Origin of the sequence: Streptomyces sp. NPDC093510, assembly GCF_040683555.1 — a bacterium.
GTDB lineage: Bacteria > Actinomycetota > Actinomycetes > Streptomycetales > Streptomycetaceae > Streptomyces.
Genome location: NZ_JBFBEE010000045.1, coordinates 1 through 48,929 on the forward strand (window position 1 = coordinate 1; position 48,929 = coordinate 48,929).

Genomic DNA, 48,929 nt, shown 5'->3' on the forward strand with positions numbered 1-48,929 from the left:
GAATCGGCGGAGCCGACGCGACGCAGGAGCGCCCTTTACTGCCGGCCCGGAGGCGCCACAATCCGCTTAAAACCGGGCGGCCCCGGTCACCGTCAGAGGCGCGGGCCCACCAACGTCCCCGCCCCCACCAGGCAGACTACTCACCTCTAGATCAACTTCGGTGTCCAGCAAAGGAAGCCCCTCCCGCATGAAGACCACCCTCTGGCTCGTCCTCCTCCTCGCACTCGCCGCAAACATCGCCAGCATCTTCATCCCCGACAGCCTCCAGCAGGCCCTCATCAGCGTGCCGACGGGGCTGACAGCCCTGGCAGCCGGCATCGCACTGGCCCTCAAGGCCCGCAAGCGCCGCGCAGGCACCGTCTAGGCGCGGTTCGGGCGGAGGCGCCCGGGCGTGCCTCACGCACCGCGCGGCCGGTGCCGCTCACAGCGCCCGCAACCCCGCCGCCGTAGCCCCCGCCAGCCTCCCCACGTACCCCTTCGGCAGCTTCGTCCGTACCACCACGGAGCGCCAGTAGAGGGGCCCGGAGACAAGGTCGAGTGCCAGGTCCTCGTCGACGCCGGACCGCATCTCGCCCCGCTCCACAGCCGCCCGCACGATGCCGCTCGCCACCCCGTGCTGCCCCTCCCGCAGCGCCTCCTGCAGCGCCTCCGCGATCTCGGGGTTGCGTGCCGCCTCGGCCTGGAGGTCGGGGATGACCTGGGAGGCGACGGGGTGGCGCAGGGCGCGCGACGTCACCTCGTAGAGGAGTCGCAGGTCGCCCTCCAGGGAGCCGGTGTCCGGCGCCGGTAGACCGTGTACCGCTATCGCCGACACCAGGTCGAGCACGAGGTGCAGCTTGGACCGCCAGCGGCGGTAGACGGCCGTCTTACCGACGCCCGCGCGGCGCGCGATGCCCTCGATCGACATGCGCGCGTACCCGACGGCGGCGAGCTCCTCGAAGACGGCGGCCCGGATCGCCTCGGTCACGTCCTCGCGGAGCACGGCCGCCCCGGCGGGCGCCCTGCGGCGCGGCTGTTCACCCTGTGGCCTGCTCGTCGTCATGCGACCAGCATAAAGCGTCACGACGATACGGTTGCGTTCCGACGTCGCGTCGTCCTACGCTCGGCGTTGCGACGATACGGGCCCGTCCCGACGTACGCCCCAGCCTCCCCGCCTCCCCGAGCGAAAGCAACGGACGTGAGCCAGGTACTCGACGCAGCCCCGCCGTCCCCGCCCCCCGTCACGACGACCCCCCTCTCCCCCGCCGAGCTCGCCGACCGGTACGGCCTGAGCGTCAGCGGCGCCCGACCCTCCCTGCCCGCCTATGTACGGCAGCTGTGGCAGCGCCGGCACTTCATCACCGCCTTCGCGACCGCCAAGCTGACGGCCCAGTACAGCCAGGCCAAGCTCGGCCAGCTCTGGCAGGTGATGACCCCGCTCCTGAACGCGGCGGTCTACTACTTCATCTTCGGCGTGCTGATGAACACCAAGCGCGACGTCGAGGACTACGTCCCGTTCCTCGTCACCGGGGTTTTCGTGTTCACCTTCACGCAGCAGTCCGTGATGGCGGGGACGCGCGCGATCTCCGGCAGCCTCGGCCTGGTCCGCGCCCTGCACTTCCCGCGGGCCTCGCTGCCCATCTCGTACTGTCTGCAACAGCTCCAGCAGCTGCTCTTCTCCATGGGCGCGCTGCTCGTGATCCTGCTCTGCTTCGGCGTCCCGCCCACGGCGTCCTGGCTGCTGGTGGTGCCGGTCCTCGCACTGCAGTTCACGTTCAACACCGGTCTGGCGCTCGTCATGGCGCGGCTCGGCAGCAAGACGCCGGACATCGCCCAGCTGATGCCGTTCGTGCTGCGCACCTGGATGTACGGGTCCGGGGTGATGTGGAGCATCGACGCCGTCCTGAGGGACCAGCACCTGCCGCGCGTCGTACAGACCGTCCTGGAGGCCAATCCGGCCGCCGTCTACATCGACCTGATGCGGTTCGCGCTCATCGACACCTTCCGCGCGGAGCAGCTCCCGCACCACGTGTGGGCCTGGGCCCTGGGCTGGGCGCTGCTCGCCGGAGTCGGCGGGTTCATCTACTTCTGGAAGGCAGAGGAGACGTACGGCCGTGGCTGAGACAGGAACCATGGACGACAGCGCCCCCACCGTGATCGTGGACGCCGTCGACATCGTCTACCGCGTGCACGGCGCCGGCGCCACGGCGGGTCGCGGCGCCGCGACCGCCGCGCTCGGCCGGATCCTGAAACGGAGCGACTCCGGCGGCGTACGCAAGGTGCACGCCGTCAAGAACGTGTCCTTCACCGCGCACAAGGGCGAGGCCATCGGCCTCATCGGCACCAACGGCTCGGGCAAGTCCACGCTGCTCAAGGCCGTCGCCGGGCTGCTTCCCGTCGAGCGCGGGCGCATCTTCACCGACGGCCAGCCCTCCCTGCTCGGCGTCAACGCGGCCCTGATGAACGACCTGACCGGCGAGCGCAACGTGCACCTCGGCGGCCTCGCGATGGGCATGTCCCGCGACCAGATCAAGGAGCGCTACCAGGAGATCGTCGACTTCTCCGGGATCAACGAGAAGGGCGACTTCATCACCCTGCCCATGCGGACGTATTCGTCGGGCATGGCGGCACGCCTGCGGTTCTCCATCGGTTCCGCCAAGGACCACGACGTGCTCCTCATCGACGAGGCCCTTGCCACCGGCGACCGCTCCTTCCAGAAGCGTTCCGAAGCCCGCATCCGGGAGCTGCGCAAGCGCGCGGGCACGGTCTTCCTGGTCAGCCACAACAACAAGTCGATCCGCGACACCTGCGACCGCGTGCTGTGGCTGGAGCGCGGCGAGCTGCGGATGGACGGTCCCACGGAGGACGTGATGAGGGAGTACGAGCGGTTCACGGGAGGCGGCAAGGGCTGACCTCGAAGCCCGAGTCCGTATCCCTTTTGTCGCATCAATACGCCCATCCTTACACTTAGGGAGCGTTTAGCAACAGAAGGAGTGCGCGTGCAGCCACGGCTGAGTGTTGTCGTCCCCGTCTACAACGTCGAGCTCTACCTCGACGAGTGCCTGGAGTCCCTGGCGGCACAGACGTTCACGGACTTCGAAGTGATCATGGTCGATGACGGGTCGACGGACGGCAGCGCGGTCATCGCGAAGGCCTACGCGGCGGCCGATCCGCGGTTCCGGCTGATATCCCAGGAGAACAAGGGCCTGGGCGCGGCGCGCAACACGGGCGTACGGGAGATGTCCCCGCACAGCGAGTACCTCGCGTTCGTGGACAGCGACGACACCCTGCCCGCCACGGCGTACGCGCTGATGACCGAGACGCTCGACGAGACGGGCTCGGACTTCGTGGCGGGCAACGTCACCCGCTTCCGCTCCGCCGGACACGTCCAGTCGCCCGTGCACCGCGTGCCCTTCGCGGCGACCCGGCTGCGCACGCACGTGTCGAAGTTCCGCCCGCTGCTCACCGACCGCACCGCGTGGAACAAGGTGTACCGCCGCACTTTCTGGGAGCGGCACGGCCTCGCGTACCCGGAGGCCATGCTCTATGAGGACGCGCCCGTCAGCGTTCCCGCGCACTACCTCGCCGACTCCGTGGACGTGCTCAGCGAGCCCATCTACAACTGGCGCGAGCGCGAGATCGGCGAGCGCTCCATCACGCAGAACCGCACCAACCCGCAGGGCCTCATCGACCGCGTGAAGTCGATCCGCATGGTCCGCGAGTTCATGCTCGCCCGCGTCGACGACGACCCGATGTACGCCGAGCACCTGAAGGTCTACGACAACAACGCCCTCGCCGAGGAGATCCCCCTCTTCTGGAAGGTGCTCCCCGGCTCGGACGCCGCGTACCAGGAGGCGTTCCTGGAGCACGTGGGCCGCCTGGTCCGCGAGATCGGCCAGGACGCGGTGCGCGCCCTGCACGTGCCGCACAAGCTGAAGCTGTACCTGACCGTGCACCGGCGCATGGACGAGCTGATCGGCCAGCTGGAGTTCGAGAAGGAGCACCCCGGGTCCATCCCCGTCACCGGCACGCTGCACCCCAAGGCCGACTACCCCTTCCTCGACCCGACCGACCCCGTCCCGGACGCCGTCCTGCGCCTCGACCCCGAGCTGCGGCTGCGCAGCCGCCTCGACGAGGCCGCCTGGCACGACGGCAAGCTGTGGCTGTCCGGCTGGGCGTTCCCGCGGCAGATCGGCGCCGAGTCGCGGAGCAAGGCGCTCAAGTCGCTGATCCTGAAGGAGAAGGGCAGCCGCCGCACGGTCCTCGTGCCCGCGCGCAGCCACCTCGACCCGGAGGCGACGGTGGCGTCCGGCGCCGAGTTCCGGCACGCCGACTGGGCGGGCTTCGGCGCGCTGGTGAACCCCGCGCGGCTGCGGCACCGCGGCAAGTGGGTCGACGGGCTCTGGTACGTGCGGATCGCCGTGGCCGGTACGGGCTCGACGCCGCGGCGCGGCCCGCTGTACGGCGCGGGCACGGGCTCCGGCCAGACGCCGCCCGCGCACTGGGTCACCGAGGACGTCCGTGTCGCCCCGCAGATCCGGGACGGCGAGCTCGCGATCCGCGTGGAGACGGCGCACGCACGCGCCCTCGAAGTCCGCGCCGACGGCCCTGACCTGCTCGTACGCGGCATCCTGCGCGCCGCACCCGACGGCGCTCCCCGGCTGCGCATGCGGCACCGCGAGTCCGGCACGATCGTGACGGCGCCGCTGGACCTCGACGTCCCGAAGGACGGCCGCGTCCCGTTCACGGCACGCGTGAGCACGGCGGCCCTGACGGAGGTCCGCGAGGATCACGAACGCCTGCGCCCGACCCAGGCGGAACGCTCGATCGCCCGCTGGGACATGTCGGTCGAGATCGTCACCGGTACAGGTACAGGCTCCGAATCCGGGTCCGAGCCCCCGTCCACCCGTCTCGCCCTCATCCTGGACGACCGCGAGGGTTTCTCGGGGGCCCAGTTCGCGCAGGGGGACAGCTCCCGCACCGTCTACGCCCGGCGCAGCCCGGGAGGCTACCTCCAGCTCTGCGACCAGCCCGTCCAGCCCCTGGTGGACCACGTCTCCGTGGGCCCGAACGGCACCGTCACCCTCACCGGCAGCTACCCCGCGCCCGGCGCCCACGACCTGGAGCTGGTGCTCCGCCAGACCTGGTCGGGCCACGAGTACACGTTCCCGGCGAAGGCCGCCGACGGCCGGTTCGAGGCGAGCTTCGTGCCCGCCCCCACCCACCGCTACGCCGGAGCGACCCCGCTCCGCGCCGGCTTCTGGTGGCCGTCCGTGCAGAAGCCGGACGGCTCCCGCACCGCCGTCCAGCTCGCCCCGCCCGTCCACGGCGACCTCCCCGTGGAGGTGGAGGCGCACGGCAAGCGCGTCGAGCTGCAGGCCCGCCAGTACGACCAGCTGGCGCTGATGGCCCACTCCGAGCTGCGCCCCGACGAGCGCAGCCGCCACCGCCAGACCCGGCTGCGCACCGAGGCCTACCCGGCCGCCCGCCACGAGCCGCTGCGCGAGGCCGTCCTGTACGACGTGTTCGGTGGCCGCATGTACGGCGACTCACCGCGCGCCATCCACGAGGAGATGGTCCGCCGCGGGCTGCCCGTCGAGCACCTGTGGGTCGTCAAGGACGGCCAGTGCGAGGTCCCGGCCACCGCGCGGGCGGTCCGCGTGCACAGCCCCGAGTACTACGAGGCGATGGCCCGCTCCCGCTACATCGTCGGCAACACGCACTTCCCGCGCTGGCTGGAGCGGCGCGAGGGCCAGCAGATCGTCCAGACCTGGCACGGCACCCCGCTCAAGCGGATCGGCTTCGACTTCGACAACGACCACTTCGCGAGCACCCAGTACCTCCAGGACCTGGACCGCGAGCGCAAGCAGTGGACGATGCTGCTCTCCCCCAACCGGTTCAGCACGCCGATCATGCGCAGCGCCTTCCGGTTCGGCGGCGACGGCGACAACGGCGGCGATGGCGGCAACGGCACGGACGGTGAGCTCCTGGAGGCGGGCTACCCGCGCAACGACGTGCTGCTCGCCCCCGACCGCGCCAAGCGCGCCGAGGAGGTGCGCCGCGTCCTCGGCCTGCCCGAGGGCAAGAAGGTCGTCCTGTACGCGCCGACGTGGCGCGAGGACAAGCAGCGCCACCGCGGCGGCTTCCTGCTCGACCTGCGCATCGACCTGGCGAAGGCGCGCGCGGAGCTCGGCGACGACCACGTCCTCCTCGTCCGGCCGCACGCGCACATCGTGGAGCCGGTGCCGGGCGCGGGCGACGGCTTCGTGTGGGACGTCGCGGGCTACCCGGACATCATGGACCTGCTCCTGATCGCCGACGTCCTCGTCACCGACTACTCCTCGGTGATGTTCGACTTCGCGGTGACGGGCCGTCCGATGCTGTTCTTCACGTACGACCTGGAGCACTACCGCGACCGGCTGCGCGGCTTCTACTTCGACTTCGAGAAGCGCGCGCCGGGCCCGCTGGTGCCCACCTCCGACGAGCTGATCGCCGCGCTGAAGGACCTCGACGCGACGAGTGAGCCCTACGCGCAGGCGTACGACGCGTTCCGCGCCGAGTTCTGCGACCTGGACGACGGCGGGGCCGCGGGACGGGTCGTCGACCGGATGCTCGCCCACCGAGGGACGGCCACCGCATGAGCACACACGAGGGGGACACCGAGATGCCGAACGAGCCGCAGCTGAGCGTCATCGTCCACGGCCGCAACGTGCAGGGCCACCTCGGCGCCTGCCTGGACGCCCTCGCCGCGCAGGCGTCACCCGGCGTCGAGGTGGTCGTCGCCGCGGTCGGCGCCTCCGCGCAGGCCGCCGCCGCGGACCGGCCCGGCGTCACCGTCGTCCCGCTGCCCGAGGGCACGGGCGACGGCGCGGCCCGCGCCGCGGGCGCCGAGCGGGCGGCCGGCCGGTGGCTGCACTTCGTGCACAGCAAGGACAGCGTGCCGACGGGCGCGCCCCGCGCCGTCACGGACCGTGCGGCCGACCTGCCGGACGGCGTGGACGTCCTCGCCGTGGACCACGTGCGCTCGACGTGGCGGCACCAGGGCATGCCGAGCCCCGACGGGAAACACCTCGCCAAGCAGGGCCGCCGCGACCTGCCGCTCGCGGACTGCCCGAACCTCCTGAAGGTCACGCCGCTGCTCGGCAACCGCGTGCTGCGCGCCGACTTCTGGCGCGCGCACCGCGACGAACTGGCCGTCGACGACGAGACGTTCGCCGCGTACGCCGCGCTGCTCCTCGCCGACCGCGTCGCCACGCTCGACCAAGTGGCTCTGAACATCAGGGAGTTGCGTGCCGAGAGCCTGCCGAAGGGCGCGCCCGAGGAGCGGTACGGCGTCATCGACCGCTACGAGTCGCTGCTGCGCCTCGCCGCCGACCGCGGCCTGCCCACGGCTCCGCGCGCCGCGCTCTACGACGTGATGGTCGGCGACTGCCTGCGCGTCGTCGCCCGCGAGAACCTGCCGGACCCGGTGCGCAGGGAGTTCTTCCACCGCGCGTCGAAGGCGGCCGTCACCTGGCGACCCGAGGGGCACGGGCATCCCGGCGGCCTGGAAGGCGTGCGGCGCCGCATCCTCGAAGAGGACGCGTACACGAAGTACCGCACGTTCCAGACGGCGAACCAGCAGCGGCGCAAGCTGCGGTCGGCGGTCGTCGCGCGCAAGCACAAGGTGGGCGTGAAGGTCCGCGACCTGCGCTATCGCAGGGCGCTGGAGCGTCCCGTCGACCCGAACCTCGCCGTGTTCACGGCGTACTGGGACCGGGGCGTGGCCTGCAACCCGGCGGCGATCGCCGCGAAGCTCGCCGAACTCGCCCCGCACATCCACCCGGTGTGGGTCGTCTCGGCGGTGAACGTGCCGCTGCTGCCGCCCGGCACCGACCACGTCGTGCCCGGCACGCGCCGCTACTGGGACGTGCTGGCGCGCGCCAAGTACCTGGTCAACAACGCCAACTTCCCCAACGCGATCGTCAAGCGCCCGGACTCGGTCCACCTCCAGACGCACCACGGCACGCCGCTGAAGCGCATGGGCCTGGACCAGCTCGACTACCCGGCCGCCGCGAAGGGCCTGAACTTCCACGACCTGCTGGCCCGCGTCGACCGGTGGGACTACAGCGTCTCCGCGAACGGCCACTCCACGGAGATGTGGGAGCGCGCCTACCCCTCGCACTACACGTCCCTCGACTACGGCTACCCGCGCAACGACGTCTACTACAGCGCGACCGCCGCCGACATCCGCGCGATCCGCGAGAAGCTCGGCATCGCGCCGGGCAAACGGGCGATCCTCTACGCGCCCACCCACCGCGACTACGAGGCGGCCTGGACCCCGCGCCTGGACCTCGCGACCCTCGCCGACCGGCTCGGCGAGGACACCGTCCTCCTGGTCCGCGGCCACTACTTCTACGGCGGCGCGGCCTCCCCGCTGGCCGGCCTGCGCAAGAGCGGCCGCGTCATCGACGTCTCGTCGTACGACCCCGTGGAGGAGCTGGCGCTCGCGGCGGACGCACTGATCACGGACTACTCGTCGATCATGTTCGACTACGCCAACCTCGACCGCCCGATCGTCATCTACGCCGACGACTGGGAGACGTACGCGACGACACGCGGCGTCTACTTCGACCTGATGGCGGAGGCGCCCGGCAAGGTGGCGCGCACGCAGGAGGAGCTGACGGAGCTCCTCACCTCCGACGCCTGGCGCGACGAGACGGCCGCCAAGGCGCGGCGCGCCTTCCGCCACCGCTTCTGCGAGTACGACGACGGGCGCGCGGCCGAACGGGTCGTACGCCGCGTCTTCCTCGGCGAGAGCGAGGACTCCCTGCCGCCCGTCACCCCGGTCGACGAGCGCACCCCGGCACCGACGCCCGAGGAGGCGGCTCAGCGATGACTCAGACTCCTGACGTGACGGTCACGGTGATCGTCTACAACGACGCGGAACGCCTCCCGCGTGCCGTCGCCTCGCTGCGCCGCCAGACGCACGAGAACATCGAGATCGTCATCAGCGACGACCACTCGACGGACAACACCCCCGAGGTGGCGCGGCGGTTGGCGGCCGAGGACGACCGCGTCACGTACCTCCGCCTCCCCGAGAACAGCGGCGGCTGCAGCGCGCCGCGCAACCGCGCCCTCGAGATCGCGCGCGCCCCGTTCCTGATGTTCCTGGACAGCGACGACGAACTCCCGGAGCGTTCGGTCGAGTTGCTCCTGGCCGCCCACCGCGAACGGGACGTGGACTTCGTGATGGGCGCGGTGGAGCGGGTCCGCGTCGACACGGGCCGCACCTCCACGTGGATGGCGCACCTGGTGGCGGAGCGGCGCACGGTGGAGGGCATCGAGGCGGAACCGGGCCTGTTCTTCGAGCACTTGTCGACGAGCAAGATGTACCGCCGCACGTTCCTGGACCGGAACAACCTCCGCTTCCCGGAGGGCATCCACTACGAGGACCAGCTGTTCTCGGCGCAGGCGTACTGCCTGGCGAAGTCCTTCACGGTGATCCCCGACCCCGTCTACCGCTGGTACATCGCCCCCTACGAGGCGGCGGAGTCGGCGTCGATCTCCAACCAGCGCCACAAGCTGACGAACGTACGCGACCGCATCCACGTCCAGCGCCTCATAGACGACTTCATGGAGACGAGCGGACACACGGCCGCGCTCCGGGAGGCCAAGGACTACAAGTTCCTCAAGCACGACTTCCGGATGTACGCGGGTGACCTGCCGTTCCGCGACGAGGAGTGGCTGACGGGCTTCGCGGACATCGTGAACCCGTACCTGGCGGAGCTCGCCCCCGGCGCGTACGCACGCCTGCCCCGCGCCGAACGCGTGGTACTCCGGCTCGTCCGGGACGGCCGCCTCGCGGAGGCGCAGCTGGCGGCGCGCGGTCTCGGCCACGGGGTGGCGCCGCGCGAGACGACGATGGACTCCTCGGGCCACGTCTACTGGGGCCCGTACGTCCCCGAGTCCCCCGCCTCCCGCACGGAGCTCGACCTTACGGACCTGGGCCTGGGCTCCCGTCCCTTCGCGAGCGCCCAGTTCCGCCACGAGATCACGCGCGTGGAGCGGGGCCCCGGCGCCTCGGTGGACCTCACGGTCCGCACGTACGACCCGGGCCTGCGGCTGCCGGTCGGCCCCCAGGTGGCCACGCTCCTGCTCGCCCCCGGCCGTCGCCGCATGCAGACCCCGTTCCGCCTGGACCCGGTCCGCCCCGGCGTCTTCGAGGGCACGGTACGTCTGGACCTGACGGCGGCCCCGCTCCCCCTCAACGGCTTCGCGGGCGCCCGCCACCCCGTCCTCCAGCTGACCGCGGGCCGGCTCCGCAACACGTCCCTCCTCCTGGCTCCGCTCACGTTCCCCACGCTCAGGGCCCGCGTCGACTACCGGGGCGGCGCGCTGCCCCACGAGGTGACGGTGGAACCGGAGGGCCGCGCCTCGGGCCGCCTCCAGCTCCGCTGGACCCCGGTGGGCGTCACATCGAAGGTCATACGCCCCCTGGCCCGCAAGGCGGGCGCGAAGGCGGGCTCCCGGGTCCGCAGGGCGGCCCGCCTGGCGGCGAGCCTGGCACGCTGAGTCCCCCGGGGGGCGGGCCCACCCGCTCCCCCACCCCAGCCCCACCTCGACGCCACCCCGCAGGCACCGCCCCCTCCCCACCCACCCACCCCCACCCGCACCGGAACGCCGTGCAACACAGCGTGCATGTCGAGTTCGGAAACACAGACCCGTACGTCGTCCAGTCGGTCGGTCAGCGACGTCCCACTCCGTGAGGATCTCTACGGCGAAGGTCCGCGCGGCACACACAGATCCACGGGCGAGCGACAAGGTACGGCCATGACGGCCACGGCGTGTGCTCCGCATAACGTGTGAAGCGGCAAGGCCACCCCTCACCGGCCACGCAGGAGGACACCGTGAGCGACTCCGACAGCACGTGGGTCAGCACCTCGATGCCGTATCTGAAGCCCCGCGGGGAGGGACAGCCCGACGCCTGGGGTGCTGAAGCCGCCGCCCGTGGAGGCAAAGGCAGCCAACGCATCGCACACGCAGGCGAGGTACCGGCGCCGGACGACGTCGCCGACCTGCTCCGCATCGCCGCCGGAGACCCGGTCGTCGTCCGCCGCCGCATCATCGAACTCGACGGCGAGCCCTGCGAACTGACGGACACCTACTTCCCCGTCACCATCGCCCGTGGCACACCTCTCGCCGGGACGGGCAAGATCCGCGGCGGAGCTGTGACGCTCCTCGCCGGCCTCGGTCACGTCGGCGTACGCGTCCGCGAGGACGTGACCGCCCGCATGCCCGACGCCGGCGAACGCGACACCCTGCGTCTGGGCCCGAACCAACCGGTCCTTCGGCTGAACAGAGTCACACTGGACGCCGAAGACAGGCCGATCCAGGCCGACACGATGCTCATGCCCGCACACCGGCAGCGACTGCGCTACGAGATCAGGATCGGATGACAGTGCCCTACGCCGACGGCAGCGCCGCCGACCGACGCTCCCTGCACGAGCGGACCGCCGCGGACCTCCGTGCCGAAATCATGAGCGGCGACCTGGCCCCAAGCCCCAGTAGGGCGGTACTGCGTACCGCCCTACTGCACGCCGCCCGGCTCCCTGCCGCTCGGTGACAGCTGCCGTGTGATCCGGTCGAAGAGGTCCGTCAGCGGCTCGCCGAGGCCCTGGCCGAACTCGGTGAGCCCATAGGTGACCTGCGGTGGCGTGGTCGGCTCGACCTGGCGCCAGACCAGGCCGTCCGCGACCAGTGCGCGCAGGGTCTGGGCGAGCATCTTCTCGCTGATGCCCTGGATGCTCTCGCGCAGCTCGAAGAAGCGAAGGTCGTTGCTCCGCAGCGAGATCAGTACCCAGATGCCCCACCTGCTGGTCACATGGTCGACCACTTTCCGCGCGGGGCAGTCGGTGTGAAACACCTCATACGGCACCTGCCTGTCGGCCGGTGTGAACTGCGCGCCTTCCGTCATGTGCGGAGCTTACCCAGAGGTATGTCCTTACCAAGAGTGAGTCCCCGCTCCTAGCGTCACGCCCACACGGACCAACACACGAACCAACGCACGGACCAACGCACAAGGAGCTGTTCATGATTGTGGTGACCGGAGCTACCGGAAACATCGGCCAACCGTTGACGCGGGCGCTGGCCGAGGCAGGTCAGCAGGTGACCGCGGTGTCGCGCCATGCCGCGGAGGTGCCGGACGGCGTGCGCCACCTGGTGGCCGACCTGGCCGAACCTGCCGGTCTGGAGCCCGCGTTGGCCGGGGCGAAGGCACTGTTCCTGCTGCTCTCCGGCGACCTGCACGCGGCCGGCGCCGGACCGGCCGACGTCATCGGGCTCGCCGCGGCCGCCGGGGTCCGCCGGGTCGTGCTGCTCTCCACACTGGGGGTGACGACCAGGCCCTACGGCCCCACACGGATCGCGATGCGTGAACTGGAGGACACACTGCGGGAGTCCGGCCTGGACTGGGCCGTCCTGCGACCGGGCGGCTTCGCCTCCAACGCCCTGTGGTGGGCCGATTCCGTCCGTGCGGACCGGGTCGTCGCCGCGCCCTTCGGTGACACCGGGGTGCCGGTCATCGACCCCGCGGACATCGCCGAGGTCGCGGCCGCCTGCCTGGTGGACGACCGGCGCGCGGGCGGCGTATACGAACTGACAGGACCTCAGGTGATCACGCCACGTCAGCAGGCGGAGGCCATCGCCGCCGCGCTGGGCTCACCCGTACGGTTCCAGGAGCTCACCCGCGAGGACGCCAAGGCCGCCATGGCCCGCAGCATGCCTGCGGAACTCGCCGACGACACCCTGGACATCCTCGCCGCCCCGAACGCGGCCGAGCTGCGTATCAGCCCGGACGTACAGCGGGTCCTCGGCCGCGCCCCGCGTTCCTTCGCGGACTGGGCGGCCCGAAACGTGACCGCGTTCCGCTGACAGCGGCCTCCCCGACCCCGCCGCGGGGCCCATTTCCCGCGGGGGGCGCTCAACGGCCGGCGCGGGAACTTCGGCTGAACCACAGTCGTGGGGGGGGCGAGCGGGGCGCGTGAGGCGTGCAGGGCCCGTGAGGCGTGCAGGGCCCGTGAGGCGTGCGGGACGTACGGGGCGTACGGGCGTACGACGTCAGCCCCGCACCTCGTACAGCACCTGCCCCTTGGACCCGGCCCCCGCCCTCCGCAGCGCCGGATCGTCCGCCCGCAGGCCCCCGTCCCCCGGGTACTCCACGACCCACCGCACGCCGTACCGCCGCAGTACGTCCAGGCGTTCCGCCCGCGACGTGTGCGGCGCGAAGTAGGCGCGGACCGCGTCCACCCGCTCCTCCTGGTCCGGCAGGAAGAAGTCCGGGTAGCCGGGGGCGACGGTGTAGGGGCCGTACGCGGGGATCTGGCGGGACGGGAAGGTCTTGGCCAGGACCACGTCGCCGTACTTCACCTGCGGCGCCAGCCAGTCGTAACCCGCCCACGGCGCCTTGTACTTGGCGGCCACGGGGCCGGGCAGGGCGCCCCTCGGCACCACATAGCCCAGCGTGCCGGCCTGCGTCCACGCGCCGAGCAGCAGCGCCACGCCCAGCACTCCCGCGAAGCCGCGCCGCACCGCCGGAGACCCCGCCGGAGACCCCTCCGGACGCACCGCCGGACGCACCGCCGAACGCCCCACCGGACGCCCCGCCGAACGCCCCGCTTCGAAGACCTCGAGCGCCGCCGCCAGCTGGGCGGGGATCAGGGCCGCGGGCAGCACCCTGCCCCACGAGTAGTGGCCGGTCAGGCCGCCCGCCGCGAACATCGCCGCGCCGAGGAGGAAGAACAGGACGAGCGGGTCCCTGCGGTCCCGGCGCCAACGCAGCGCAAGGGCGGCCACCCCGACGAGCGCAAGGCCGAAGTGCGGCAGCAGGTGGCGGTAGAGCGAGCGGTGTATCTCCTCCAGGCCGCCCACTTCGAGGAGGCCGAAGAAGGAGTAGTAGGGCCAGGCCACGAGGACCACCAGGCCAAGACCCAGGCCCGCGGCCAGGCTCAGCGACAGCGCCCGCGTGGGCCACGGCCGAGCGCCGAGCACCATCGCCAGCGCCCCGAACGACGCGACCACGCCGGTGAACTGATGGCTGAGGAGGATGACCGACCAGAGCAGACCCAGCCCCAGCCAGACCCCCCACCCCGCTCCCTGTCCTCGCCCTCGCCCCTGTCCTCTCCCTCGCCCTCGCCCTCTCCCTCGCCCCCGCAGGGCCTTCCGCAGCAGCGCCCAGAAGTGGAAGGAGAGGCCCAGCGCGAACGTGCTCGGGTAGGAGATCGTCAGGGCAAGGGAGTTGAGGCCGGGGAAACCGCTCCAGTTGAACAGCGCCGGGCCCCAGAGCAGGAGCAGGCAGAGCAGGGCGAGGGGCGACGCGGCCCGCCGGGTGCTGAAGGTGCGTACGAGGTGCACGACACCCGTCGCCAGCAGGGCGAGGCCCACCAGCGCGGCCACCCGCAGCACCCCGAACGTGCCGAGTCCGGTCGCCTTGGCCAGGCAGCCGAGCAGCAGCATCCAGGGCGAGTAGTAGGGGCTGGGGGTGTCGGCGTCGACCAGGGGGTTGCCGGGGTCGAGGAGGTCGTGGCGCAGCCGCTCGATCGTCGCCGCGTGGATGCCGAGGTCACCGGCCCAGGGCAGGCGGACGATCACGAGGAGCAGCAGGACGAGGACGAGGACCGCCGCGGTCCGGGCGGCCCGTCGTATGACCGGTTCAGTGGTGACGCGCATCGTGCTGGAAGACCCACGTCCGGTAGACCAGGAAACGGAACGCGGAGGCGAGGACGATCGACAGCGCCTTGGCGATGTTCGAGCCGAGCGGCCCATCCATGCCCGCCCCGTGGTACGCCGCGTAGAACAGGACGCTCTCCATCGCCACGCCGACCCCGCTGAACGCGAAGAAGAGGGCGATCTGCCGCTTGGTGCGCGAGGCGCGGTCGCGGTAGGCGAAGAAGCGGAAGCCCAGGTAGTTCGTGCCCATGGCGACGCAGCTGGCCAGCACGGTCGCCGTCATCGGGCCCGAGGCGAGGCCGTGCAGCAGGAGGTTGAAGACGACGAGGTTCACGGCCACGCCGCTGCCGCCGACGACGCCGAACTTCACGAGCTCCATGAACAGCCTGCGCAGGCGGGCGAGGGTGAGCCGGGGCGCGGGAGCGGAGTCGGCGGCCGCAGTCGCGGGAGCGGAGTCGGGGGCCCTCGGGGCCGGCGGCGCGGCCTGCGGCGCCTCGTGCAGGGTCGACGGGCTCATCCGCGCACCCCCGCGCCGCGGCCGCCGCGGCCGCCGTGCCCGCCGTGCCCGCCGCCCGCTCTCCCGTCCAGCCGCAGTTTCCACGGCATGACGACCGACTCCAGCTGCACCATCAGGTTCATCTTCGACTCGCCGACCGTGCGGTCCTCGAAGTGGATCGGCACCTCCATGACGTCGAAGCCGCGGCGCAGCGCCCGGTACTTCATCTCGACCTGGAAGCTGTAGCCCGCGCTGTCCACGGAGGCGAGGTCGATGGCGCGCAGGGCGTCGGCGCGCCACAGGTTGAAGCCGCCGGTGATGTCGCGGACGCGGGTGCCGAGGATGGTGCCGGCGTACGCGTTGGCCCAGCGGGAGAGCAGTTTGCGGTGGGCGCCCCACGCGTCGGAGAGGGTGCCGCCCTGGACGTACCGGCTGCCGATGACGACGCCCGCGTCCGTGGCGAGGGCGACGCCGAGCAACTCGGCGGCCTTCGCGACGGGGTGGCTGCCGTCGGCGTCCATCTGCAGGACGTAGTGGGCGCCCTCGGCGACGGCCTGCGCCATGCCCGCCGCGTAGGCGCGGCCGAGGCCGTCCTTCTCGGTGCGGTGCAGGACGCTCATGCGGGCGCTGCCGTACCGCTCGGCGAAGCGTTCGGCGATGTCGCCGGTGCCGTCCGGGCTTGAGTCGTCGACGACGAGGAGGCGCAGGCCCGGCATCGGGAGCGCCATCAGGGCCTCGGCCATGCCGGGCAGGCTGCCCGCTTCGTTGTACGTCGGCATGACGACGGTCAGCGGTGTCGCGGCCCATGCCTCGGGGAGCCGGGCGGCGAGGCTTTCGGAGAGGTTCTCCGACATGTCCTGGGGGAGGTTCACAGTCACTTCTCAAGCCCTTCGATGGTCGGAGATGCGTGGGGGACGTCGGGCGAGAAGCGGAGTGCCGCGTCGGGCAGCACCGCCTCGCACCAGACCCGCGCCCCGGTCCGCAGTTCGTTGTCGGCCCCCACGCGCGCGTCGTCCCCGACGACCGCGCCTTCGAGGACGGTGCGGCGCCCGATGCGGGCCCGCGCGCCGATCAGGCTCCGGCGGATGTCGGCGCCGGCCCCCACCTCCGCCCCGTCGAGCACGACCGAGCCGTGCACGACCGCGCCCGCCCCGATGCGGGCCCCTGCGCCGACGACGGTGCCGGCGGTGAGGCCGGCGTCCGGCGCGACCTCGGCGCCCGGCAGGACGAGTGCCTCGCCCCGCTCCCCCGGCAGCGCGGGCGAGTCGATGACGCCGCGTACGAGGTCGGCGGAGGCCTGGACGAGCGCTTCGGGGCGGCCGAGGTCCAGCCAGTAGGTGTTCTCGACCTGCCCGTGCAGATGGGCGCCCCGGGCGAGGAGCGCGGGGAAGGTCTCCCGCTCCACCGAGACGGCACGCCCCGTCGGGATCTCGTCGATCACGGACCTGCGGAAGACGTACGCCCCCGCGTTGATCTGGTCCGTGACGATCTCCTCGGGTGTCGTCGGCTTCTCGGTGAACGCGAGGACGCGGCCGTCGTCGTCGGTCGGTACGAGTCCGAAGGCGCGGGGGTCGTCGACGCGGGCGAGGTGGAGCGTGACATCGGCGTCATGGCGCGCGTGGGTGGCGACCAGGCCGCGGATGCCGAGCCCGCTGAGGATGTCCCCGTTGAACACGAGAACGGGTGCGTCGCCGCCGCCCCGCAGCCGTGCCGCGGCGTTGCGGATGGCGCCGCCCGGCCCGAGCGGCTCGTCCTCGACGACGTACTCCAGTTCCAGGCCGTACGCCGATCCGTCGCCGAAGTACGGTTCGAAGACCTCGGCGAGATAGCAGGTGGCCATCACGACGTGGTCGACGCCGGCGGCCGCGAGGCGGGCGAGCTGGTGCGCGAGGAACGGGACCCCGGCCGCCGGGACCATCGGCTTCGGCGTGTGGACCGTGACCGGCCGCAGCCGGGTGCCCTGCCCGCCGACCAGCAGAATGGCTTCCGTCATCGCCTTGCCGCGACCTTTCCTGTGCTCATCGATGCCCGCGCTGCCCGCGCCGTGCGAACCGTCCTCGCTGCCCGCACCGCCATCAGACAATCTCACCCACCTTAGACCAAATGTCTGAATTGAATGGGTATGGCGAATCTCATCACCCATTCCGCGCCACGCAGGCAACCAATTCCCCCGCCTCGCACTCCGCGGTACGCAAAGGGGGCGCCCCGAGCCGAAAGGCCCGGGGCGCCCCCCTTCGTCACCTACCAGAGGTCACGAATGCGTGCGCAGCAACGTCCGCATCGTGCGCATGGCGACCGAGAGGTTCGCCAGGTCGAACGCGTCCGAGCTCTGGATCTCCTCCAGCGTCGTCCGCGCCCGGCTCAGGATCGGGGCATTCTTCTCCTCCCACGCCTTGAAGCGCTGCTCCGGCGTGGACGTGCCGTTGCCGACGGCGAGGACGTCCGACGTCAGCGCGGCGTGCGCCGCGTACAGGTCCTCGCGGATGGAGGCGCGCGCCATGGACTGCCAGCGGTCGGCCCGCGGCAGCTCGATGATGCGGTCCATGAGCTGCGTGATGCGGAGCCGGTCCGCGAGGTCGTAGTAGACCTCGGCGACGGCCATCGGCTCCTTGCCCGTCCGCTCGGCGACCGCGACGATGTCGAGCGCCGGGAAGGCGGACGAGAACCCGGCGACGCGCCGCGCCAGCTCCTCGGGCACGCCCGCCCCGGTCAGCTCGTCGCGGATGCCCTCGTACCACTCCAGGTCGGAGCCGCGAAGCAGCTGCGGCAATTCGGCCCAGACCTCGGCGACGCCCTTGCTGAAGAAGCCGATGGTCTCGGCGAGCTGGAGCGGCTGCGGCCGGTTGTTGAGCAGCCAGCGCGAGCCGCGCTCGACGAGGCGCCGCGAGTGCAGCCGCACCCGGGTCTGGACGTCGGCGGCGACGACATTGTCGAGCGCCTCGACCGCGTCCCACACCTCGCTCAGGCCGAAGATCTCACGGGCGGCGAGCTGCGCCCGCACGATCTCCTCCAGGGACGCCCCCGTCTCCTCGCGCAGCCGGTGCAGGAAGGTCGAGCCACCGGTGTTCACCGTGTCGTTGACCAGCACCGTCGTGATGATCTCGCGGCGCAGCGCGTGCCCGTCGACCTGCTCGGGGAACTTCTCGTGCAGCGCCTTCGGGAAGTACGCGTGCAGCAGCCGCCGCAGGTAGTCGTCGTCGGGCAGCGTCGTCTGGATCAGCTCGTCCGCCGCCGTGATCTTCGTGTACGCGAGGAGCACGGCGAGCTCGGGCTGCGACAGACCGCGGCCGGAGTTGAGCAGCTCACGGATCTGCCGGTCGTTCGGCAGGAACTCCAGGCCCCGGTCGAGGTGGCCCTGCTTGCCGAGCCTGCGCATGAAGCGCTGGTGGGCGTGGAGCAGGGACGACGACTGGGCGACGGCGTTGGCGAGCGCGGTGTTCTGCGCGTAGTTGTTGCGGAGCACCAAGTGGCCGACCTCGTCGGTCATCTCGGCAAGCAGCTTGTTGCGCTGCTTGACGGTCATGTCGCCGTCGGTGACAACCGCGTTGAGCAGGATCTTGATGTTCACCTCGTGGTCGGAGGTGTCCACGCCCGCGCTGTTGTCGATGGCGTCGGTGTTGATGCGGCCGCCGGCGCGGGCGAACTCGATGCGGCCCAGCTGGGTGAGCCCGAGGTTGCCGCCCTCGCCGACGACCTTGACGCGCAGGTCCTGGCCGTCCACGCGGATCGCGTCGTTGGCCTTGTCGCCGACGTCGGCGTTGGACTCGGCCGACGACTTGACGTACGTACCGATGCCGCCGTTCCACAGCAGGTCGACGGGCGCCTGGAGGATGGCCTTCATCAGGTCGGCCGGGGTCATCTTGGCGATCTTGCCCTCGATGCCGAGCGCCTCGCGGATCTGGGCGTTGAGCTGGATCGCCTTGGCGCTGCGCGGGAAGATGCCGCCGCCCGCGGAGAGCAGGTCCTTGCTGTAGTCCGCCCAGGAGGAGCGCGGCAGCTCGAAGAGGCGGCGGCGCTCGGCGTACGAGGTCGCGGCGTCCGGCGTCGGGTCGATGAAGATGTGCCGGTGGTCGAAGGCGGCGACGAGCCTGATGTGCTCGGAGAGCAGCATGCCGTTGCCGAACACGTCACCGGACATGTCACCGACGCCGACGACCGTGAAGTCCTCGGACTGGGTGTCGCAGCCGAGCTCCCGGAAGTGCCGCTTGACGGACTCCCAGGCGCCGCGGGCGGTGATGCCCATGCCCTTGTGGTCGTAGCCCGCCGAACCGCCGGAGGCGAAGGCGTCGCCCAGCCAGAAGTTGTAGTCCTCGGCAACCTTGTTGGCGATGTCCGAGAACGTCGCGGTGCCCTTGTCGGCGGCGACCACCAGGTAGGTGTCGTCCTCGTCGTGCCGGACGACGTCCGCCGGAGGCACGACCTCGCCGGCCACCAGGTTGTCGGTGATGTCGAGCAGCGCCGAGATGAACGTCTTGTAGCAGGCGACGCCCTCCGCCAGCCACGCGTCGCGGTCCACCGACGGATCGGGCAGCTGCTTGGCGACGAAGCCGCCCTTGGCGCCGACGGGCACGATGACGGTGTTCTTCACCATCTGCGCCTTGACGAGACCCAGGATCTCGGTCCGGAAGTCTTCCTTCCGGTCGGACCAGCGCAGACCGCCGCGCGCCACCTTGCCGAACCGCAGGTGGACGCCCTCGACGCGGGGCGAGTACACCCAGATCTCGTACGCGGGACGGGGCGCGGGCAGGTCGGGGATGGCCTGCGGGTCGAACTTCATGGAGACGTAGTTGTGCGGCTTGCCGCTCTCCGCCGTCTGGAAGAAGTTCGTCCGCAGCGTCGCCTTGATGACGGTGAGGAAGGACCGCAGGATGCGGTCCTCGTCCAGCGAGGCGACCTGGTCGAGCGCGCCGTCCAGCTCCTCAAGGAGCCCGTCGGTCAGCTCGGTCCCGGCGCGCTGGCGGTCCGGCGACATCCGCGCCTCGAAGAGCGAGACGAGCAGCCGGGTCGTGTGGACGTTGTTGCGGAGGGTGTCCTCCATGTAGTCCTGGCTGAACGTCGAACCGGCCTGGCGCAGGTACTTCGCGTAGGCGCGCAGCACCATCGCCTGGCGCCAGTTGAGCCCGGCCCGCAGCACCAGCGAGTTGAACCCGTCGACCTCCGCCGCACCGGTCCAGGCGGCGGCGAAGGCCTCCTGGAAGCGCTCGCGGCCGTCGTCGCCGAGGTAGTCGCCGTTGCCGTTCTGGGTCTTGGGCATGCGGAGCCCGAAGTCGTAGATCCACGCATGCGTACGGTCCGCGCAGCGCAGCTCGTACGGACGCTCGTCGGTGACCTCGACGCCGAGGCGCTGCAGCACGGGCAGCACGGCGGAGAGGGAGACCTGCTCACCGGCACGGTAGATCTTGAAACGGCGCTCACCGGGAGCGGCGCCCACCGGCTCGTACAGGGAGAGCGCGAAGTCCTTGTCGTCGTGGCCGAGCTGCTCCAGGTGCTGGAGGTCGGCGACGGCGGCGCGCGGCGTGTGGTCGGCCTTGTACCCCTCGGGGAAGGCGCCCCCGTACCGCCTCAGCAGCTCGGCGGCACGCTCCTCGCCGCACTCGGCGGTCAGCGCCTCGGCGAAGCCGTCGGCCCAGGAGCGGGCGGCCTCGACGAGCCGCCCCTCGATGCGCTCGACATCGGCGTCGGAGAGGGCGGGAACCTCGCCGCCCTTGGGCACGCGCACCACGAAGTGGATACGGGAGAGGATCGACTCGGTGTTCCAGGCGGTGAAGTCGACGCTGGCGCCGTTCAGCTCCTCCTTGAGGATGTCGATGATCCGCAGCCGGACGCCGGTGGTGTAGCGGTCGCGCGGCAGGTAGACGAGGGCGGAGTAGTAGCGCCCGTACTCGTCCTTGCGCAGATACAACCGCAGCCGCCGCCGCTCCTGCAGATAGAGCACGCTCGTCACGATGGACCGGAGCTCGTCGGCGGGCGTCTGGAAGAGCTCGTCGCGCGGATAGGTCTCCAGGATCTGGAGCAGGTCGCGCCCGTCGTGGCTGTTGGCCGAGAACCCGGCGCCCTTCAGCACCTCGGCGACCTTGCGGCGGATGACCGGCACGCGCCGCACGGACTCGGTGTAGGCGGCGGACGAGAAGAGCCCGAGGAACCGCCGCTCCCCCACGACGTTGCCCTCGGCGTCGAACTTCTTCACGCCGACGTAGTCGAGATAGCTGGGCCGGTGAACAGTCGCCCGGCTGTTGGCCTTCGTCAGCACCAGGAGCCGGTGCTCACGGGCCTTGGCGCGGGCGTCGGCGGGCAGCCGGTTGAAGGACGGGCTCACCGGGTGGTGGTCGTCGCTGTCGTGCTTCGGGTCGGCGCGCAGGATGCCGAGGCCGGTGCCGGGGACGGCGGCGAGGGAGTCGTCGTCCGTGAGGTCGTACTCACGGAAGCCCAGGAACGTGAAGTGGTTGTCGGCGAGCCAGCGCAGCAGCTCGCGGGCCTCCTCGACCTCCTGGTCGGGCAGGTCCCCGGCGGTCGGCTCGGCGGGCAGCTCGTCGGCGATGCGCAGCGCGGCGTCGCGCATCTTCTCCCAGTCCTCGACGGTCTCCCGTACGTCACTGAGAATCCGCAGCAGATCGGCGGTGATCTGCTTCAGGTCGGCACGGTCCGTCTCGCGGTCCATCTCCACGTGGATCCACGACTCGACGAGCGCGTCGTGCGGCCGCTCGCCACCGGCCCCCTCGGTCAGCACCTCAAGCAGCTTTCCGGTCACGTCACGCCGCACGACGACCTGCGGGTGGATCACGACATGGATGCCGCGACCCTGCCGGGACAGCTCGTTGGTGACGGAGTCGACGAGGAAGGGCATGTCGTCGGTGACCACCTCGACGACGGAGTGGCTGCAGGTCCAGCCGTTCTCCTCGACCGTCGGAGTGTGGACCCGCACGTTGGCCGTCCCCTGGGGGCGGTTCTCGGCGAGCCGGAAGTGGGAGAAGGCGGCTCCGAAGACGTCGACCGGGTCGCGGTCGGCCAGGTCCTCGGGGGCGGTGTGCAGGTAGTAGCGCTGGAGGAACGCGAGAGCCATGTCCTGGTCCGGCGTGGCCTCGCTCGTCGTCCCAGTCGGTGCACCGCTCGGTAGGCGCCCTCCGACCGGGCTGTTCTCAGCAACCCGGGCCGCCCGTGCGAGCAGCTCGGCCTTGGCTTCGTCCAGCTTGGTCTGCATTGTCCTCTGACTCCTGTCGCGCGCCGTTGCGTGACGTAGAAGGAAGTGATGTGCCGTAACGCCGCGGCACGGGGTCTCCGGCCGGATTCGACGTTATGCCGCGGTGCGGGAAGAGCGGTCGGCTTTCCGCCATTTTCAGCGGTTCCGCTGACGGATGGCATACCCGGCCCTGTCGGCCGCACCGCGAAGAAGCGTCAGCGAGGTCCCGGGCACGGTTGTCCACCGTGTTCCCCGGGCGCAGAGCGGGGGCGTCCATGCCCCCGCGGGATATCGCGCTGATCACGGGTCAAGGCTATCGCTCCGCACCCGGAACCCGTCATGAGCCGTATGTGTACAAAAGCGGGGGTCGAACTTTGACACTCTGCACAGTGCCCCCGCCCGCCATCCCCTCTTGGCAAACAGCCACCGCGCGGGCACGTTGGCGGGAGGGGCGGCCGACAACGGCAGCACCCGTCCGAGGGGAGCGCGGCAAGATGGCAGCGAAGATCCTGATAGTGACCGGCGACGCGGCGGAGTCACTCGAAGTCCTCTACCCCTACCAGCGACTGCGTGAGGAGGGCTACGACGTCCACATCGCCGCCCCCGCCCGCAAAAAACTACGCTTCGTGATCCACGACTTCGAGCCGGGCTTCGACACGTACACGGAGAAGCCGGGCTACACCTGGCCCGCGGACCTCGCCTTCTCCGAGGTCGAGCCCGGCCAGTACGTCGCCCTGGTGATCCCGGGCGGCCGGGCCCCGGAGTACCTGCGCAACGACCCGGAGCTCCGCAAGATCCTCAAGTCCTTCTTCGACGCGGACAAACCCGTGGCCCAGATCTGTCACGGCCCGCTCCTCACCGCCGCGATCGGCAGCCTGAGCGGCCGCAGGGTCACGGCGTACCCGGCGCTCGAGCTGGACATGCAGGCGGCGGGGGCGACCTACCAGGACGCGGAGGTGGTGGTGGACGGCACCCTGGTCTCGGCCCGCGCGTGGACGGACCACTCGGGCTGGATGCGAGAGTTCCTCACGGTCCTCCGCGCGAAGGCCCCGGTCACCTGACCGCTACGACACCACCCACCGCTAGGTATACGGACCCGCACTCCACCCGGCGCACATCGGTATCCCGATCTCCCGCCATACCGATGCCGCAGCAGCAACGCACCCACCAGACTCGGTCCTGCGCCGCTCACGGGGCTGCGCGGGCCCGGGGTGTCGGCAGCACCTGGTCAACTCCCCCACGTCTGTCGTGGCAAGGCACCCACCCCACCACCCCCCGTGCCCGGCCAAGGACGCCTGCCCTTGTCGGCGAGGGCAGGCGTCCCACCCAGAAACCACCCCAGCGCAATGCTGCCCACTCCCAGGCCCCCACCGGACCACCACAGCCGCGAACCGGCCAAGAACCGCGGCCACCGGGCGCGGGCCCCCCGAGGGACGCGGAGGACTGGGCGCCATGGCCCCCACCGGACCGCAGCCGCAAACCCGCCCCGAGGGCGCGGGGGCTCGGGCGCAGGAGCCCCCACCGACCGTTATCCGCACACGCCCCCGAGGGAACGTGAGGAGCTGGGCGCAGGAGCCCCCACCGGACCGCAGCCGCAAAACCGTCCCGAGGACGCGAGGGCTGGGCACCGGGCCGCAGCCGCAGCCGCAGCCGCAGCCGCAAAACCGTCCCAAGGGCGCCGGAGGGCTTGGGCGCAGGAGCCCCCACCGACCATTAGCCGCACACGCACCCGAGGGGACGTGGAGGCCGGGCGCCGACAGCCCCCACCGGGCCGCAGTCGCGCAACCGGCCGGAGGGGACGTGGGGGTATGTGCGCACGGAGCACCGAGCACACTCTGGCGCCTTTGGACTTGAGGCGCGACGCAGGGATAGCGAGTACGTACATACCCCCACGGCCCCGCCCCACAACGCAACAGCAGGCGAGCCCAGCGACCACGCACACACACCCCACGGCCCCGCCCAACCCCCGAGCCCAAGGCGCCCCGCCAAAGGCGCCCCCCGGCCCCCCAGACGAACCCCAGCCACCCCACCCGAGACGCAGACCCCACCCCCACCTACCCCACCTCAACCTCCGCCGCCCCCGCAATCTCCGTCCGCGACCCCACCCCCAACTTCGCCAAAATATGCTCCACATGCGCATCCGCAGTCCGCTTGGAGATGACCAGCCGCTCAGCGATCTCCCGATTGGACAGCCCCTGGGCGACAAGCACAGCGACCTCCCGCTCACGCCGCGTCAACACATCACCCCCCACCCCCCGCCCAACCTCCCGCCCAGGCACATCCGCATCCCCCCGCACCGCCTCCAACACCTGCCCCCCAGACAACCGCGCCCCCACCGCATGCCACCGGTCGAACTGCTTGCCGCCCAACGCCTCCCGCACAGAAGCCCGCACAACCTCCTGCCGCTCCAGCAGCGACGGCAGCATGCCGATCGGATCACCCCCGAGCCGCCGCGCGTTCTCCGCGTACCCGAAAAGCCACGCCGCCCGCACCCACCGCCCTTCGCGCGCCGCCGCCCACGCCAGCCCATGGCAGCACATCGCGGCGACGAGGATCTCGTCGACCTCCCCCGCCGCCTCCATCCCCCGGCACATCGAGGAGACGCCCGCCTCCCACTCCCCCGCGAGCCACCGCACCAGCCCCTGCACCAGCAGCGTGGACCCGTAGACCTGCCGCTCCCCGCTCCCCTCAAGCAGGTCGAGCCCCTGCGCGCACAGCTCCAGGGCGCCCTCCGTGTCGCCGAGGACGGCCCGCAGCAGCCCGGCCTCGTAGCTCATCACGACGAGCCCCAGCCGGTTGTCACTCTCGGCCATGCGCCGCCGCACGTCCGCGAGCTTCACCAGCCCCGACTCGTCCCCGCACAGCGCCGCGAGCCCGTGGGCGTACGCCTCGGCGAACTGCGCGACCTCCTCGTCCCCCGCCCGCTCCGCGCACTCCCGGGCGAGCGCCATCCGCTCGACGGCCGTGGCGAGATCCGCGGTCCAGACGCCGAAGGCACCGGTCGCGAGCAGCCCCCACGCCCGCTCCGAGCAGTCCTCGGGGACCAGCTCCAGCCCCTTCTCGATCCAGTACGCCCCCTCGGAGAGCGTCCCGGAGGCCCGCCAGTGCGGCCACAGCCGCGCCGCGAGGCGCAGCCCCTCCCGCTCCCGCCCCTCGGTCCCGTACGCGTACTCGAGCGCGGCCCGCAGCCCAGCCATCTCCGCACGGACGGCCCGGTGCAGCTCGGGCTGGCCGGCGCCCAGGAATCCCTCCTCGAAGCGCCGCCCGAGGTCCCGGTGGTGCGCGAAGTGCCGCGCCCGCAGCGCCGCGCCCCCGTCACCCTCCACCGCGGCGAGCCGTTCGGCCCCGTACTCCCGGAGGGTGTCGAGCAGCCGATAACGATTCCCGTCCTCGCCGAGCCGCTGCACCACGGACTTGTCGACGAGCCCGATCAGCGGGGCGAGCACGTCCCCCACGGGCAGCGCCTCGTCCCCGCAGACCTGCTCGGCGGCCGTCAGCTCGAAGGACCCGGCGAAGACCGACAGCCGCGCCCACAACAACTGCTCATCCGATGTGCACAGTTCATGCGACCAATCAATGGCGGTACGCAACGTCTGATGCCGCAACAGAGCAGTGCGCCGCCCTCCGGTGAGCACGTGAAACCGGTCGTCGAGCCGCGCCACGAGCTCCTCGATCGAAACGGCCCGCAACCGCACCGCGGCGAGTTCGAGTGCGAGCGGAATGCAGTCGAGCCGACGCACCAGAGCCACCAGCCGCTCCCGATTCGCGTCGCTCACCCGGAACCCGGGCACGACGGCGGCGGCACGCTGCGCGAAGAGCTCCACCGCGTCGTCCGGCGCGAGCGGCGAGACGGGACAGCAGTGCTCGCCCGGCACGTCCAGCGGCTGCCGGCTGGTCGCGAGCACGCACACGTCCGCGGCTTCACGCAGCAGAATGTCGGAGAGCATGGCGCACGCGTCGACGAGATGCTCACAGGTGTCGAGCACGATGAGCAGCCGCCGCCCCTGCAGATGCGCCACGACCGCGTCGAGCGGCGCCATCCCGGACTGCTCCGGCAGTTCGAGGACCGCGGCGAGCGTGGCGGGGATCAACTCGGGGTCCCTCAAAGCGGAGAGCTCGGCCAGCCACACCCCATCCGGAAACCGTTCCCCCAGCCCGGCGGCGGCCCGCAACGCGGTACGGCTCTTCCCGACACCTCCCGGCCCGACCAGCGTCACGAGCCGCGCGTACGCGAACGCGGCCCGCACCCGCGCCAGTTCGTCCACCCGCCCGACGAACGAGGTCAACTCGGCGGGCAGTTGCCCACCCCGCCGCTGCCCGAAGCCGAAACCCATCGCGTTACCGCCCCCGTCACGTCGTCCCGCAAGGCCGAGGATCTCACCTCAGCGTACGCAGTACGACGCGGAGCGTGAACGTGAATCCCCGCAACCGCCCTCAGGCGACGAGCCGCTCCGCCTCCTCGACGGCCTCCGCCAGACTGTCGACGACGGGCACCCCGGCAAGCTCCAGACTGGCCCGGCTGTGCGAGCCACCGGTGTAGAGCACGGCCCGCGCCCCCACATGGGCCGCGGCCACAGCATCGTCGACGGCATCCCCGATGACGACGACCCTCTCCACATCGAGCCGCTGCTCAAGGGCATCTAGATGCCGCGCCATCCGCTCCGCCTTACCGGCGTGCGACTCATCGGTCCGCCCATCGATCCGCACGAAGTACTCATGAATCCCATGCCGCCGCACGATCGGCACAAGATGCTCATGCGGGGCGAGCGACAACAAGGACTGCGTACGCCCGTCGTCCCGCCGCGAGGCCAGCAGCTCGGAGGCCCCTTCGGCCAGCCCGCAGGCCTCCGCCCGCGCCCAGTAGTGCTTGTGGAAGACGGCGTCCATGACCCGCCACTCGGCATCGGTGGGAAGCCGCCCCATCAGCCGCTCGTAGAACCGCGGAACCGGCACGCAGTACAGATCGCGATACCGCTCCAACGTGATCGCCGCGAGCCCGAGCTCCGCGAAGGAGGCATTCGTGGCCTCGATCACCGCATGAATGTCATGCAGCAACGTCCCATTCCAGTCCCACACGATATGCGCCCCGCGCACCAACGTCCCCATACAAAAAACCTACCCTCCCCCATCCCCCAACACCCGCCCACGCCCCCACAAGACGCGGGTCTGAGCACAGGCCCCCCACCGGGCCGCAGCCGCGAAACCGACCGGAGGGGACGTGGGGGTATGTGCGCACGGAGCACCGAGCACACTCTGGCGCCTTTGGACTTGAGGCGCGACGCAGGGATAGCGAGTACGTACATACCCCCACGGCCCCGCCCCGCAGAACAGCAGGCGACGGCAGGCGACCACGCACACACGCCCCACAGCCCGCCCCACAGACGAACAGCAGGCGACCCCGCCCAAGGCGCCCCCGCCAGCCCCCTCAGGCGATCAACCCAGGAATCTCCTGCGTCGCAAACCACAACAGCTCATGATCCTCAACCCCGTCCACCACGAACCGCGCATCCTCGTCCCCCGAATCCGCCGCCCCCAACACCTCAACCGCAGCCCCCACATCCCCCTCCGCATCCCCCGCATCCACATGCACGGCCGCCACCTTCCCCAACGGCAGCACCCCACCGACCCGCACCTCACCGAGCGGCGCCCCATCAGGCGCGGCAACAGCGGCCCCCTCCGGCACATCCGCCGCAAGAACAACCCGCCGCCACGCACCCCCGGCCCCCGTCCCGGCCCCCGCCCCGGCTCCCGCCTCCGCCGCGACCATCCGCAACGACGCCATCGCCGCCCGATTCAACGCCGCGTACTCGAGCTCCTCGATGTCGTCCGAGACGTACCACTCCCGGAGACCGGGCGTAACGGCGTAGGCGACCAGCGGCCCGGGCCCCAGCTCCCCCGCCTCGTACGCCTCGGCAAGCCGGGACAAGGTCACAGGAACGTAGACGCGCATGGGACTGACCGCTTTCATCCGTGTCCGCGACACGCGGACCTCGTGGTCGTGGAAAGACCCCCAGGATACGTGCGGGAGTCCCCCATCGAGCTCCCCCCACCGCCCCCGAAACAGTCAACACCCATACGAAACCTCACCCACCAGCCCCCCACTGCCCCACGACTTCCGACCCCCCGCACCCCCCAGATAGGTGAACCTCAACCCGACCCCCCGCACCCCCACCGCCCCCTTGCTTCGCCCACCCCCACCCCCGTACAAGATCCCCAACAAAAGTTACTCCTCGGTACCACCGAACCAGCCCCACCGTGGACCAGCCCTCCGAACCAGCCCACCGAACCAGCCCCACCGAAGCAACGAGAGGCCCTCCATGTCCCTGCACAAGGTGATGACCAGGCCCCGCCCCCGCCCAGCAGCCACCCGCCCCACCACGTCCCGCCCATCCACAGGCCGCCCCCCGACCCGAAGGGACTCCCGCCGCCCTACGCCCTCCGGCGCACCCGAAACCACCCCCCGCCCAGTCCCCGGCACGATCCCCGCCCAGCCACCCCCACACCCCACAGAGGTCTTCACGGAACGCCTGCTCCTGGTCCTCAGCGGCCAGCGCCCCATGCACTGGGTGGCCCGGCACATCGCCAACACGGCGTTCGACGATCTGGCCCGCCTGGCCGAGCTGAGGCCGCTCTGCACGGACGGCCACCGCCCCACGATCCACCGGATCGGCCACTACCAGCCGCAACCCGAGACGTACGAGGTGTTCGCCCGCATCGCGACGGGCCCGAGGCTGCGCGCGCTGGCGTTCCGCCTGACGCTGGGAGCGGACCTCAAATGGCGCTGCACAGCAGTACAAACAGAAGAACCTGCCACTCCCTAACAGCCCCTCCCCCTCCCCCTCCCCACCCCTCCCCCTGGGGCCACAAAAACGCCAGAGGGGCCGGACAAAAGCCCGACCCCTCTGCACACGCCACATCAACGCTCACGTTCAAAGCGCCAGCGACAACAGCAACGGCAGCACCAACGCCAACGCCAGCGCCAGCGCCAGCGACAACGCCCCGTTACTTCTTACGACGCCGCCCACCCTTCTGAGCCTTGCGCCGCTCCGCCCGAGTCATCCCGTCCGCCTCGGACCGGACCTCGGAGCCGTCCGTGGTGAAGTCGCCCTCGTCGACCCCGCCCTCGGCGTTCGGCGCCTGGAAGTGCAGCCGGTCGGGCCGCTGCGGCGCCTCGAGACCCTTGGCGTGGATCTCCGGCCGAGAGGCCGGCGCCCCCGCCGGCACCGCGTCCTGCGCGCCGTCCTTCGTCAGCGAAGGAGCCGCGTCCTCGAGGGGAACCTCCTCGACCTGCTGCTCGACCTGGACCTCCAGGTTGAACAGGTAGCCGACGGACTCCTCCTTGATGCCGTCCATCATGGCGTTGAACATGTCGAAGCCCTCGCGCTGGTACTCGACCAGCGGGTCCTTCTGCGCCATGGCGCGGAGGCCGATGCCCTCCTGGAGGTAGTCCATCTCGTAGAGGTGCTCGCGCCATTTGCGGTCGAGGACCGAGAGGACGACACGCCGCTCCAGCTCACGCATGATGTCGGAGCCGAGCTGCGCCTCACGGGCCGCGTACTGCTCGTGGATGTCTTCCTTGATGGACTCGGAGATGAACTCGGCGGTGAGGCCCGCGCGGTCGCCCGCGTCCTCCTCCAGCTCCTCGACGGTGACCTTGACGGGGTAGAGCTGCTTGAAGGCGCCCCACAGCCGGTCCAGGTCCCACTCCTCGGCGAAGCCCTCGGCGGTCTCGGCGGCGATGTACGCGTCGATCGTGTCGTCCATGAAGTGCGTGATCTGGTCCTGCAGATCCTCGCCCTCCAGGACGCGGCGACGCTCTCCGTAGATGACCTCGCGCTGCCGGTTGAGGACCTCGTCGTACTTGAGGACGTTCTTCCGGGTCTCGAAGTTCTGCTGCTCGACCTGCGACTGGGCCGACGCGATCGCGCGCGTCACCATCTTGTTCTCGATCGGCACGTCGTCCGGCACGTTGGCCATGGACATCACGCGCTCGACCATCTGCGCCTTGAACAGACGCATCAGGTCGTCGCCCAGCGACAGGTAGAAGCGGGACTCGCCCGGGTCGCCCTGACGTCCGGAACGACCACGCAGCTGGTTGTCGATACGCCGCGACTCGTGCCGCTCCGTGCCCAGCACGTACAGGCCGCCGAGCTCCTTGACCTCTTCGAACTCGGCCTTGACGGACCGCTCGGCCTTCTCCATGGCGGCGGGCAGCGCCGCGGCCCACTCCTCGACGTGCTCGACCGGGTCGAGGCCGCGCTGGCGCAGCTCCGCCTCCGCGAGGTCGTCGGGGTTGCCGCCGAGCTTGATGTCGGTGCCTCGTCCGGCCATGTTCGTGGCGACGGTGACGGCGCCCTTGCGGCCGGCCTGGGCGACGATGGTCGCCTCACGGTCGTGCTGCTTGGCGTTGAGCACTTCGTGCTGGACGCCGCGCTTCGACAGCTGCTGCGAGAGGTACTCCGACTTCTCGACGGAGGTCGTGCCGACCAGGATCGGCTGGCCCTTCTCGTGCTTCTCCGCGATGTCGTCGACGACGGCGGCGAACTTCGCGACCTCGGTGCGGTAGATCAGGTCGGACTGGTCGGCGCGGACCATCGGCCGGTTCGTCGGGATCGGTACGACGCCCAGCTTGTAGATCTGGTGGAACTCGGCGGCCTCGGTCATCGCCGTACCGGTCATGCCGGAGAGGCCGCTGTCGTAGCCTTCGCGCTTGTAGAGGCGGAAGAAGTTCTGGAGGGTGATGGTCGCAAGGGTCTGGTTCTCGTCCTTGATGTCCACCCCTTCCTTCGCCTCGATCGCCTGGTGCATGCCCTCGTTGTAGCGGCGGCCGGCGAGGATACGGCCGGTGTGCTCGTCGACGATCATGACTTCGCCGTCGATGACGACGTAGTCCTTGTCCTTCTTGAAGAGTTCCTTGGCCTTGATGGCGTTGTTCAGATAACCCACCAGCGGCGTGTTCACCGACTCGTAGAGGTTGTCGATGCCCAGCCAGTCCTCGACCTTGGCGACGCCGGACTCGTGGATGGCGACGGTGCGCTTCTTCTCGTCGACCTCGTAGTCCCCGGTCTCCTCGAGGCCCTTGAGGGGGTTGCCGGGCTCACCCTTGGTGAGGCGGGTGACGAGCTTGGCGAAGTCGCCGTACCACTTGGTGGCCTGGTCGGCGGGGCCGGAGATGATCAGCGGCGTACGGGCCTCGTCGACGAGGATCGAGTCGACCTCGTCGACGATCGCGAAGTTGTGGCCGCGCTGCACCAACTCGTCCTTCGACCACGCCATGTTGTCGCGCAGGTAGTCGAAGCCGAATTCGTTGTTCGTGCCGTACGTGATGTCGCAGCTGTACTGCTCGCGGCGCTGGGCCGGCGTCATGTTGGCCAGGATGCAGCCGACGCTCAGACCCAGGAACTTGTGGACGCGACCCATCATCTCGGAGTCGCGCTCGGCCAGGTAGTCATTGACCGTGATCAGGTGGACGCCCTTGCCGGAGAGGGCGTTCAGGTAAGCGGGAAGCGTGCCGACGAGGGTCTTGCCCTCACCGGTCTTCATCTCCGCGACATAGCCCATGTGCAGCGCGGCGCCGCCCATCATCTGGACGTCGTAGTGGCGCTGGCCCAGGACGCGCTTGGCGGCCTCGCGGACCGTCGCGAAGGCCTCGGGCAGGAGGTCGTCGAGCGTCTCGCCGTCGGCGTAACGCTCCTTGTACTCCTCGGTAAGCGCGCGCAGCTCGGCGTCGGAGAGGCTGACGAAGTCCTCTTCGATGGAGTTGACCTGGTCCGCGATGCGGTGCAGCTTGCGCAGGATCTTGCCTTCGCCTGCACGCATGATCTTCGAGAGGACGGACACGGGGGTTGGTCTCCTTGCCGGTCGGGCCTGGCATGGTCGGTTTTACTCGTCGGGCAACGGCCATCGTATGCGAGGACTGGGCCGCGCCGGGAGGTGTGCCATGACGTCAACGGACGAGGGGTGCCGAAGGTGCCGGGTTACGCCCACGAGTGCCGCCCGACGGTGATCACGAAAGCCCGTAAAACGCTGGCTCCCGCGGCGTCGCCCCAGCAGAATCGTTTGATGGAGCCCGTCACCCTCACCACCGAACGTCTGTGCCTGCGCGTCTTCACGCCCGAGGACATCGACGAGACCTACGCGGCCTGCCAGGACCCGGAGATCCAGCGCTGGACGACCATTCCCTCGCCGTACGCGCGCGTGGACGCCGAGAACTTCATCAACCGCGTGGTCCCGGCCGAGTGGCGCGACGACCTGGAGTACACCTTCGCCGTGCGTCCAAGGGAGGGCGGCCCGCTCCTCGCCGCCGCCAGCCTGCACCACCCGCGCTCGGGCACGTGGGAGGTCGGCTTCTGGACGACCAAGGAGCACCGGGGCCGCGGCTATATGCGGGAGACCGTGCTCGGCCTCGCGCGCTGGGCCTTTACCGACCTGCGCTGCACCCGCCTGGAGTGGCGCGCGGAGGTCGGCAACACCGGCTCGCGTGCGGTCGCGGAGAAGGCCGGCTTCACCGTGGAGGGCGTGCACCGCGCGGGCCTGCTCAACAAGGACACGCTCCGTGACTGCTGGATCGGCGCGCTGCTCCCCTCGGACCTCGATATGCCGTCGCCGTACCCCTACCTGCCCGCGAGGACGTGAGGACGTGAGGACGCAAGGGGCGTGACGGCTCGAGGCGTGAGGCGTGAGGCGTGAGGCGTGACGGCGTGAGGCATGACGGCGTGAGGCATGACGGCGTGAGGCATGACGGCGTGAGGCATGACGGCGTGAGGAGTCGCGCTGTCAGTGCCTCCCCCTATCGTTCGGACCATGACGAGCCTGCCGAGTCCCGCCATCGAACTCTCCGCCGACGAGGCCCGCCGCATCGTCCTGCGCGCCCAGGGCTTTCTTGGAGCCCCCGACCGCAGGTCCGGGGTGCGGGGCGTTCTGCGCCATCTCGGCGCGGTCCAGCTCGACACGATCTCGGTCCTGGCCCGCTCGCACGAACTCATTCCGTACGCACGCCTGGGCGCCGTCGGCCGCGACACCGTCGAAGCGGCGTACTGGACGGATACGCACGCCTTTGAGTACTGGTCGCACGCCGCGTGCATCCTCCCCATCGAGGAGTGGCCGCACTTCGCCTTCCGCCGCCGCGCCTACCGCTCCCGCCCGCACTGGCACCACGACCTGCCCGCCGGTGCGTACGACCAGGTCATCAAGCAGCTCCGCGCCGAAGGCCCGCTGACTGCCACGGAGTTGGGCGGCGCGAAGAACAAGGGCGAGTGGTGGGACTGGTCCGAGTCGAAGATCGCCGTCGAGCGGGCGCTGATGCACGGTGAGGTCGTGTGCACGGAGCGCCGCTCCTGGAAGCGGGTGTACGACCTGGCGGAGCGCGCCGTCCCGGACGCGCTGCTCCACGACGACCTGGACGACGCGGAGTGTCTGCGCCGCCTGGTCCGGCTGGCCGGTGAGGCGCTGGGCGTCGGCACGCGCGCGGACATCGCCGACTATCACCGGCTCAAGGGCGAGCAGTTCGACGCGGTGGTCGCGGACTCGGGACTGGTCCCGGTGACGGTGCGGGGCTGGGCCAAGCCGGCCTGGGCGGACCCGAAGGCGCTGGCGACGACGCCCCGCGGCCGGCACCGCACGACGCTCCTGTCCCCCTTCGACTCACTGGTCTGGGAGCGGGCCCGCACGGAGCGCATCTTCGGCTTCACGCACCGCCTGGAGGCGTACGTGCCCAAGCCGAAGCGGATCCACGGCTATTTCGCGATGCCGCTGCTCGCGGGCGGCAAGCTCCTCGGCAGGGTCGACCCCGCGCGCGAGGGCACCACTCTCGTGGCCAAGCAGGTCGCGCTCGACACCCCGAAGGCGGTCGCCCCGATGGCTCAGGCGCTGCTGGAGGCGGCGTCCTGGGTCGGCTGCGATTCCGTACGCGTGGAGCGGGTGAACCGCCCCGAGCTCACGGCCGAGCTGGTGCGGGCCCTCACCTGATCTCGAGGATCTTCTCCCGCATCGCGTAGACGACGGCCTCCATCCTGGAGTGCAGCTGCAGCTTCTCCAGGATGTTGCGCACGTGGTTCTTCACGGTGTTCTCGGAGATGAACAGCTCTTTGGCGATGTCGCGATTGTTCATGCCGGTGGCGACCAGCTTGAGCACTTCGAGCTCCCGCTCGGTGAGCCGGGGCGCGGGAACGAGCCGCCGCTCGTCGGTGCGCTGGATCATCGACTTGAACTCGGTGAGCAGCTTGGACGCCATCGACGGACTGATCTGTGACTGCCCGTCGGCCACCGCGCGGATCGCAGTCGCCACCTCGTCCGTGGAGATCTCCTTGAGGAGATAGCCGGTGGCGCCCGCCTTGATCGCGTCGTAGAGGTCGGCCTCCTCGTCACTGATCGTCAGCATGATGATCTTGGCGCTGGGCGCGACCTCCTTGATGGAGGTGCACGCCTCGATGCCACCGCGCTTCGGCATGCGTACGTCCATGAGCACGATGTCCGGCAGCAGATCGGCGGCCTTGTCCACCGCCTCGGCGCCGTCGCCCGCCTCTCCGACGACCTGGATGTCCTCCTCGGCGGCGAGGACGATCTCCAGACCCCGGCGGAAGAGGGCGTGGTCATCCACCACAAGGACCCTGATGGGCTCCTTGCGTGGGGCGCCCGCGTCCGTGCCGATGCCGGTGCCGTCGCCGGCACTCTCGTGACGCATCGGTCCGAAGCTGTCCGCCATCGTTCCTCCCCCATGAAGGCCGCGGCCTGTTTGTGCCTCTGCTGCGCCAACCCCAGGCGGCAGCAGACCGGTTGACCGGCCCGCCCATGATTTCATGCCTGGCGCCGGTGCGGTGCGCGCAGTGGGCGCACGGTGGTGCCCCTGGGGGCGCACAGGCGCTCCAGGGGCACCACCTCGGCCGTCACGGGGCGGTGGTCAGCCGCCGAGGGCGCCGCCCCCGCCACCCGTCTCGGCCTTGGCGACCATGGGGTCGGTGTTGAGTCGGATGACGCCGTAGTCGTAGGCGTGTCGCCGGTAGACGACGCTGGGTTCCTTGGATTCGGAGTCGACGAACAAGTAGAAGTCGTGTCCGACCAGTTCCATCTCGTAGAGCGCCTGGTCGAGTGACATGGGTGCCGCGACGTGCGTCTTCTCGCGGACCACGAGGGGTCCTTCGCCCTGGACCTCCAGGGAGCCGATCTTCTTGACCGGCACGCCGTCCGGCTCTTCGTCGCGTGCGATGGAGCCGTCCCCGTTGAAGTGCGCCGCGTCCGGGACCCGTTCGGCGACCTCGGCGGCGGAGAGCCTGCCGTTGCCCCGGCGGTTGTGGCGCTTCTCGTGCTGCTTGCGCAGGCGCGCGTCGAGCTTGGCGGTGGCCAGGTCGAGCGCGGCGTAGGGGTCGGCTGCCGATGCCTCGGCGCGGATCACGGGCCCGCGCCCGCGGACGGTGATCTCGACGCGGTCGGAACGGTCGGCCTGACGCGGGTTGGTTTCCTTGGACACCTCGACGTCGAGGCTGATCACCTTGCCGTCGAGCTTCTGGATCTTGTCCAGCTTCAGCTTCTCGGCCACGTGCTTGCGGAACCGCTCGGGCACCTCGGTCTTGCGGCCCTTGACGACGATGTCCACGCAGAACTCCGTTCCCGGATCGCCCCGCTTCGGCGGCGGAGCATCTCCCTTTTGCACCAGACCCCGGTGACTCCCGGAGCCTCGGACTCGGTGACTTCCACCTCCTCCTCCCCCATGGGCAAGATCTCCACCCCACCGGCCCGGGTGATTGCGTAACCCAGACCAGCACAGGCCGGCACAGACCGGTATTCCGATATACGAGGGACAGCGTCCGCCATTCCTCACAACCGAACATATCTCGCCCGGACGGATGTCGTCACCCTCTACTGCGGCGTACCTCCATTCAGGTGTAACGACCCTCTCATCACCTGCAACGATGCAAGTTCTCAGTCAGTTCCGGTTTATTTCGAAAGAATCCGGCGGCGCGGCGACAACGGCGGCACCGATCGTGTTTTCGCAGCCCAATACCCGCCTTCGTACAACCCCCGTTCCCGGATCTCGTACGGCCTCCGCTCCCACGTTCCCTTCCGTGTGTACGGCACGTAATGCCCGGGCGGCCTCCGCCAAGGAGGCACCCGTGGTCATGAGGTCGTCCACGACCACGACCCGGCCACCGCTTCCCAGCAGCCGAGCGCCCCCGGCGGTCACCTCCAGGGCGCCCGCCAGATTGGCCTGCCGCCGCCGGGAGTCGAGCCCCGACTGGTCGGCCACCGCACGCCGCTGCCGCAGCACCGCGAGCACCCGCGCCGGAACTCCCGCCCGACGCAGCTCACCCGCCGCGGCAAGGGCGATCCGCCGCACCGGGTCATGCCCGCGGGCCCGCACGGCGGCCCGCGCCGAGGGCACAGGCACGAGCGACAAAGGCATCACACGCCCCTGTGGGCCCTCCTGTGTGCCGCCTACCCACGTTTGCGTGCCCCTATCGCCGACAGCCCAGGATTCGCCCCGCAGACCGGCACACACGGCCTCGGCCAACGCGGACCCCAGAGGCGAGGCGAGCCCCAGGGCGCCACGCTCCTTGTGCGCGAGCAGCACGGCCCGCACGGCGTCCTCGTACGGCGCCGCGGCGTGCACGACGGGCAGGCCGGGCGGCGCCGGCTCCGGCCGCACCCGGCGCGGCACGGCCCCGCACAGAGCGGCACGGCACCCGTCGCAGAGCGCCGTCCGTGGTTCCCCGCAGCCTCCGCACTCGGCCGGCAACACCAGGTCGGTGAGGTCCTGCCACCACCCCCGCATGGCCCCACTGTGCCAAGGCCCGGACGGGGCGGCCACCCCTGTGGACAACCCCCTGTGGACAACTAGCCCGCGGCCACTGCGCTCGCCGCTGTCACCCCGGGTAGACCGGAGCCAGCCCGTCCTTCACGACCGTCTGCCACTGCGATCCCGTGGGCAGCCGCACGATCCCGTCGTCCGAGTGCGCCACCAAGGGCTGTCGCTCGTCCTCGGACGCCGCGACCTCCTTTACGCCGGTCAGGCCGGGCAGCGCGGTGCCCGGAAGCACCGAGCCGTCGCACTGTACGTACCGGATCTGCTGCACTCCGCCGGTCTCCCGGCCGACCACCACGAGGCGGCTTCCGCCCGCCCACGACATGGCCGTGACCTCTTCCATCCGCGGAGCCGCGGGAGTGGGGTCGAGGACCGAGATCTCAGGCCGCTCTCCCTTGCCCTCGTCCCGCTCGGCCCGGCCGATCCACAGGGACGTCTTGCCGTCCTTCTCCACGAGGAAGGCTATGCGCACGCCGTCGGCCGACACCCGCACATCCTGTATCTGCCCGTCCAGAGCGGGCACCTCGACCTCGACCGGCTCACCCGCGCCCTGGTCGAGCCAGAGCAGCCGCGGCCGCTTCGGATCACGGTCGGCCACCCACAGATTGCCCCTGCCGTCCCAACTCGGCGTGGAGAGACGGTCCCCCTCCGACTTCGCCTTGCTGCGCAGCTGCGCCTTTCCGAGCCCGTCGTCCGAGAGCAGCGACGCCGTGTACAGCGACTTGCCGTCGAGGGAGACCCCGGCCGCGCGCTGCTCGTCGCGCGAGACCGCCGCCGAGCGCAGCGGCTGGTCACCGGTGCCGAGAGCGCCCGTCACCGGTTCCGGGTCCGCCGTGCTCCCGGAGTTGGCCGGCATCCGCACCAGCCGGCGCTTCTCGTCGACGAAGTACTGGTTGTCGGGGCGGTCCGCACTGCGGTGTGCCGCGACGGTCTCGGCGCGCTCCTGGCTCAGCACACAGAGCATCGAGCCGTTGGAACGCTGCAACGTCACCTGTTCGACCCCCGAGGGCGTCAGGTCCTGCAAGGTGAAGAGCAGTTGTGCCGCCATCTCCTTGCACTTCGTCTGCCCGACCCCGTCGGACCGGCTGTTCAGCTGTACGGTCAGTCTGTTCTGGTCGTCCAGCGTCAGTGACTTGTCGGGATCCTTGAGCTCCGCACCGGACGGGAAACTCGAGAGCACCACCGGGCGGAGCCAGTTGGTCGGACCCTTCAGCAGCGTCTTCACCGTCTGCGTCAGCGGGTCGATGCGCTGCCGGATGTACACCGGGTCCGCGACGAGCCCCGTCCGGCCGCTCACCCCGGCCCCGGCGGGACCGGCGAAGTAGTACTTGTTGACGGTCCGGTAGATCCGCTGGAAGTCCGACTCCCCGAGCACCACACCCGGCGGCGGCTGGTCGATGCGCCACTCGTTCCCGCCGGGACCGCCCTCCTGGCTGAGGTGCACGGACTGCGTGTACGCCCCGTCCTCGGGACGGTACGCGTGCTGGTCGTCCACCCGCGCGACCTGATGTCCCGTCAGGGAGTATCGCCGGCTGCCCTCAGCCTCGTTGCCCGCGTTGCCCGCGTCCGTGTTCGGGCCGTCGGCGAGCACCGTCGTGGACTCCTCCGGATTCCACTGCCGCGACGCCTTCTTGGTCAGGTACTTGCGCGCCATCGCGAACTGCGGATCGTCACTGGTCAGCGCCTCCAGGAAGCCCTGCACGATCTCCACGGGCCGTGCGCCCTCGCGCGGCGGCATCGCGTAGACACGGACCTGGGACTGCGAGTCCGGGCGCTGCGAGGCGTCGACGGACTTCAGGTTCCCGCTGTCCGGCATCGAGGCGCACCCCGCGAGGAGCGCGCCGCAGCTGCCCAGCAGCAGTCCGGTGCGCAGCGGACGTCTGCGGCCCGCACGGCGGCCGTGCCCGTCGGGATCAGCGCCCACGAGTGTTCTCCTCTTCCCTGTCCGCATCCGCATCCGCCCCGGCCCCGGATGCCTCGCTCGGCGGTTCGTCGTCCAGCGGTCGGCGCGACACGACCCGGGACCCGTTGCCGGGCAGCGCCGTCGGGTCCACGGGTCCGGCGTGCAGCAGGCGCGGCGGTATGGGCCCCTTCGCCGGCACGGGCGGCGGCACCCTCTCGGACGCCGCAGCGGACGCCTGCGCGGGGACCGTCGCCAGCTTGTTCGCGCCGCCGGGGGGCAGCCCCGCGTCGTTCAGGCCACGGTGGCGCCGTGAATCGTCGGGCTCCAGCGGTATCGGCGAACCCCGCAACGGCTCGTCCGCCGTCCTCGGCAACGTGAGCCTGAACTGCGAGCCACCGCCCGGCTCGCCCCACGCCTGCAGCCAGCCTCCGTGCAGCCGCGCGTCCTCCAGTGCGATGGACAGCCCGAGCCCCGTACCACCGGTCGTCCGCGCGCGTGCCGGGTCCGCCCGCCAGAAGCGGCTGAACACCCGGGTCGCCTCACCGGGCTTGAGACCCACTCCGTAGTCCCGCACCGCGACGGCGACCGCGCCGCCCGCGGCGGCGAGCCGCACCGTGACGTCCTTGCCCTCGCCGTGCTCCACGGCGTTGACCACGAGATTGCGCAGGACCCGCTCCACCCGCCGCGCATCGGCCTCGGCGACCACCGGCTGCTGGTCCCCCACGACCACTATGCGCGTGCCCTTGCGCTCGGCGAGCGGCTCCGCACCGCCGACGACCCTGCGCACCACTTCACGGAGGTCTATCGGCTCTGCCTCGAGGGCGGCCGCCCCCGCGTCGAACCTGCTGATCTCCAGCAGATCCGCGAGCAGCGACTCGAAACGGTCCAGCTGGTCCGCGAGCAACTCGGCCGACCGGGCGGTCACCGGATCGAAGTCCACCCGCGCCTCATGAATGACGTCGGCAGCCATCCGCACCGTCGTCAACGGCGTACGCAACTCGTGCGAGACGTCGGACACGAACCGCCGCTGCATCCGCGACAGCTCCTCCAGCTGCTGGATCTTCAGCTGCAGGTTCTGCGCCATCTTGTTGAAGGCCTCACCGAGCCGCGCGATGTCGTCCTCACCGGTGACCTTCATACGTTCCTGGAGGCGCCCGGCGGACAACCGCTCGGCGATGCCCGCGGCCATCCGGACCGGCGTGACGACCTGCCGCACCACCAGCCATGCGATGGCGCCGAGAAGCACCACCACGAAGAGCCCCGCGGTCGCCAGCGTCGTCCTGACGAGGTTCAGCGACTCCTCCTCCTGCGTCAGCGGGAAGAGGTAGTACAGCTGGTACGGATCGCCGTTGAGGTCGTTCAGCCGCTTGCCGATCACCAACGCGGACTGCGGCTCACGGCCGTCGTCGTACACGACCCGCGTATTGGCCTGGTAGACGCCGGTGCCGTCGTCGACCTGGCGGCGCAGCTCTTCGGGCACGCTCAGTATCGGCTCCACGCGGCCCGAGGCCCTGGACCCGCGCACGCTCCCGGAGTCACCCGCGGAGGTGGGGCTCAACGTCACCACGGCGAACGCGTTCTGCCCACCGCTGGACAGCTGCTCGACGAGGTCGGACATCCACACGGCGGCATTACGTCCGTCCGCCGTGCTGCCGTCCTGGCCCTGCCCCTGGCCGGCGCTCTGTCGCGCGGCGCTGACGCTGTCCTGCGCGGCCCGGAAGCCACCGTCGGCCTGGCTCTGCGACGCCTTCACCTTGGCCTTGAGCAGGCCGTTGTTCACGGAACTCATGACGGCGAAACCGAGCATGAGAACCACGCCGAGCGACATCAGCAGGGTCGTGACGACCACCTTGAGCTGGATGTTGCGCCGCCACAGCCGCACTGCGGGCAGCAGCGGGCGGCGCACCCAGCGCACGAAGAGCCGGAGCACAGGACTGCCCTGCACTCCGCCCTGCAACAGCAGCCCGCCGTCGACGAGCCGCCCGAACCGGGACGCGCGACGCGCCGGTCCAGTCCGCCCCGAGCGAGCCCCCGGACCTCCGGGCGCCGAGGTGGAACTGTCCCGGGACACGTCAGCTCGGTCCGGCCTTGTAACCGACGCCACGGACGGTCACCACGATCTCCGGCCGCTCCGGGTCCCGCTCGACCTTCGACCGCAGCCGCTGGACGTGCACGTTCACCAGACGGGTGTCCGCCGCGTGCCGGTAGCCCCAGACCTGCTCGAGGAGCACCTCACGCGTGAACACCTGCCACGGCTTGCGCGCCAGCGCGACCAGCAGGTCGAACTCCAGCGGCGTCAGCGCGATCGACTGCCCGTCCCGCTTCACGGAGTGCCCGGCCACATCGATGACCAGGTCACCGATGGCCAGCTGCTCCGGCGCAGGCTCCTCAGACCTCCGCAGCCGCGCCCGGATCCGGGCCACGAGCTCCTTCGGCTTGAACGGCTTGACGATGTAGTCGTCGGCCCCGGACTCCAGGCCGACCACCACATCCACCGTGTCGCTCTTGGCCGTGAGCATGACGATCGGCACCCCGGACTCCGCCCTGATCAGGCGGCACACCTCGATGCCATCGCGCCCCGGCAACATCAAATCCAGCAGTACAAGATCCGGCTTTGCCTCCCTGAAAGCGGCCAGCGCCTTGTCGCCATCAGCTACGAACGACGGCTCAAAACCTTCACCACGCAGCACAATCCCGAGCATCTCGGCCAGTGCGGTGTCGTCGTCGACGACAAGGACTCGTCCCTTCATGCCTGACATCATCCCATTAGCTAATCGTTACCTGGCGTGACCTGGCACACAGCTCGGCAAGGCCCTCTGCTGTCACAGGTGACAGAACGCCCTCTTCCGTGACGATCGCCGTCACCAGCTCCGGCGGCGTCACGTCGAACGCGGGGTTGTACGCCTGGGTCCCCAGGGGTGCCACCGGAATCCCGCCTCCCGCTTCCATCCCGGCCACCGGCACATGCGGCGCCGTGACCTCCGTCACTTCATGTCCGCCCCGCTGCTCCACCTCGATGGCCGCCCCGTCCGGGGTGTCCGGGTCCACCGTCGTCACCGGCGCCACCACGACGAACGGCACATGGTGGTACTTGGCCAGGACGGCGAGCGGATAGCTCCCCACCTTGTTCGCCACCGAACCGTCGGCCGCGATGCGGTCGGCACCGATCACCACGGCATCCACCTCACCCGCCGCGAACAGCGAACCCGCCGCACTGTCCGTGAGCAAGGTGTACGCCATTCCGTTCCGCGCCGCCTCATACGCGGTGAGCCTGGCCCCCTGCAGCAGCGGCCGCGTCTCGTCCACCCACAGCCTGCGCAGACTCCCCTCGCGGTGCGCCTTGAGCGCCACCGCGAACGCCGTACCCTCCCCTCCGGAGACCAGAGCCCCCGTATTGCAGTGCGTGAGGATGCGGTGCCCACCCCCTGGCAGCAGCTCGTCGAGCAGCGCCAGGCCGTGCGCCGCCATCCTCGTGCTGGCCTCGGCATCCTCGGCATGCAACGCCCGGGCCGCATCGAGCGCCGCCGCCGCGGCCTCCTGGGCATCCGCCCCACCCGCGATCGCGGTACGGAACGCCGCCTGGGCCCGGCGCACTCCGTACGCGAGGTTCACCGCGGTGGGTCGCGCCCCCGCCAGCGAGCCCGCCGCCTCGTCCACGTCGAACCCCCGGGCCGCGGCGAGCGCGACGCCGTACGCCCCCGCGATGCCCAGCAGGGGTGCCCCTCGCACCGCGAGCGTCCGGATCGCCTCCACCAGAGCCGGTGCGTCGGTGCACACCAGCTCACTCTCCTCGCCCGGCAGCCTGGTCTGGTCGAGCACGACCAGCACGGGGCCTTCGGGTGGGTCGTCCCAGCGGATCGCGGGGATCCTCGAGATCTCGGTCGGCCGTATGTCCTCGCTGGATTGCGCGTACTGATCAGCCATCCGCCCAGTCTGCCCCGTACCCGGCGGACAATTGAAGGTGTACAGCCTCTACGCCGCCCGGTCACCCGGCGCCCGCACCGTGGCACGATGGCTGGCAACCTGCCGCCGCACCCGCGGACGGGCACCTTGAAGGAGCGACGATGAACGACACTCCGGGCTGGGCCTCGCCCGGATCTGCCCCCTCCGACGGACAGGACTCCGGCAAGCCGGATGCCGCCGAGCCCGCCGACGACGGCCGGCAGAGCGGCCAGTCCAAGTGGTCCAAGGAGCAGCCGCCGCCCGCCCAGTGGTCCCCGCCCAGCAACACGGGCCCGGGCCAGACGCCGCCTCCCCCGCCTCCTCCGCCCGGTCAGGGCGGCGGCTGGGGCTGGGGCGGCCAGCACCCCGGCGGCCCTGGTGGGCCCGGTGGCCCGGGCGCTCCGGGAGGCCCCGGCGGCTACCGCGGCTGGGGCGCCTGGCAGGGCCCCCCGCCCGCCGCCAAGCCCGGCGTCATCCCGCTCCGCCCGCTCGGCGTCGGCGAGATCCTCGACGGCGCGGTGTCGACCATGCGCGCCCACTGGCGCACGGTCCTCGGCATCTCCCTGACCGTGGCCGTGCTCACGGAGATCATCGTCGTCCTCCTGCAAGGTCTCGTCCTGAACGAGTCCGTGGACTCCGACGTCCTCGACGACCCGAGCGCGACCGTCGGCGAACTGACCCGCGCCATGGGCGACACGCTGCTGAGCTCCGGAGTGGTCCTCGGAATCACCCTGCTCGGCACGATCGTCGCGACGGCCCTGCTCACGATGGTCACCAGCCGTGCGGTCCTCGGTAAATCGGTGACCGCCACGGAGGCGTGGCAGGACTCCCGCCCCCAGCTGGCCAAGCTGTTCGGACTGACCCTGCTCATTCCGCTTATCGGCGTCGCGATCGTCGGGGTCGGCGTCCTGCCCGGCCTGCTGATCGCGCTGGCCGGAGCATCCGACGCCGGCGCCGGCCTCGCCGTCCTCGGCGGCCTCGGTGCGGGCATCGTCGCCCTGTGGATCGTGGTCCGTCTCTCCCTCGCCTCCCCCGCACTCATGCTGGAGAAGCAGGGCATCAAGAAGTCCCTGATCCGCTCCACCAAGCTGGTCCGCGGCTCCTGGTGGCGGGTCTTCGGGATCCAGCTGCTCGCCGCGATCATCGCCAACGTCGTGGCGTCGATCATCGTCATCCCGTTCACGTTCATCGCCGGAGCGGTCAGCGGCGAAGGCGTCACCGGCTTCCTCGACAGCACCGGCGAGCTGGGCTGGACGTTCCTGATCGTCAGCGGCGTCGGCTCGGTCATCGGGTCCATGCTGACGTTCCCGATCACGGCCGGAGTCACCGTGCTCCTCTACATCGACCAGCGGATCCGCCGCGAGGCCCTCGACCTCGAACTCGCCCGCGCGGCCGGCCTCCCCGGCCACGGCCCCACCCCGTCCGGCACATCGGGGAGCTGATGCGGTGACCGCGGCGGGGGCAGTACTCAGAGGGCTCGGAGCGGCACCGCTCCTGCCGCGCACCGGCGACGACCCGCCAGTGACCATCCCGCGCGACCCCGCGCGGGAGGCGGCCGAACGCGAACTGTCCAAGCCGATGTACCACGAGGACGATCCCAGCCTCTTCCAGCGCGCCCTGAACCGCTTCTGGGGCTGGGTCGACGACCTGTTCTCCGCCGCCTCTGGAGCCACCCCCGGCGGCGGGTTCGGGCTCCTGGTCATCGTGCTGGCAGTCGTCCTCCTGGCCGTCGCCCTGTGGTGGCGCCTCGGCACCCCGCACCGCACCGCCGGCTCTGCCCCCGCCCTCTTCGACGACCGCCCGCGCAGTGCCGCCGAACACCGCGCCGCCTCCGAAGCGCACGCCGCCCAGGCCCACTGGAACCAGGCCGTGCAGGAACGCATGCGCGCCGTCGTCCGCGCCCTCGAGGAACGCGCGCTCCTCGACCCCCGCCCCGGCCGCACCGCCGACGAAGCCGCCGCGGAGGCAGGCCGCACCCTCCCCTCCCACACCGGCCGACTCCGCTCCGCGGCCCGCGAGTTCGACGACGTGACGTACGGCGGCCGCACCGCCGGCGAAGCCGCGTACCTCCGCCTGGCCGAGCTCGACCACGACCTGGACAACACCAAACCGGTCCTGACCAGCGCCGCCCACACCACACCGAGCAGCAGCTCCCAGGGAGCCGCCGAGTGACCGGCCGCCCCACCCCCTCCACCGAGCCGCCCCAGCCCTCCGCGCCCACCGCCGCAGAGCAGCGGCGGACCGACGCCCCGCCTCCCGCGGCCTCGACCTCGGTCTCCCCGACACCCCGTCAGATCTGGACCCGCTCCCGAGGCATCGTCCTCGCCCTGGTCGTCCTCCTGGTGGCAGCCGTCGTCATCGCAGCGGTCCGCTCCGGCGCCCAGCACGGCCGTCTCGACCCGCGCTCCGCCGACTCCCACGGCAGCCGGGCCGTCGCCGAACTCCTCGCCGACCGTGGCGTCTCCACCCGCGTGGTCACCAGCACCGAAGCCGCCCGGTCCGCGGTCGGCCCCGACACGACCCTCCTCGTGGCCAACCCCGACATCCTCACCGAAGGCCAGCGCTCCCGCCTCCACGCGGCCACCGAAGACTCCGACGGCCGCACCGTCCTCGTCGCCCCGGGCACCCCTTCGGTCGCCGACCTCGCCCCCGGAGTCACCGCGGAGACCACGACCAGCGCCGACTCCGCGCTCTCCCCCGACTGCTCCCTCCCGGCGGCCCGCCGCGCAGGCACCGCCGACATGGGCGGCATCCGCTACGACACCCTCGCTCCCGACGCCGAGGCCTGCTACCTCAGCGACGGCCTGCCCAGCCTTCTGCATCTCCCCGCCCCCCGTGGAAAGGGCGACACCGTCGTCCTCGGCGCCCCCGACATCCTGTACAACGACCGTCTCGACGAGCAGGGCAACGCCTCACTCGCCCTGCAACTCCTCGGCTCCCGCCCCCACTTGGTCTGGTATCTCCCCGCCCTCTCCGACGACCGGGCAGCCTCCGAATCCGAACGCCGCAGCTTCTTCGACCTGATCCCCTCCGGCTGGCTCTGGGGCACCCTGCAACTCACCGTCGCCGCCGCACTCGCCGCCCTGTGGCGCGCCCGGCGTCTCGGCCCTCTCGTCGCCGAACGCCTCCCCGTGGCCATCCGCGCCTCGGAAGCCGTCGAAGGCCGTGCACGCCTCTACCGCAAGGCGAACGCCCGCGACCGCGCAGCCTCGGCCCTGCGCACTGCCAGCCGCATCCGCCTCGCCCCTCTCATCGGCGTGTCCCCGACACAGGCCCACGTACCGGAGACCCTGATCTCCGCGCTGACCACCCGACTTCACACCACCGGCCAAGACCTGCACCCCCTTCTCTTCGGGCCGCCCCCGGGCAACGACGCAGCTCTCATCGCCCTCGCCGACCAACTCGACGCCCTCGAAAGAGAGGTACGCCACTCATGACGGACCCGACCACTGACACCGGGCCCACCGGAGATCCCCGCAGCTCACGCGCTTCCCTCGAAGCGCTGCGCGCCGAGATCTCCAAGGCCGTGGTCGGCCAGGACCCAGCCGTCACCGGTCTCGTCGTCGCCCTCCTCTGCCGCGGTCATGTCCTACTAGAAGGAGTCCCTGGGGTAGCCAAAACGTTGCTCGTCCGCGCCCTCGCATCGAGCCTCGAACTCGACACGAAGCGCGTCCAGTTCACCCCCGACCTGATGCCGAGCGACATCACGGGCTCCCTCGTCTACGACGCCCGCACCACCGAGTTCTCCTTCCAGCCCGGCCCGGTCTTCACGAACCTCCTCCTGGCCGACGAAATCAACCGCACCCCGCCCAAGACCCAGTCCTCGCTCCTCGAAGCGATGGAGGAACGCCAGGTCACGGTCGACGGCACACCGCGCCCGCTCCCCGAGCCCTTCCTCGTCGCGGCCACCCAGAACCCGGTCGAGTACGAGGGCACGTACCCCCTTCCCGAAGCCCAGCTGGACCGCTTCCTCCTCAAGCTGACGGTCCCTCTTCCCTCCCGCCAGGACGAGATCGACGTCCTCACCAGGCACGCGGAAGGCTTCAACCCGCGCGACCTGCGCGCCGCCGGCGTACGCCCCGTCGCGGGTGCCGCCGATCTGGAAGCCGCCCGCGCCGCCGTCGCCAAGACCTCCATCTCCCCCGAGATCACCGCGTACGTGGTGGACGTCTGCCGCGCCACCCGCGAATCCCCGTCCCTCACCCTCGGTGTCTCCCCCCGAGGCGCCACAGCGCTGCTCTCCACGGCCCGCGCCTGGGCCTGGCTCACCGGCCGCGACTACGTCATCCCTGACGACGTCAAAGCGCTGGCACTGCCCACCCTCCGCCACCGGATCCAGCTCCGCCCGGAAGCCGAGATGGAGGGTGTCACCGCCGATTCCGTCATCAACGCGATCCTCACCCACGTCCCGGTCCCCCGCTGATGGCCCTCACCGGACGCACCGCCCTGCTGGCCGCCCTCGGCACACTTCCCGTGGGCCTGTGGGAACCCAGCTGGACCGGCATCCTCGCCGTCAACACCCCACTGGCCCTGGCCTGTGCCTGCGACTTCGCCCTGGCCGCCCCCGTACGCCGCCTAGGCCTGACCCGCTCCGGCGACACATCCGTACGCCTGGGCCAGCCCGCCGACGTGGAACTCACCGTCACGAATCCCTCCGGCCGCCCCCTGCGCGCCGAGGTCCGTGACGCCTGGCCCCCGAGCAGCTGGCAGCCCGGAACGGAAGTCGCCGCTTCCCGTCATCGATTGACCGTCCCGGCCGGCGAGCGCCGTCGCCTGACGACGCGCCTGCGCCCCACCCGCCGAGGCGACCACCAAACCGACCGCGTGACCGTCCGCTCGTACGGCCCCCTCGGCCTCTTCACCCGCCAGGGCAGCCACAAAGTCCCCTGGACACTGCGCGTCCTACCGCCTTTCACCAGCCGGAAGCACCTCCCTTCCAAGCTGGCCCGCCTGCGCGAACTCGACGGCCGCACCAGTGTGCTCACGCGCGGCCAGGGCACCGAGTTCGACAGCCTCCGCGACTACGTTCCCGGGGACGACACCCGCTCCATTGACTGGCGGGCCACCGCCCGCCAGTCGAGCGTCGCGGTCCGCACCTGGCGCCCGGAACGCGACCGCCACATCCTCCTGGTCCTCGACACCGGCCGCACTTCAGCAGGTCGAGTGGGCGACGCCCCGCGTCTCGACGCCTCCATGGACGCGGCCCTGCTCCTCGCCGCCCTCGCCTCCCGCGCCGGCGACCGCGTGGGCCTCCTCGCCTACGACCGTCGAGTACGTGCCCTCGTCCAGGGCCGTTCAGCGAGGGACGTGCTTCCCTCCCTGGTCAACGCCCTGGCCACTCTGGAGCCCGAACTCGTCGAGACGGACGCTCGAAGCCTGACCTCGACAGCCCTTCGCACAGCCCCTCGCAGTTCCCTGATCGTGCTGCTCACCAGCCTCGACACGGCCCCCATCGAAGAGGGCCTGCTGCCTGTACTTTCCCGCCTCACCCAGCGCCACAAAGTACTGGTCGCAGCGGTTGCCGACCCGCACATCGAGAAAATGGCGGCCTCGCGTGGAACAACAGAGGCGGTCTACGACGCTGCCGCAGCCGCCCAAGCCCAATTGGAACGCCACCGCACAGCGGAACAACTCAGACGGCGTGGCGTCACCGTCGTAGACGCCACCCCGCACCGTCTCGCCCCCGCCTTGGCGGACGCATACCTCTCCCTCAAAGCCGCCGGCCGCCTGTAAAAACCCTGTAAGCGACAACAGCGCTGAGAGGCAGAAAGAGAGAGTCCCTGAAACGCAAAAAAGCCTCGCCCCCAGACAATGTCTGGGGGCGAGGCTTTATCAAAAGGAGTTCGGCGGCGTCCTACTCTCCCACAGGGTCCCCCCTGCAGTACCATCGGCGCTATGAGGCTTAGCTTCCGGGTTCGGAATGTAACCG

General features: G+C 70.9%; 35 protein-coding genes, 1 rRNA gene and 1 pseudogene. 18 read left to right on the plus strand and 19 right to left on the minus strand.

Translation table 11 applies throughout. The annotated features are described in order from the left end of the window. Positions 1-187: 187 nt before the first annotated feature. Positions 188-364: a hypothetical protein gene (locus tag AB0N81_RS40380; RefSeq protein WP_365367648.1), complete on the plus strand. Its 177-nt coding sequence runs from the start codon at positions 188-190 to the stop codon at positions 362-364. A 57-nt stretch (positions 365-421) separates the two neighbouring features. Here the strand turns inward: AB0N81_RS40380 and AB0N81_RS40385 are convergent, their stop codons facing one another. After that, positions 422-1,042 (minus strand): TetR/AcrR family transcriptional regulator, encoded by a 621-nt coding sequence (locus AB0N81_RS40385; protein ID WP_365367650.1) that lies wholly within the window; start codon positions 1,040-1,042, stop codon positions 422-424. Between the two features lie 135 nt (positions 1,043-1,177). On the opposite strand from AB0N81_RS40385, the gene AB0N81_RS40390 reads away from it, so the two are divergent. From AB0N81_RS40390 to AB0N81_RS40420, 7 genes and pseudogenes are all read left to right on the plus strand, one after another. Further along, positions 1,178-2,101, plus strand: a complete 924-nt coding sequence (locus AB0N81_RS40390) for an ABC transporter permease (protein ID WP_365367652.1) — start codon at positions 1,178-1,180, stop codon at positions 2,099-2,101. A gap of 10 nt (positions 2,102-2,111) precedes the next feature. Further along, positions 2,112-2,891 (plus strand): ABC transporter ATP-binding protein, encoded by a 780-nt coding sequence (locus AB0N81_RS40395; RefSeq protein ID WP_365367702.1) that lies wholly within the window; start codon positions 2,112-2,114, stop codon positions 2,889-2,891. 87 nt (positions 2,892-2,978) lie between these two features. After that, the gene (locus AB0N81_RS40400; protein WP_365367654.1) at positions 2,979-6,620 is read left to right on the plus strand and encodes a bifunctional glycosyltransferase family 2 protein/CDP-glycerol:glycerophosphate glycerophosphotransferase; all 3,642 of its coding nucleotides are present in this window, start codon (positions 2,979-2,981) and stop codon (positions 6,618-6,620) included. Further along, positions 6,617-8,857: a CDP-glycerol glycerophosphotransferase family protein gene (locus AB0N81_RS40405; RefSeq protein ID WP_365367656.1), complete on the plus strand. Its 2,241-nt coding sequence runs from the start codon at positions 6,617-6,619 to the stop codon at positions 8,855-8,857. Before AB0N81_RS40400 ends, AB0N81_RS40405 begins: the two co-directional genes overlap by 4 nt. Next, entirely contained in the window at positions 8,854-10,533 is a 1,680-nt protein-coding gene (locus AB0N81_RS40410; protein ID WP_365367658.1) for a glycosyltransferase family 2 protein, read from the plus strand. The genes AB0N81_RS40405 and AB0N81_RS40410 overlap by 4 nt, the downstream gene beginning before the upstream one ends. 371 nt (positions 10,534-10,904) lie before the next feature. Further along, complete coding sequence (locus AB0N81_RS40415; protein ID WP_365367704.1) at positions 10,905-11,417, plus strand: UTRA domain-containing protein; 513 nt, start codon at positions 10,905-10,907, stop codon at positions 11,415-11,417. Continuing rightward, positions 11,414-11,518, plus strand: a pseudogene (locus AB0N81_RS40420) (GntR family transcriptional regulator); the annotation flags it as partial. The gene AB0N81_RS40415 and the pseudogene AB0N81_RS40420, both read left to right, overlap by 4 nt. A 30-nt stretch (positions 11,519-11,548) precedes the next feature. Here the strand turns inward: AB0N81_RS40420 and AB0N81_RS40425 are convergent. Next, the gene (locus tag AB0N81_RS40425) at positions 11,549-11,935 is read right to left on the minus strand and encodes a helix-turn-helix domain-containing protein (RefSeq protein ID WP_365367660.1); all 387 of its coding nucleotides are present in this window, start codon (positions 11,933-11,935) and stop codon (positions 11,549-11,551) included. A gap of 116 nt (positions 11,936-12,051) precedes the next feature. Between AB0N81_RS40425 and AB0N81_RS40430 the strand changes: the two genes are divergently transcribed. After that, on the plus strand, positions 12,052-12,891 hold the full coding sequence (locus tag AB0N81_RS40430; protein ID WP_365367662.1) for an NAD(P)H-binding protein: 840 nt from the start codon (positions 12,052-12,054) through the stop codon (positions 12,889-12,891). Between the two features lie 186 nt (positions 12,892-13,077). Here the strand turns inward: AB0N81_RS40430 and AB0N81_RS40435 are convergent, their stop codons facing one another. The 5 genes from AB0N81_RS40435 to AB0N81_RS40455 form a co-directional block, all read right to left on the minus strand. Beyond that, positions 13,078-14,685 (minus strand): hypothetical protein, encoded by a 1,608-nt coding sequence (locus AB0N81_RS40435; protein ID WP_365367664.1) that lies wholly within the window; start codon positions 14,683-14,685, stop codon positions 13,078-13,080. After that, complete coding sequence (locus AB0N81_RS40440; RefSeq protein ID WP_365367666.1) at positions 14,669-15,202, minus strand: GtrA family protein; 534 nt, start codon at positions 15,200-15,202, stop codon at positions 14,669-14,671. The genes AB0N81_RS40435 and AB0N81_RS40440 overlap by 17 nt, the downstream gene beginning before the upstream one ends. Continuing rightward, the gene (locus tag AB0N81_RS40445) at positions 15,199-16,035 is read right to left on the minus strand and encodes a polyprenol monophosphomannose synthase (RefSeq protein ID WP_365367706.1); all 837 of its coding nucleotides are present in this window, start codon (positions 16,033-16,035) and stop codon (positions 15,199-15,201) included. Before AB0N81_RS40445 ends, AB0N81_RS40440 begins: the two co-directional genes overlap by 4 nt. Before the next feature lie 20 nt (positions 16,036-16,055). Further along, a complete protein-coding gene (locus AB0N81_RS40450; protein ID WP_365367708.1) occupies positions 16,056-17,174 on the minus strand; it encodes an NDP-sugar synthase in 1,119 nt (372 codons plus the stop codon). A 258-nt stretch (positions 17,175-17,432) separates the two neighbouring features. Beyond that, positions 17,433-22,379, minus strand: coding sequence for an NAD-glutamate dehydrogenase (locus AB0N81_RS40455; protein ID WP_365367668.1), 4,947 nt, complete (start codon positions 22,377-22,379; stop codon positions 17,433-17,435). 473 nt (positions 22,380-22,852) lie between these two features. Between AB0N81_RS40455 and AB0N81_RS40460 the strand changes: the two genes are divergently transcribed. Beyond that, positions 22,853-23,419, plus strand: coding sequence for a DJ-1/PfpI family protein (locus tag AB0N81_RS40460; RefSeq protein WP_365367670.1), 567 nt, complete (start codon positions 22,853-22,855; stop codon positions 23,417-23,419). Between the two features lie 993 nt (positions 23,420-24,412). Here AB0N81_RS40460 and AB0N81_RS40465 read toward each other — a convergent pair. The 3 genes from AB0N81_RS40465 to AB0N81_RS40475 all read right to left on the minus strand — a co-directional run bounded on the left by AB0N81_RS40465 (position 24,413) and on the right by AB0N81_RS40475 (position 28,308). Continuing rightward, positions 24,413-26,692, minus strand: a complete 2,280-nt coding sequence (locus tag AB0N81_RS40465) for a LuxR C-terminal-related transcriptional regulator (protein ID WP_365367672.1) — start codon at positions 26,690-26,692, stop codon at positions 24,413-24,415. Between the two features lie 100 nt (positions 26,693-26,792). Continuing rightward, entirely contained in the window at positions 26,793-27,464 is a 672-nt protein-coding gene (locus AB0N81_RS40470) for an HAD family hydrolase (protein WP_365367674.1), read from the minus strand. A gap of 319 nt (positions 27,465-27,783) precedes the next feature. Then, positions 27,784-28,308: a hypothetical protein gene (locus AB0N81_RS40475; RefSeq protein ID WP_365367676.1), complete on the minus strand. Its 525-nt coding sequence runs from the start codon at positions 28,306-28,308 to the stop codon at positions 27,784-27,786. A 385-nt stretch (positions 28,309-28,693) separates the two neighbouring features. Here AB0N81_RS40475 and AB0N81_RS40480 point away from each other — a divergent pair, with 385 nt between their 5' ends. After that, complete coding sequence (locus AB0N81_RS40480; RefSeq protein ID WP_365367710.1) at positions 28,694-29,179, plus strand: Rv3235 family protein; 486 nt, start codon at positions 28,694-28,696, stop codon at positions 29,177-29,179. Positions 29,180-29,360: 181 nt separating this feature from the next. Here the strand turns inward: AB0N81_RS40480 and secA are convergent, their stop codons facing one another. Continuing rightward, positions 29,361-32,198, minus strand: a complete 2,838-nt coding sequence (gene secA, locus AB0N81_RS40485; protein ID WP_365367678.1) for a preprotein translocase subunit SecA — start codon at positions 32,196-32,198, stop codon at positions 29,361-29,363. A gap of 222 nt (positions 32,199-32,420) precedes the next feature. On the opposite strand from secA, the gene AB0N81_RS40490 reads away from it, so the two are divergent. Together AB0N81_RS40490 and AB0N81_RS40495 are read left to right on the plus strand one after the other, a co-directional pair. Next, complete coding sequence (locus tag AB0N81_RS40490) at positions 32,421-32,993, plus strand: GNAT family N-acetyltransferase (RefSeq protein WP_365367680.1); 573 nt, start codon at positions 32,421-32,423, stop codon at positions 32,991-32,993. A 168-nt stretch (positions 32,994-33,161) separates the two neighbouring features. After that, the gene (locus AB0N81_RS40495) at positions 33,162-34,325 is read left to right on the plus strand and encodes a crosslink repair DNA glycosylase YcaQ family protein (RefSeq protein WP_365367682.1); all 1,164 of its coding nucleotides are present in this window, start codon (positions 33,162-33,164) and stop codon (positions 34,323-34,325) included. Here AB0N81_RS40495 and AB0N81_RS40500 read toward each other — a convergent pair. The 7 genes from AB0N81_RS40500 to mtnA form a co-directional block, all read right to left on the minus strand. Then, on the minus strand, positions 34,318-35,061 hold the full coding sequence (locus tag AB0N81_RS40500) for a response regulator transcription factor (RefSeq protein ID WP_365367684.1): 744 nt from the start codon (positions 35,059-35,061) through the stop codon (positions 34,318-34,320). The two genes, AB0N81_RS40495 and AB0N81_RS40500, sit on opposite strands and share 8 nt — an antisense overlap. Positions 35,062-35,256: 195 nt before the next feature. After that, positions 35,257-36,006 carry a ribosome-associated translation inhibitor RaiA gene (gene raiA, locus AB0N81_RS40505; RefSeq protein ID WP_365367686.1) on the minus strand — a complete coding sequence of 250 codons (750 nt, stop codon included), beginning with the start codon at positions 36,004-36,006 and terminating at the stop codon, positions 35,257-35,259. Positions 36,007-36,279: 273 nt separating this feature from the next. Beyond that, on the minus strand, positions 36,280-37,125 hold the full coding sequence (locus tag AB0N81_RS40510; RefSeq protein ID WP_365367688.1) for a ComF family protein: 846 nt from the start codon (positions 37,123-37,125) through the stop codon (positions 36,280-36,282). A gap of 91 nt (positions 37,126-37,216) precedes the next feature. Next, positions 37,217-38,971, minus strand: coding sequence for an LpqB family beta-propeller domain-containing protein (locus tag AB0N81_RS40515; RefSeq protein WP_365367712.1), 1,755 nt, complete (start codon positions 38,969-38,971; stop codon positions 37,217-37,219). A gap of 97 nt (positions 38,972-39,068) precedes the next feature. Continuing rightward, positions 39,069-41,129: an MtrAB system histidine kinase MtrB gene (gene mtrB / locus AB0N81_RS40520; RefSeq protein WP_365367690.1), complete on the minus strand. Its 2,061-nt coding sequence runs from the start codon at positions 41,127-41,129 to the stop codon at positions 39,069-39,071. 1 nt (position 41,130) lies between these two features. Continuing rightward, positions 41,131-41,820, minus strand: a complete 690-nt coding sequence (mtrA, locus tag AB0N81_RS40525; protein ID WP_189176211.1) for a two-component system response regulator MtrA — start codon at positions 41,818-41,820, stop codon at positions 41,131-41,133. A gap of 4 nt (positions 41,821-41,824) precedes the next feature. After that, positions 41,825-42,982, minus strand: a complete 1,158-nt coding sequence (gene mtnA, locus AB0N81_RS40530) for an S-methyl-5-thioribose-1-phosphate isomerase (RefSeq protein ID WP_365367692.1) — start codon at positions 42,980-42,982, stop codon at positions 41,825-41,827. A gap of 140 nt (positions 42,983-43,122) precedes the next feature. On the opposite strand from mtnA, the gene AB0N81_RS40535 reads away from it, so the two are divergent. The 5 genes from AB0N81_RS40535 to AB0N81_RS40555 all read left to right on the plus strand — a co-directional run bounded on the left by AB0N81_RS40535 (position 43,123) and on the right by AB0N81_RS40555 (position 48,733). After that, positions 43,123-44,442, plus strand: a complete 1,320-nt coding sequence (locus AB0N81_RS40535; protein WP_365367694.1) for a hypothetical protein — start codon at positions 43,123-43,125, stop codon at positions 44,440-44,442. A gap of 4 nt (positions 44,443-44,446) precedes the next feature. Beyond that, on the plus strand, positions 44,447-45,172 hold the full coding sequence (locus AB0N81_RS40540; RefSeq protein WP_365367696.1) for a DUF4129 domain-containing protein: 726 nt from the start codon (positions 44,447-44,449) through the stop codon (positions 45,170-45,172). Positions 45,173-45,294: 122 nt separating this feature from the next. Continuing rightward, a complete protein-coding gene (locus AB0N81_RS40545) occupies positions 45,295-46,437 on the plus strand; it encodes a DUF4350 domain-containing protein (RefSeq protein WP_365367714.1) in 1,143 nt (380 codons plus the stop codon). Next, positions 46,434-47,423, plus strand: coding sequence for a MoxR family ATPase (locus tag AB0N81_RS40550; protein WP_365367698.1), 990 nt, complete (start codon positions 46,434-46,436; stop codon positions 47,421-47,423). Before AB0N81_RS40545 ends, AB0N81_RS40550 begins: the two co-directional genes overlap by 4 nt. Continuing rightward, the gene (locus tag AB0N81_RS40555) at positions 47,423-48,733 is read left to right on the plus strand and encodes a DUF58 domain-containing protein (RefSeq protein ID WP_365367700.1); all 1,311 of its coding nucleotides are present in this window, start codon (positions 47,423-47,425) and stop codon (positions 48,731-48,733) included. The genes AB0N81_RS40550 and AB0N81_RS40555 overlap by 1 nt, the downstream gene beginning before the upstream one ends. A 108-nt stretch (positions 48,734-48,841) precedes the next feature. Here the strand turns inward: AB0N81_RS40555 and rrf are convergent. Further along, positions 48,842-48,929, minus strand: a 5S ribosomal RNA gene (rrf, locus tag AB0N81_RS40560); the annotation flags it as partial.

What these genes read in the sequence shown, in the direction of transcription:
- AB0N81_RS40380 (WP_365367648.1), top strand. Translation starts at nt 188, where the DNA reads ATGAAGACCACCCTCTGGCTCGTCCTCCTCCTCGCACTCGCCGCAAAC.
- AB0N81_RS40385 (WP_365367650.1), bottom strand. Translation starts at nt 1,042, where the DNA reads ATGACGACGAGCAGGCCACAGGGTGAACAGCCGCGCCGCAGGGCGCCC.
- AB0N81_RS40395 (WP_365367702.1), top strand. Translation starts at nt 2,112, where the DNA reads ATGGACGACAGCGCCCCCACCGTGATCGTGGACGCCGTCGACATCGTC.
- AB0N81_RS40405 (WP_365367656.1), top strand. Translation starts at nt 6,617, where the DNA reads ATGAGCACACACGAGGGGGACACCGAGATGCCGAACGAGCCGCAGCTG.
- AB0N81_RS40410 (WP_365367658.1), top strand. Translation starts at nt 8,854, where the DNA reads ATGACTCAGACTCCTGACGTGACGGTCACGGTGATCGTCTACAACGAC.
- AB0N81_RS40415 (WP_365367704.1), top strand. Translation starts at nt 10,905, where the DNA reads ATGCCGTATCTGAAGCCCCGCGGGGAGGGACAGCCCGACGCCTGGGGT.
- AB0N81_RS40425 (WP_365367660.1), bottom strand. Translation starts at nt 11,935, where the DNA reads ATGACGGAAGGCGCGCAGTTCACACCGGCCGACAGGCAGGTGCCGTAT.
- AB0N81_RS40430 (WP_365367662.1), top strand. Translation starts at nt 12,052, where the DNA reads ATGATTGTGGTGACCGGAGCTACCGGAAACATCGGCCAACCGTTGACG.
- AB0N81_RS40435 (WP_365367664.1), bottom strand. Translation starts at nt 14,685, where the DNA reads ATGCGCGTCACCACTGAACCGGTCATACGACGGGCCGCCCGGACCGCG.
- AB0N81_RS40440 (WP_365367666.1), bottom strand. Translation starts at nt 15,202, where the DNA reads ATGAGCCCGTCGACCCTGCACGAGGCGCCGCAGGCCGCGCCGCCGGCC.
- AB0N81_RS40445 (WP_365367706.1), bottom strand. Translation starts at nt 16,035, where the DNA reads ATGTCGGAGAACCTCTCCGAAAGCCTCGCCGCCCGGCTCCCCGAGGCA.
- AB0N81_RS40450 (WP_365367708.1), bottom strand. Translation starts at nt 17,174, where the DNA reads ATGACGGAAGCCATTCTGCTGGTCGGCGGGCAGGGCACCCGGCTGCGG.
- AB0N81_RS40455 (WP_365367668.1), bottom strand. Translation starts at nt 22,379, where the DNA reads ATGCAGACCAAGCTGGACGAAGCCAAGGCCGAGCTGCTCGCACGGGCG.
- AB0N81_RS40460 (WP_365367670.1), top strand. Translation starts at nt 22,853, where the DNA reads ATGGCAGCGAAGATCCTGATAGTGACCGGCGACGCGGCGGAGTCACTC.
- AB0N81_RS40465 (WP_365367672.1), bottom strand. Translation starts at nt 26,692, where the DNA reads ATGGGTTTCGGCTTCGGGCAGCGGCGGGGTGGGCAACTGCCCGCCGAG.
- AB0N81_RS40470 (WP_365367674.1), bottom strand. Translation starts at nt 27,464, where the DNA reads ATGGGGACGTTGGTGCGCGGGGCGCATATCGTGTGGGACTGGAATGGG.
- AB0N81_RS40475 (WP_365367676.1), bottom strand. Translation starts at nt 28,308, where the DNA reads ATGCGCGTCTACGTTCCTGTGACCTTGTCCCGGCTTGCCGAGGCGTAC.
- AB0N81_RS40480 (WP_365367710.1), top strand. Translation starts at nt 28,694, where the DNA reads ATGACCAGGCCCCGCCCCCGCCCAGCAGCCACCCGCCCCACCACGTCC.
- AB0N81_RS40490 (WP_365367680.1), top strand. Translation starts at nt 32,421, where the DNA reads ATGGAGCCCGTCACCCTCACCACCGAACGTCTGTGCCTGCGCGTCTTC.
- AB0N81_RS40495 (WP_365367682.1), top strand. Translation starts at nt 33,162, where the DNA reads ATGACGAGCCTGCCGAGTCCCGCCATCGAACTCTCCGCCGACGAGGCC.
- AB0N81_RS40500 (WP_365367684.1), bottom strand. Translation starts at nt 35,061, where the DNA reads ATGGCGGACAGCTTCGGACCGATGCGTCACGAGAGTGCCGGCGACGGC.
- AB0N81_RS40510 (WP_365367688.1), bottom strand. Translation starts at nt 37,125, where the DNA reads ATGCGGGGGTGGTGGCAGGACCTCACCGACCTGGTGTTGCCGGCCGAG.
- AB0N81_RS40515 (WP_365367712.1), bottom strand. Translation starts at nt 38,971, where the DNA reads ATGCCGGACAGCGGGAACCTGAAGTCCGTCGACGCCTCGCAGCGCCCG.
- mtrA (WP_189176211.1), bottom strand. Translation starts at nt 41,820, where the DNA reads ATGATGTCAGGCATGAAGGGACGAGTCCTTGTCGTCGACGACGACACC.
- mtnA (WP_365367692.1), bottom strand. Translation starts at nt 42,982, where the DNA reads ATGGCTGATCAGTACGCGCAATCCAGCGAGGACATACGGCCGACCGAG.
- AB0N81_RS40535 (WP_365367694.1), top strand. Translation starts at nt 43,123, where the DNA reads ATGAACGACACTCCGGGCTGGGCCTCGCCCGGATCTGCCCCCTCCGAC.
- AB0N81_RS40550 (WP_365367698.1), top strand. Translation starts at nt 46,434, where the DNA reads ATGACGGACCCGACCACTGACACCGGGCCCACCGGAGATCCCCGCAGC.
- AB0N81_RS40555 (WP_365367700.1), top strand. Translation starts at nt 47,423, where the DNA reads ATGGCCCTCACCGGACGCACCGCCCTGCTGGCCGCCCTCGGCACACTT.